The sequence below is a fragment of the Flagellimonas hadalis genome, from assembly GCF_007785775.2.
Classification (GTDB): domain Bacteria; phylum Bacteroidota; class Bacteroidia; order Flavobacteriales; family Flavobacteriaceae; genus Flagellimonas; species Flagellimonas hadalis.
The window spans coordinates 173015-230685 of record NZ_VNIK02000004.1; the positions used below are offsets into that span (position 1 = coordinate 173015).

Below are 57671 nucleotides of genomic sequence, written 5' to 3' on the forward strand. Positions count from 1 at the left end.
CAGGTCATGGAGCACCTCTTTCAGTTCTAGGGAAAGACTATCCGTCAGCCCGGATTTTACATACTTCTCCGGGAACAACTGATTGGTATAGGCATAAAGGCCACTGAAAACATCGGGCTGTACGTTGGCGGCATAGCCTACATAGAGTACCATAAGGCTCATCATCACTATGGGGGCATGGTAGAAAAAACCACTGTTCTTGCCCATGATGACCAAAATGCCGAAAATGATATAAACGACCACATAGCTGGCGTGGATCCTATACATGTTTCTTTGCCAGACTCGGGTTCTATTGGATAGCCCTTCATCGCTTTTTGAAATGATGAGATGGACAAAATAGGCATAAACGGCCAATGAAATGGCTTTGAGGGACACCAATGGTAAAAGCTGTGCCGAATCGCCGGGGTTTAGACCATTTTCGAGCCTATCGAGCATGAGGTTTATTTTTTCTGGACCCGATAAGGAATATACCTCTGCCATTAAATATATGGTCAGTAGGAGTGTAGGAAAAAAATGTAAAAGGTCCTTGGGCGTAAAATCCTTGGATTGCGATACCCTCCTAAAATAAAGAAAGAGCAATGGTCCATACAAGAGCGCCGACCAAGTGGTCATCAAATAGGTATGGGGAAATTGGAACACATAATTGGTATTGTTGGCGCAGATATTCAGTATAAAAACGGAATGGATGAACACAAAAACGGCTATGAGGACCCTAGCCTGTTTGTCAATTTTCTTATTGAGCAAGACCACTGACATTACGTATAAACCAATGATGGCCACAAAAAAATAGATGATGGACCAGGTATTCATCTTGGGCAGTACCGTTCCGGATATTTTTTTGAACCTGTCCGTGGCCCTGATGTCATCAAAGCCTTCATGCATCAGAAAATTTGGCCGAAAGTCTATTTTAAAATAGTCATATATATAGGATATGGCCTTGTCTCCATTGTCCTCGGCAGCTTCGCTAAGGGCCAGTTTTTTGATGATATGTATTCGTTGTTCCGTGTCCGTTGACCCCAGATTTTTCTCATAGATGGGGATGGCCTTTTTGTAGCGGTGGATGTTGAAATAATAGTCGGCCCAATCCAATGAATCCTGAAAACTAACAGGAATGTCGTCGGGGGTTATGGTTGGAGGGGTCTTCCCCCATAGGCAGGCCATAGGGAACAACAGGGTAATCAGGACAATAAGCCTGGTGACTTGCCTCATTTTTGATTGATGATGAATTTGATTGGTCAACAATTTAAGAAAATAAGAGGTTCAAAATGTGACAGACAACCGGTTAAAGTAAGCCCCGATAATAGTTTACCTTTTAAAAATACAAAATAAGTTATTGATTTTCAATTAAATAAAGAGATTATCTTTTTGGTTCGACCTCGTGTTAAAGTTTTGCCAATGCTTTTTATTGGAGAATAAATGAGAAAAAGTCAACTTCGTAATTGACTAATTCAAAATCAAACAAATGAAGACAAGGCTGAATGCAGTCCCAGTGCTGCTATTTATGTTACTTGTGCAATTCTCGTTTGCACAAAACAAGACAATTACGGGAACGGTGACCACTGCTCCCGATGGAATGCCACTTCCAGGGGCAAATGTTATTGTAAAGGGCACCACAACGGGCGTCCAAACAGATTTTGATGGAAATTATTCCATATCTGCGAGTGCAGGACAAACGTTGGTCTTTTCGTACTTGGGTTACAAATCCATTGAACAGGCTGTTGGAAACCGTTCTGTCATCAATGTAAGCTTGGAAGAGGATGCCCAGGCCTTGGAGGAGGTGATCGTAACGGCGTACGGTACCAGTACCAAGGAAGCCTTCACGGGTTCCGCCAGTGTGATCGGTGCCGCGGACTTGGAAGTAAGGAACGTGACGTCCCCGATTGCCGCCATCGAAGGTAGGGCTACGGGTGTCCAGTTCACATCCGCTTCCGGTCAGCCCGGATCATCACCCGGCATAGTCATACGAGGGGTGGGAACGCTAAATAGTTCGCCTGATCCTTTGTTCATTGTGGATGGTGTCCAATATGAAGGAGCATTGAACACCATTAACCAAGAGGATATCAAATCATTTACCATTCTCAAGGATGCAGCTTCAACATCGCTGTATGGATCAAGGGCTGCCAATGGGGTGGTGATGATCACCACCAAGAGCGGTAAAAAAGGAGGGATAAAAGTAAATGCTTCCATGCAGTACGGTCTGGTTTCCAGAGGAATCCCTGCTTATGAAGAGGTCACTCCCGGTCAGTACTATGAGGTGATGTGGGAGGCCTTGCGAAATTCTGGTGCAGGTGGAGGAGATCCAGCTTATGCTTCTGCGAATATCTACAACAGTCTCGGATACAATCCATTTAATGTGCCCAACGACCAGGTCGTAGGAACGGACGGTAGACTTAATCCCAATGCCAATGTCATTTTTAAGAGCTTGGACTGGTACGATCTAATGGATAGGACAGGTGTCAGGCAAAACTATAATGTCAATGTTTCAGGCGGTGGTGAAGACCATACCGTTTTCTTTTCCGCATCCTATTTGGATGAGGAAGGGTTTGTGGTCACTTCAGGGTTTGACCGTTTGACGACCCGTCTCAATGCAGAGTTTGATGTCAGTGACCGTGTGAAGATCGGTGGTAGTGCCAACGTTACCATTTCGGAATCTGTTGGGCCAAGTTCTGCCGGTACGGGAAGCATCGTGAATCCTTTTGGCTTTGCCAAGAACATTGGTTCCATCTACCCAGTTTATGTGAACGACCTACAAGGAAACCTTGTGCTTGATGCCGGGGGCAACCCAATATTCGACAACGGTGAGGGATATCCAGAGTACAACACTGGATCAAGGCCCATCAGCCAAGGGCGCCATGCATTGCAAGAGCTCTTGCTGAACGACGAAAGGGATAGGGACAATACCTATGGTTTCAGGTTCTTCACCGATGTTGAGATCTTCGATGGGCTCAGGGCCAGGATCAACTATGGACGGGACATCAATGAAGGTCTGGAAAAGGAGTATGAGAACAACATTATTGGGGATGCCCAGCCCACAGGAAGGTACAGTGAAGCGAGAAATAGGAGACAAGTGGAAAATTTCAACCAGATCTTGACTTATACCAAGAGTTTCAATGACATTCACAATGTGGAGATCACAGCAGGGCATGAAAGCTATGAAAGGACTTATTCCGGCAACACTTCGTTGGCCATCAACCAAACGGCCGAAGGGATATATGAGTTTGACAACTTTGCCACGCCAGTAAGCTTGGGTGGCTCCACGACCAACAAGACGTTGGAAGGTTATTTCATGAGGGCCAACTATAATTTTGATAATAAATACTATATCAGTGCTTCTGCCAGAAAGGATGGCTCTTCTGTGTTCAGCAAGGTATCCAGATGGGGTACTTTTTATTCCGTTGGTGCCTCTTGGCGAATAGACCAAGAAGGTTTTATGGATAATGTATCCTTTGTTGATCAACTGAAGTTAAGGGGTTCTTATGGGGAATTGGGAAATGATGCCCTGGGCAGTCCAGTGGACTATTTCATATCCCAGCCTAGATATTCCCTTACCTCCAATGCAGGTAATCCGGCCATCATCTATTCAGATATAGGCAACTCAGATTTGATATGGGAAACACAGGAGAGTTTTGATGTGGCGTTGGAATTTGCCTTGTTCAACAATTTCTTGGATGGTTCGGTCGAATACTACAAGAAAAGTTCATCCAAGTTGCTCTATGACCTGCCCATTGCGTTGAGCAATGGTTTGAACACGGTCCCTACCAACATTGGCGACATGTACAATTCAGGTTTTGAGATTGGCCTTACCACACATTTGGTCAATCAGAATGACTTTAGGTGGGATCTTACCTTTCAGGCTTCGACATTTAAGAATGAGATTACCTCCCTGCCAGACCCATTTATAACCGGTTCAAAACGCTGGGATATAGGACGTTCACGATATGATTTCTATCTGTTGAGAACCGCTGGTGTAGATCCCGAAACAGGGGATCAGCTGTTCCTGATGTTCGAATTGGACGAGGATGGAAACAGTGTCCCCGTATTGGATGGGAACGGTGTCCAAGAAACCACTAACAACTGGGAGGAGACTGAAAGAGCCTATACAGGGGACAGCTCTCTTCCCGATCTTTTGGGATCTGTTGCGAACAGTCTAAGCTACAAAGGGTTTTCGCTTGACTTCCTGATTACCTATGGTATTGGCGGTAAGATCCTGGACAACGGTTATTCTGCCATGATGCACAGTGGGGATTTTGGAGACTCATACCATCCAGATATCCTAAAGGCTTGGAGACAACCCGGAGATATTACGGATGTGCCCAGATTGGAAAGTGGGAACCCTGATTTGGTACGTACACAATCTGACCGTTTCTTGACCGATGCCTCTTTTTGGGCATTGAAAAATGTCAATATCGGATATAGCTTCGGGGACAACATTGTGGAGCAACTAGGGGTGGACAATCTGAGACTGTCGGTAACCGGTGAAAACTTGTTCCTAAATAGCAAAAGAACCGGGCTGAACCCACAGTACAACTTGGCAGGAACTCCTTCTGGAAACGATTATAACCCCGCACGGATCATCTCTGTAGGTTTAAACGTAGCATTTTAATAAAAACAATAAAACATAATAGTTATGTTAAGCAAAATAAAATTCATGTTATTCGTAATACTGGCTGTTACAATAACGTCATGTGACGAAGATTTTCTGGAGACAAAGCCGACAGATGCCATTTCTGCCAATGACGCACTTGCCACCGCAGAAAATATGGCACTCATTCTGAACGGACTGCACCGTGGTCTCTACGCCCAATCCCAGACCATACTGCCCGGGGGCGATTCCAATAGGGCGGGCAATCACTATTGGATACCACTTGGCGATAATATTGCGGGAGGGGTGATCCATACAGCCAGCTCCAATAATTTGGGATGGCAGGATGAAACACGATGGACATCGCATACCCAAGAAACTTCCTTGACATCGGAACTCCTGTGGTACCATAGATACAATATCATCGCCAGTTCAAATGCCATCATCAACAAAGCGACAGATGGAAGCTTGGTGGAAGATGATAGACTACGCGAAATATTGGGACAGGCCTATACCTATAGGGTGTATGCATACCTTTCCTTGATCCAGCACTATGCCAAAGGCTATTTGATTGGGAACCCTACCTCAGATCCAGGGGTACCACTGTTGTTTTCTTCGGAGGCCCCCTTTACTAGTGCCCCACGGTCTACTGTGGAAGAAATCTATAACCAAATGGAACTGGATATTGATGCGGCCATCGGCTATTTTGAAAATGCTACGGCCAGACCAACAGGTACCGCTGATGCCAAATCCCAACTCAATATAGATGTGGCCTATGGCCTGAAGGCCAGGGTGGCCCTTTCGAAAGGAGATTGGCAAACCGCAGCGGATGCCGCTGTCATGGCACGCCAGAACTATCCATTGATGGACGAGGCCGATTGGAAATCCGGATTCAACACCACCCTATTGCCAGAAGTGATCTGGGGGAGCAATGTGATCACTACGGAAACCACTTTTTTTCGTTCCTATTTCTATTTGATCTGCAATACGTTCAACGGAAGCCATAACAGGAACAGCCCTAAAATCGTGGACAGAAGGTTGTATGACCAGATTCCCGACACAGACTATAGAAAAGATGTGTTCTTGGCCGATGCACCCAATACCAATAGCTCCGCATCCAATGGGCAAGGTGGTTTTGGCAATGACCCCAATTATGACAACGAGGATGAGTTCAATGCCAAAAGGCTGGAGTACCAAGAGCAATATGGTTGGACCAGCGCACACAATGAACATCCCTATATGCAGGTGAAGTTTTTGCAGAAGAACCCAGGTACCACCGATCCCGATGACATCATCTACATGCGCTCTGCCGAAATGTACTTGATCGAGGCCGAGGCAATGGCCATGATGAACGACATACCTGGGGCACAGGCAGCCCTTGAACCCTTGGGAACCGCAAGGGATAGCAATTATGACGTTTCCATCTACAACACCCAAGAATCCTTGATGGAGCACATCAAGTTCCAGAGGGGCGTGGAGCTGTATGGCGAAGGCTTCCTGTATACGGACAAGATCCGTTGGGATGAAGGAATAGACCATGCGGCCGATGGAGGCTCTGGCGCATCCCAAGTGTTGTACCAGAATGGCTTCCAGCAGGACAGGCCTTCAGTAAACGACGATTGGATCTTTAAGATCCCACAAAAAGAGATCGATGCCAATCCGAACCTAGGTCCCGGCGATCAAAATTAATACCAATACTGACCAAATTGGAAGATGGTAAAGGCCCTTTCTCTTAAGAGAAAGGGCCTTTATATTGATGACGATATTAGCAGGGATAGGAATGAACCAATTTCTGGAGTCCATTACGATCACTCACGGTAGGCTTGGAGGAAGTTGGATAAAAATCTCCGTCTTTACACCAAGTGACGAGTTGGTAATATCAAATTTGTACTTATCCTGATAAAGGGCCTGTAACCGTTCTTTCATATTGATGATGCCTATACCGCTGTTGGAATAAACAGGGTGTTCGGGCAATTTTTTGCCATTGTTTTCAACACTGATGATGAGTTGGTCTCCTTCTTTTTTTATGGTCAGGTCGATAAGAAGCTTCCTGTTTTGTTGCGAGAATCCATGCTTGATGGAGTTTTCAATGATGGATTGGATCAAAAGCCTTGGGATTTTGATGTGATGGGTTGATTCTTTTACATGTTGTACGATCTTAAAATCTTCTTGAAAGCGTTGTTTTAGAATATTCACGTAATGTTCCAAAATCTCCAGCTCTTCTTGAACGGAGATCAGGTTTTCATTATCTATTTCCAAAAACTTCCTGAGCAGGTAACTCACATCGGCAATCATATCCTGTGCCGTATCGGGTTCCCTTTTGACCAAACTGGAAATGCTGTTGAGCGTATTGAACAAAAAATGGGGGTTCAATTGATTTTCCAGTGTCTTCAACTTTAGCTTGATCAGATTGTTTTCCAATACTTTCTTTTCCATTTCCTGGTTTCGGATCTGACGGAGGTAGAAATAGCTGTAAACAATCAATAGCATGGAGCAATACAGCAGAATATTGGTGGTCACATTGAAAAAGAAGGTGTGGGTGACCTTTTCAAAAAAATTATAGTTGCGATTGATCAGGTCGTAATCCAGGATCAAGGGGGAAATAAACCCTACCAAATAACTTTGTATGATGGACAGGACAACATGTAGGGATATGATGGTGCGCCAAGCTATTTTTTTGGTCAATAAAAATTTGGTCAAAGTGGCCACAAATCCCATGAACAAAAGGACCACTGCCCAATCAATGACACCTACGATCACTAATCCGGACAGACTGTCCACCACTTTCCTCGGGCCTTGGTACAGAAAGTAAAAACTTCTGCAAAAATCAATTCCTGCGATAAAGGTGTAGAACAACACCAGGTATTTCAGTAAAGAAGGTTCCGCATATTTTTTAAAAAATGTAACCATTACAGTATGCCCAATTTGGTCAATGTATCTTTCCGATAGGATTTACTTATCCTAAAAAGTTTTAGGTCGTTCATTCGGATATCTATTTCATTGTAATCCGAATGCACCAGTTCCAAAATGTGATCGACATTTATGATGGTGGACCGATGGATCCGTATAAATTGATGGTCAGTGAGTTGATGGAGCAAATTTTTTAAGGAGTCCCGTACAACATATTTTTTCTCACCGATATATATTTCGGCATAATAGCTGGAGGCACACACATATTTGACCTGGTCGGTATTCAGGAATATGGTCTTGTTGTCCTGCTTTATGGGTAATTTCTTGGTGTTGGAACCATGCCCTTTTTTTAGGTTTCCATCCAGACTGTCCAAGAACCCTTTCATCCGCTCCTCATAATCGAGGTGCTGCATTCTTTCCAAAATCCGCTCCAAGGTTTCATGAAACCGCTTGTTCTTAAAGGGTTTGAGCAGAAAATCCAATGCATAATTGTTGAAGGCGTCCACAGCGTAGTAGTCATACGCAGTGGCAAAGACCACAATGGGCATTTTCTGGGAATGGATGTTTCTTAGGACATCAAAACCGGTCATTCCCTTGAGTTCAATGTCCAGAAAAATGACGTCGGGAGACAGTTCATTGATCTTGCCAATGGCATCTTCCCCATTGTGACATTCGGCAATCACATCAAACTCGTTTCTATCCGTTAAGAGTTCCATGATGCGTTTCCGAGCCAATAACTCATCATCTATAATTATTGTTTTGTGGGCCATCATTATACGGTTATCAAGTGAAATTAATGATTAAGAACCAGAATTTGTTGCCAATTGTCTCTGGTATAAATCAATATATCGACACTGGCATCCAGATTAAAGTCGTTCACTGCACATAATGGGTCGTTCGATTCATTGGAGACCCCATCCTTGGAACTGGCTTTCCCCATTTGGAATACAACCATTAGGGGACTGGTCTTTTACTGAAAAGAAAAAACAAAAAGGAATTGGTAATACCGACGGATGATTCATGTTGATGTTTGGACTGCTTCAAATGATATGGAGTTAAAAATATGATTTTGAATGAATTAACAATCAAAAAGGGGAAGCTCACGGCTTCCCCTTTTTTAGCTAATTCAAAAATAATCTTACAAATGAGAACTAATATTTTTTTAGTCCCTATGCCGAAATTAAGTCAAAGCCTGTGTCGGACCCCCAAAAAAGAAGTGAGCGGCCTCGAAAGTGAAGTGAAATGGCTTTATGGCGAATTCAATCCAATACAACATCATCAATGACCTTCGTTTTGTACTTCACGCCAAAAAAGCAAGGGAATTTAAGGGTGATGCCCAACACGGTAAGGTCCAAGGAAAGGGATTGAAAAAGTAAATCGGGGTTTGTCGTACCAATATCCGACCCGCCCAATTCATTTTAACGGTCGGTTAAATCACCATTGGACCTGCGCGATGGGGCAATCGCGGGAGGTTGGATAATTCCCAGATCAATTAACAAGTTGTTCGTTTCCAAAATCAAGGTATTCACTTCATTCATTCATGGCCAAGCAGATTAGCTCTATATGTTTATGCACAACTAACTATAATATGTATTCAATATGATGACTAAATTGAAATTTATTTTCTTGCTTCTGTTCCTTGCCTTTGCGTGGGGGGGAACTGCCCAAGAAAGAACAATTACAGGAACGGTCAGGGATAGTGAGCGTACACCCTTGCCTGGGGTGAATGTCATTGTCAAAGGGACCAGTAGGGGGACCCAAACTGATTTTGACGGCAACTATTCAATTGGCGCCATTAGAGGAGAAACTTTGGTGTTCAGTTATTTGGGACTCCAAACCCAAGAGGTGGTCGTAGGGAACGCTTCAAGTATGGATGTCACCATGCTGGAAGACGCCCAGGCCTTGGAAGAGGTTGTGGTGACAGGTGTCCTGGGGACCAAATCCCAGCCCAGGGCCCAAGGTTTTGCCTCCACCAACCTGAACAATGCGGATTTGACGGACGTGAACAACACCAACCCGTTCGAGTCACTATCGGGCAAAGTGGCCGGTGTGGACATTACCACTCCCGCACAGCCAGGAGCTTCCCCTAAGGTAATTGTCCGGGGATTCTCTTCCATCACGGGCACAAACTCACCGCTATATGTTGTGGATGGCACCCCGATCAACAGTAGTACAAATGGTTCCTTGGAATCTGTGTTCAACCGCTCATTTGATGGTGGATCAGGGATCAATGACCTTGACCCCAACAGCATAGAGTCCATGACCGTATTGAAAGGGGCAGCGGCCACGGCCGTTTATGGATCAAGAGGGGCCAATGGTGCCATTCTGATTACCACCAAAAAAGGAAGAAAAGAGTCAAGGATAGCTGTGGATCTTACCACTTCCATCGACTTTTTGGAAGTTTCCAGGGTACCGCACCTCCAAAATCAATTTGGGCAAGGATGGAACGGGTTGAGCTATTCTTCATTGCCATCGGGAGGTCTGGGGGCGAGCAACGAAAATGGATCTTGGGGACCGGCCTTCAATGGGCAGGTAAGACCATGGGGACAGATCATTGATAATGCCCAGCAAATAAAACCCTATGTGGCATTGCCGGACAATATCAAGGATTTTTATGATGTGGGCCAGGTCTTCACCAATTCTGTGAGAATAAGCGGGGGAGGCACCAATTCTGATTTTTCCCTTGGGTTCACCAATACGGATAGTGATGGGGTCATCCCCACCGAGGCAGATGCATACGATAGAAAGGTGTTCAATCTAAATGCCGGGATGAACAATGAAAAATTTACTGTCAGGACGAGCCTAAATTACGCAAAGCGGGACCAGAACGTCGTAAATACGGGCCAGGGCGATCAGGCTGGGGAAGGAAACACCTTTTCCCAGGAAATCATCCAGATACCTAGGGACATCAGTCTGGTAGATCTGGAGGATTACCAAAACAATCCATTCAACAACAACAGTAATTTCTACACCCCTTTCGCTTCCAATCCGTATTGGGTCTTGAACGAAAATGCGACCAAGATCAACAGTAACCGCATTTTCGGGAACATCAATATTACGTACAATTTTAGCCCTACGCTAAGTGCTTCCTGGCAAATCGGTGCGGATATTGAAAACACAAACCGCAAGAGTTATGGGGCAATTGTCGATTATCTGCCTGGATCTCCACAGGACTTGCTGGGAACGCTCCCAGTTGTTGGGGGTGTGACCGAATATAGGATGGAAAGAAAGCAATATGATACGTACTTCACCTTAAATCATGAATACGATATCACAAAAGACCTGAACCTGACAACTTCTGCAGGGGTCGCTTTCAACCAAAGGTCCACGGATGCCCTACAAGTTTCGGTAACAGACCTGGATATCCCGAACTATTACGAAATAAGCAATAGTGCCTCAACACCGAGTACCGGCCAATCGAATACGTTGAGACGGACCATAGGATTGTTTGCGACCAGTACCCTGGGTTATGCCAATCGTTATTTCTTGACCCTGACGGCGAGGAACGACTGGTCATCCACTTTGCCCATAGGAAGGAACTCCTATTTCTATCCTTCGGCCACGGCAAGTATAATCCTGTTGGACAGCAATGAAGCCTTTTTGAAGCTTAGGGGAGGGGTGTCCCAAGTGGGAAACGATACCAGTCCATACAATACGGAATCTGCTTTGGTACAAGGTTTGGCCGGGGCCTATTTTGGTCAGATCAATATGCCCTTGGGAGGTGTAAATTCATTTGAATTGAGCTCCCAACTGGGAAACAATGCACTAAAACCAGAAATCACGAACGAATATGAAATCGGTACGGAAGCTTCCTTTTTTAACAGGAGGATCACACTCGATGCCGCTTTTTATAAAAAGGACACCAAGGATCTATTGTTGGACCGTCTGTTGCCAAGGTCTACGGGATACCTCAATATCACTGGGAACTATGCGAGTGTGACCAACAAGGGGATAGAGCTTGTTTTGGGATTGACTCCGTTCAGGTCCGATAATTTTACCTGGGACATCAATTACACCTTCACGAAGAATGAGAACGAGGTGACCGATCTACAAGGCTTGGAAAGGTTTGAGATCAACAGTTCCTATTCCACATACTTCTATGCGGAAGAAGGGCAACCTTTGGGTGTTTTTAGGTTTCGTGGCCCGGCGGTGAACAATCAGGGGCAATATATAGTGGACAGCAATACGGGCTTCTATACCCAAGATTCCGAAGAGCAGTATCTGGGCACATCCCAAAGGGATTTTATCATGGGCCTTAAAAATTCCTTTAGGTATAAGAATTTTAGGTTGTCGTTCAGCATGGACTGGAAAGAAGGGGGCAAGATGTATTCCTATACCAATAGGCTTCTCGGCTTTACAGGGAACTCCATTGCCACGACCTATAACGAACGCAAGCCATTCATCATTCCGAATTCCGTGGTGCAGAACACCGATGGGACCTTTTCGGAAAACACCACACCGATCAGTTTTGAAGACGTGACCAATTTTTGGGGAACTGCAAGTAACCCAGCCATTGAGTACACCCATGTGATCGATAAAACCTTCGTTCGCCTAAGGGATTTGTCCTTCACCTATAGTGTTTCGAGCGATTTTGCCAAGACTATGGGCCTAACGGCCGCTTCCGTAACCTTCTATGGTAAAAATTTGGCCTTATGGACGCCCAGCGGGAATCCCTATATGGATCCTGAGGTGTCCACTTTTGGAAATGACCTGGCCAGTGAGTTTGGGGAATTTGCTGCCAACCCTGCGCAAAGGACCTATGGGGCGGCATTGAAGTTTTCATTCTAAAATCAAAAAAAAAGAAAAAATGAAAAAACTAATATTGAGTATAGTTTGTCTGGCCTTGGCACTCACTTCTTGTGAAGATCAGATGGACATCAACAGAGATCCGGACAGTTTGCCCGCAGAAGGTGTGGAACCGGCCACACAGCTCCCGATAGCCATTGCGGGCATTGCAGGGGGGCAAGGGGCAGAGCTGGCCATTATAGGTGGGATGTGGTCCCAGTTTTGGACCCAGAGCAATTCGGCAAACCAGTATAGGACCATAGATGCGTACTCCATCACTTCATCCAACTATCAAGGAGGCTGGAACAACCTTTACGATGCCTTGGGGGATGTGAGAAACATCAAAAGAAATGCCTTGGCATCTGAAAACTGGAACTACTATTTGATTGCGACAGTATTGGAAACCTATGCGTCACAGATATTGGCGGACTGGTACGACCAAATCCCATATGCGGAGGCCAATGACATGTCCAATTTTGAGCCTAGTTTCAATACAGGTGAAGAAGTATATGATCTGATGATCGCTGATCTCAACGATGCCCTTTCCAAAAATCTGGGAGCTTCAAAAGGAAACATTCCGTTGAACGATGATTTTATTTTTGGAGGAGACATGTCCAAGTGGGTGCAATTTGCCAATACCATGAAACTGAAAATCTTCCTCAGACAGGCAGATGCAAGGCCCAGTGTGGCACAAAGTGGCATTGGGGCATTGGGGAACAATTTCCTGACCGAGGATGCCGCAATGACCCAGTTCATCAATGAGGCCAATAGGAGCAATCCTCTCTTCGAGAGTGACAGGAGGCAGTTGAACGTGGGCACAAACTTGAGGGCAAGCACGACCATGTACTCTTATTTATCAAGTAACAACGACCCGAGGTTGGATCTGTACTATGGCCCTGGGAATCCATTGAACCAAGGAGATTACCAAAGCATGGCCGCGCCCAATTCCGTTTCGGTGGTAAACCTGTCTGCGACCACGCCGGTGTATTTCATCTCGGCGGAGCAAAGTCTGTTCATGCAGGCAGAGGCACGGGAAAGGTTTTCAGGCGGAGCAGGGGCCAAGGCCTTGTATGATCAAGCGGTAACCGCATCATTTGCCAAGTGGGGATTGGATGCTACCCCTTTCATCACTGTAGGAGGAGTATATGAATACCCTTCCTCAGGAACTTTTGATGAAAAATTGACCGCCATCATCACCCAAAAATGGATATCTAGTTTTCCAGGAAATGGCTTTGAGTCCTTCTTTGAACAGAACCGCACCGATATTCCGGCGGTATCGACCGTTCCACAGACAAATGAAGCTTATGTTCCGGGACAGCTTTCCTATTCAATAAACGGTTCCACGGGAGGGGTCTTCCCAAAAAGGTTGGAATGGCCAAGTGATGAGCTGTCAAGAAATGCCAATGCGCCCGATGCTCCTGTAAAGGTAACAGTGCCCGTATGGTGGGACAACTAATTTAATATTAAGATGATGAGAAAAATATCGATATACATACTTGCCCTTATGGCATTTGTTGTGGCAGTCTCCTGTCATAAAGAAACAACAGAAGGTCTTTCCCTGGTCACAAACTACGCAGTCTTTGAATACGAGGCCTTGGTTGTGGTCGAAGTGGGCGATGATTATACACCGACTGTCAATGCCACAGAGAACGGGCAGAGCATTGCAGTGGGGACTTCCAGCAATGTGGATACGAATACGGTGGGAATTTATGGGGTCACATTTTCGGCCACTAACTCGGATGGTTTTGAGGCCAGCGTGTTCCAAACGGTGGTGGTCCATGATCCGGACATAGTAGGGACCGATGTTTCAGGGGATATCTGGGACAAAGGAAACAATTCCAGAACTGGGGTCATCAGCCTAGTGGAAGGGACCACCAGTATTTTTTATGCCACTGATTTTGGGTTCGCCGGGGCATTTCCCGTGTACTTCCAGATGGATGGAGATGTCATCTCGGAGATCCCACAAACCTATGCGTTTGACGTTTCCAGCGTAGACCTCACCTATGACCCTGTGACACGGGAGTTCACAACATTGATAAACCCACAAGGTTTTGGGTACACATTTGAATATCAAAATTAAAACATCAAAAACATGAAGAATATATATCAACTGAAATTCTTTTTGGCCATTGTGGTTGTCTTGTGCCTGACCTCTTGTGATGAGGTCGCTGACCCCGATCCAGGATTCACCACCACCGTCGACTTTGCGGGCGACTGGTTCATTGTGGGGTATTTTGAAGATGGCAGTATTGCCTATGGAGGGGATTATGTCTTGTATTCCACCTATAACACCGCCTCAAACGATGAAAATTTCTGGATAGATGACCACGGGGCTTTCTTTGAGATCAAGACAAAGGTCCAAGCCAATTTTGATGCACTGACCTTCTCAGGGGCGGCAAATTCCGAGGAACTCTACACAGAAGGCACGGTGACCGTGAGCAATGGAAAGATCATCACCGATGGTGGCAGGTCCTTCGGGACAGAAACCGTTGTGGACAGTATCTATTTTGAAGCCGAGTTTGATTGGGATCCAGGAACGATCTACAGATTTGGCGGCCATAGAAGAACCGGTTTTTTGGAAGATGATGCACCACATATCAATTGATTTAGGGGTCGATTGGTGGTTTGTCGAAAGGCGTCCGGAAGGACGCCTTTTTCATTTTTTGAATTCTTAAAATAATCTTAAAACAACCAAAGGGAACCTTTCCCACAACACTAGTATTAATCAAAAATCAAAAGACATGAAAAGCATGATTAAAAGAACGATTCGAAATTGTTACGGACTGATTCCGGTCCTTGGAATTCTAATGGGCCAATTTACGGTTGGCCAAGATGCAGCGCCCGATAAGGATTGGCACCAATTGGACAGTGATACGGGAATACATTTGGGACAGGCCTACGAACTGTTGCAGGACAGAAAATCGGAAAAGGTGGTTGTTGCCATTATAGATAGTGGAGTGGATTATTTGCATGAGGATCTGCACACGAAAATCTGGGTAAATACGGATGAGATTCCCGGCAACCTTATCGACGATGATAAAAATGGATACGTAGACGACATCCATGGGTGGAACTTCATAGGATTCCCAAACGGCGACAATGTTGAAAATGAAACCTTGATCGAGACCAGGATTGCCAGCGCCGGAAAAAACTATCCAGGAAGCAGGGAGATGTATGAAGATGCAAAAAGAGCATACCATATCCATAAAAAGGAAGCTGAGGAGAAAAAAGACCTTTATGGAGAATACCTGTCAGATATTGAGTCCATCAAATCCAAAGTAGATGCCTCAGCGCAGAGCTTGGAGCAGGTCATTGGACAAATGGGAAGTTTGTCCAGTGTGGGAAAACTGTTGCTCAATGCCAAAAAAGAGGGAAAAGATGTTGATTTTGTTGAATCCCAGATCAAAGAAGCGTATGCGTTCTATTCCAAGGCTTTGGACTATTACTACAATCCATATTATGATTCGCGTCACATTGTAGGGGACAATATCGCCAATAAAGAGCAAAGGTCCTATGGCAACAATGATGTAAAGGGGCCAGATCCATCCCACGGGACACATGTTGCCGGCATCATCGGAGCCATTAGGGGCAATGGCCTGGGGATGGATGGGATTGCGGAGCATGTGGAATTGATGATCATTAGGGCGGTTCCCGATGGGGATGAAAGGGACAAGGATATTGACAACGCCATTAGATATGCGGTGAACAATGGGGCAGATATCATCAATTTGAGTTTTGGAAAGGATTATAGCTGGAAAAAAGAATGGGTGGATGAAGCGGTGAGGTATGCGCACAGAAAAGATGTCCTTATCATCCATGCGGCTGGAAATTCGGCAAGGAAACTCAATGGGAAGAATAATTTTCCCAATAAATATTTTGAAAAAGGGACTCTTTTTGGATCTAAAGAAGCCAAAAACTGGATTGAGGTAGGTGCCACAACCCATCATTTTGACGAAGGCTTTGTCGCCAATTTTTCAAATTACGGGAAGGAGCAAGTGGATTTGGTGGCACCCGGCGCACAGATTTATTCAACGACCCCCAATGATTCCTATGCATATTTCAGCGGGACCAGCATGGCCGCTCCCATGGTAACTGGCCTTGCTGCCCTTTTGAAATCCCATTTCCCACATTTATCGTCACAAGAACTCAAGGACATCATATTGGGAAGTGTAAGAACTGTGGGGCATGAAATGTATCAACCTGGTGGAAACCGAAAAGTACCATTGAACATGCTTTCCGGGACTGGAGGGATATTGGATTGTGGACAGGCCGTGAAAACCGCTTTGCTGAGGAGCAAAACATATGACACTCGGATTAATGAGGCTAAGTGATAGTATTGGTAAAGCCTAATACGAACACATTCCATCCATATTAATTTGCACATAAAAAAAGCCATCAACTCAAGTTGATGGCTTTTTAGTAGCGGGAACTGGACTCGAACCAGTGACCTTCGGGTTATGAGCCCGACGAGCTACCTACTGCTCTATCCCGCGATATGGACGGCAAATATACAACCCTTTTTAGATCATTTCCAAATCAAAGTCAATATTCCTTGTTCAAATGGGTCTTTCCAGACTAAAATCCATAAATTCGGTTTTTTGACCTTATGAAAGCAATCAACGATTTTCTGTCTTGGGTTTTACCCTACACGGAATGGCCCATGTTCATCCTGCTCATTGGCGGGGGACTCTTCTTGGTTTTTTATTCAAAGTTTGTGCCCTACCGCTATTTTGGCCATGCCATAGCCGTGGTTTCTGGCAAATACGATGACAAAAATGCCAAAGGGGATGTGAGTTCGTTCCAGGCATTGTCGGCAGCAGTGGCGGCCACAGTGGGTCTGGGAAACATATCGGGTGTGGCCATTGCCATCCATGATGGAGGGCCAGGGGTCGTTTTTTGGATCTGGATGACGGCCCTTTTGGGCATGGGCATCAAATTTTATTCGGGGAGCTTGGCCATCATGTTCCGGGATACCGATAGCGATGGAAAATTGCAGGGCGGCCCCATGTTCTACATTACCAGGGGCATGGGCAAATGGGCGCGTCCCATGGCCGTTTTTTTCAGTATTTGTGGACTCTTCGGATTTTTGGGGGTATTTACCGCCAATCAGTTTACGGAGGCCTTTATGGGCGTGGTGAAACCACAGGAAACCCTTTTGGTGGCCAGTGAGTTCAACTGGAAACTGGGAATTGGTTTTCTTTTGGCCATTATTACCTCCATTGTCATCTTCGGAGGGCTTTCCAAAATTGCAAAAGTGGCTTCGGCCATTGTTCCTTTCATGGTAGGGGTATACCTCATAGCGGTCATTTTTGTGATGGCCAACAATGCAGGACAAGTGCTTCCTGCCCTCAAAATGATCTTTGTGGAAGCCTGGAATTTCGATACTATCGTCACCGGGGGCTTTTGGGGTCTGGTGATCGTTGGTGTGCGCCGTGCCATGTTCTCCAATGAGGCGGGTCTGGGCAGTGCGCCCATGTACCACGGGCAGTCGCGAAACGATGAGCCCACAAAGGAAGGATTGGTGGCCATGCTGGGCCCTTTCATCGATACCATCATGGTCTGTACGTTCACCGCGGTGGTCATCATTTTGAGTGGGGCCTATCTGGAGGATGGTAGTGGCATCACCATGACCATGTCCGCTTTTGAAAAGACCCTCTATGGGTTTGGGGACATCCTTTTGATGGTCATTGTCACGGCATTTGCACTTTCCACCCTGTTCACCTATTCCTATTATGGGGTAAAATGCCTTTCGTTTCTCACCACCCCAAAAATTGGAAAGTGGTACAATGTATTCTTTGTGGTGATGGTCGTTTTTGCCACGGTGGCCTCTTTGGATCTGGTAAAAAACCTTATCGATCTATCTTATGCGCTTATGGTGATACCCAATATGATCGCAGTGTTGTACCTTGCACCCAAAGTGAATGCAGCATCCAAGCAGTATTTTATAAAAAAGAAGGAAAGTGGCACATAAGGCAGGTTTTGTAAATATTATAGGCAACCCCAATGTGGGGAAATCCACGTTGATGAACGCTTTTGTGGGCGAAAAACTGTCCATTATCACTTCCAAGGCACAGACCACCCGCCACCGGATCTTGGGAATCGTCAATGGGGACGACTTCCAAATGATTCTTTCCGACACCCCGGGGATCATAAAGCCGGCCTACGAACTCCAGACCTCCATGATGGATTTTGTGAAATCCGCTTTTGAGGATGCCGATGTGCTCCTCTATATGGTCGAAATCGGGGAGAAAGCCCTAAAAGACGAAACTTTTTTCAAAAAAATAGAACACAGTCAGATCCCGGTACTGTTGCTGCTCAACAAAATTGACACCTCGGACCAACACGTGTTGGAAGAGCAGGTGCAACATTGGAAGGACCTTCTGCCCAATGCCGAGATCCATCCCATATCCGCTCTGGAAAACTTTAATGTAAAGGAAGTGTTCGATCGTATTTTGGAACTTTTGCCCGAGGCACCTCCCTATTACCCCAAGGATCAATTGACGGACAAGCCCGAGCGATTTTTTGTGAACGAGACCATCCGCGAAAAGATCTTGTTGCACTATAAAAAGGAAATCCCCTATTCCGTGGAAGTGGAGACCGAGGAATTTCTGGAAGATGAGGACATCATCCGGATACGCTCCGTGATCATGGTAGAGCGAGATACGCAAAAAGGAATCATTATCGGCCATAAGGGGAGTGCCCTAAAAAGGGTCGGGGTCGAGGCCCGGAAGGACCTTGAGAAATTCTTTGACAAACAAGTGCACATCGAACTGTATGTTAAGGTCAACAAGAATTGGCGCAGTAATGCCCAGCAGCTGCGGCGGTTCGGCTATAACGGATAATATGCTTCAGACTTTTTGAAAACCGGCTATGGTTTCCCTGAACAAGGATTTCAACTGGTCCATTTGTCCCTCACCCTTTGACTTTCCCAATCGTCCAAAGGCATAAAGGGCAAACCAGATCACAACCAAAAAGACCATGCCCATCACCAAAAAGGTAATGTCCTTGCCCAAGGAATGGTTGGAGTAGGCAAAAATGCCCAAAATGATAAATAGCGTGCCCACCCCAAAATGGAGGAACATAAAAAACGTCCAAAGTGTCGGGTTGGGACCAAATACCCCGCGGATGTTGGTCACGCCCTGTTCGTGGGAAGAAAGTTCGAGGTGCAATTGAGGAGTCCAGAAGTTGGTCTCCGCCTTCCGGAACTTGATAAAGATGTGTTCATCGAGCCTGCTGATCAAAAAACCATCCTTTTTGTGGGAGTCGTAGGCGTGCTTCAACGTTTCCATATCGGTCCTTAATGCCACATGGAATCGGGGCCTTAAAACGATCTCATTGGTCAGGTCGCTCATAACAGTTTGAAAATGATAAAAAAAGGTATCATTTTTTCTTCATAATAAATGGTACTTTTGCCAAAATTTAATGCAGATGGGAGCTATCGTAGCTATCGTAGGGAGGCCCAATGTGGGCAAGTCCACTTTTTTTAACCGATTGATCCGTCGTCGTGAGGCGATCGTGGATGCCGTGAGCGGCGTTACCCGTGACCGTCATTATGGAAAAAGTGATTGGAACGGCAAGGAATTTTCGTTAATCGATACGGGAGGATACGTATTGGGCAGTGACGATATTTTTGAAAAGGAAATCGACAAACAAGTGGAGCTGGCCATTGGCGAGGCCGATGCCATCATTTTTATGGTAGATGTGGAATCTGGCGTCACGGGCATGGATGAAGATGTGGCCAAACTGTTGCGAAAAGTCAACAAGCCTGTTTTCCTCGCCGTGAACAAAGTGGACAATGCCCAGCGTATGGCCGATGCCGTGGAATTCTATGCCTTGGGATTGGGCGAATATTACAACCTGTCCAGCATCAATGGCAGTGGAACAGGGGAATTGTTGGATGCCTTGGTGGAAGTGCTCCCAGATGTGAAGGAGGAAGAAAGCGAACTGCCCCGTTTTGCAGTGGTGGGTCGCCCGAATGCAGGAAAATCATCCTTTATCAATGCGTTGATCGGGGAGGACAGATACATCGTTACCGATATTGCCGGGACCACCAGGGACAGTATCGACACGCGGTACAACCAGTTCGGTTTTGAGTTCAACCTAGTGGACACTGCGGGTATCCGCAGAAAGTCCAAGGTGAAGGAAGATCTGGAGTTTTACTCCGTGATGCGCTCCATCCGGGCCATTGAGCATTGCGATGTTTGTATCTTGATGTTGGATGCCACCAGAGGTTTTGACGGACAGGTGGAGAACATCTTTTGGTTGGCCCAACGCAACAACAAGGGCATTGTGATCTTGGTGAACAAATGGGACTTGGTGGAAAAGGATACCAACTCCGTGAAGGAATACACGGCCATGATCAAAGAGGCCATTTCCCCATTTGAGGATGTTCCCATCCTTTTCATATCGGTGATGACCAAACAACGTATCTACAAGGCCATTGAAACGGCTGTGGATGTGTACAAAAACCGTTCAAAGAAGGTCGTGACCCGAAAATTGAACGATATCATGTTGCCCATTATCGAGAACACCCCGCCACCGGCCTACAAGGGCAAATATGTGAAGATCAAGTTCTGTACCCAACTGCCAACGCCTTATCCGCAGTTTGCGTTCTTCTGTAATTTACCGCAGTACGTGCGCGACCCGTATAAGCGGTTCTTGGAGAACAAGTTGCGTGAACACTTTGATTTTACCGGGGTTCCGATTACCATTTTTATGCGGAAAAAATAGGTCGGGAAACCCATAGAATCGAACCAAACCAAATAACCATTTTATGAAAAACCTCAATCTGAAGAAATTTCTGGTTCTATTACCTTTTTTAGTGTCGTTATCGCTTTCGGCCCAGAAAAACGAAGTTCCAAGATTTGAGTTTGCCGTTTCGGTGCCAGATCCAGGGTCACACACCTACCATGTGGCCACCAGGATCCTGAATTGGCCAACGGATACAATCACGTTGCACCTGCCAAACTGGATGCCCGGCTACTATCAGATGATGGATTATTACAAGGGGTTGAAAAATTTCAAAGTGCTTTCAGGACAGTCCTTTGACGAGTCGCGGCCAGCGACATGGGTGTTGACAGGGGTCAAAGGAAAAGCGGTCCAGTTGGAATATGATATGTACACGGACCGGACTTTTGTGGCAAACAGCTATGTGGATGAAGATAGGGCCTACATCATACCGGTCAACTCGTTTTTATATGCAGAGGGTCATTTGAAGATGCCCATAACCGTTACGGTCGAAAAGTCGAATGGATGGACCGATGTGGTCACAGGGCTCGAACTTGTGGAAGAAAATGCCCAAAAGGCTGTTTTTAGGTCGAATCATTTTGATGACTTTTTGGATTCCCCGCTTTTGATGGGCAATCTGAAGAAACTGCCAGATTTTCAAGTCGGCGGCACCAACCATCGGTTTTGGGGATACAACGCGGGGGAGTTTGATGAAAAGAAGTTGATGGATGATCTGAAGTCCGTGATTGAGGTTGCTTCAGGCATTATCGGCCATATACCTTATGAGGAATATACCTTCATCGGAATAGGTCCGGGCAGGGGCGGGATAGAACACTTGAACAGTTCCACCGTTAGCTTTGATGGGGGACAGATGGGTTCGCCACAGGCCTACCAACGAATGGTCAACTTTTTGTCCCATGAATATTTTCACCATTACAATGTAAAACGGATCAGGCCTTTTGAACTTGGACCATTTGATTACCAGAATGGAAGCAAGACCACCCAATTGTGGATCAGTGAAGGTCTTACCTCTTATTATGCCGGGATAATGGTGCGGAGGGCCGGTATCTACTCTGAAGCGGACTTTCTTCAAGAGATTGCGGCAGGGATAACCCAATTTGAGAACAATCCTGGAAAAGATTTTCAATCACTGATCGAATCCAGTTTTGAAACTTGGCATGAAGGTCCTTTTGGGACGAGCGGCAAAGATCCCAACAAGAGTATTTCATACTATGTCAAAGGGCCCATCGTCGGTCTTTTAATGGACTTTGGAATCCGACAGGCCACTAACAATGAAAAATCCCTGGATGACGTCATGCGCCATATGTACCATGAATACTACCTCAAAAAGGGAAGGGGCTTTACAGATGCCGAGTTCCGAAATGCCTGTACATTTATTGCGGGAACGCCCTTGACAGAATTGTTTCAATATGTATATACCCCAAACCCCTTGGATTATGATACATATTTGGGTTATGCTGGCCTTGAACTGGAGAAAAAGCAGGAAACCAGAACAATCAGGGGCAGGGATGGCGAATCGACCGAAAAAGTGATGGACGTGTATTCGCTTGTTCCTGTCAACAATCCCAACGCTTCCCAAAAAGCAATCTTGGATTCCTGGATGGGAAAAAATAAGGTCCAGTAAACATTCAATCTTCCGAAGCCCTTCGGACTTGCACTTCTTGTTGGATACGGTTGCCCGAATTGTCCACCGCGGTAAGGACATACTCCCCGGGCTCTATGTCCAAGAGCAGTTCATGGAAGTTTTCCGTTTTCCCAATGTAGGTGTCATCCAGATACCAATAGACAATCGCATTGTTCTGTTGATGGGCCAACTTTAGAACGATGTCTTGGGATTTGATTCCTAGGTCTTTTGGTAACAATATAGCTTCATTCGCTTTTGGATAAATGAATTCCATCAATTGATTTTCAAGGGCTGAACAATTTTCCAAAAAAGGCGGCATCTCTTTGTAATTTGGATTGGCCAAGGCATAATAATACTCAATGGTAGGTGGGAGCACAAACCAGTTTTTAGCCACCATGTTTTCCAAAGGATAACATTTCGAGTTGACCCGGTACGTTTCCGAAGCGTCCAAAAACAATTGCTGGTGGAAAGGGCATGGCCCACTTCGGGTGCCATGGGTGGGAACATATTCTTTTTTGACATCATCGCAAAAAACAGAGGCCCGAAAACCACTTTGGGCACAAATATCTACTTCCACAAGGTCGTCAAAAGGTTCTTGGAACCACCCACTGTGTGGAAGGGCATCCAACACATCGAACAACAAGGGGGCGGCTGCGGTGATTCCGGTCAGTCCAGGTCTTCCCTCGCCATCAGCATTGCCGGCCCATACTCCAATGGCATATTTTGGTGTCACTCCAACGGCCCAGGCATCTTTGAACCCAAAACTGGTACCTGTTTTCCAGGCAATGGGCTGGGAGGAATCAAAAAAATGCCAGTTTTCGTCTCCTTCGGGGCGGTTCACCTCATACATGGCCTGAAATGTGGCATAAATGGCCCCGGCCCCAAAAATGGGAGGGTCGAACTGCTGTTTTCCAAAATCGATTTCTTCTTCGACCAAATAGCTGGCTTCCATAAACTCGTTGGTGCGATAGGTGCTGGAATGAGCGGTAAAGTGGTTCAAGCTGGAGGCAAGCGAGGCATAGGATTCCGTGACTTCCCAAAGGGAACTTTCAGCACCACCCAATATCAAGGAAAGGCCATAATGGGAAGAAGGCCTGTTCAGCGATTTCATATTCATTTTGCGAAGCTTGTTGTAAAATTTTTGAAGACCATATTCCCGTAACAATCGCACTGCGGGCACATTCAAGGAGCGGGAAAGTGCCCTACTGGCTGGTACGGCACCCATATATTTTTTGTCAAAATTTTGTGGCTGGTACCCGTTGATTACAGTCGGGACATCTTCCACCAAGCTACGGGGCAGCAACTGGCCTTCATCCAGCAGGGCAGCAAACAAAAATGGTTTTAAGGTACTTCCTGTACTTCGGTTTTTGGTGATGATGTCCACGTAATTGGCATGCTCTTCTCCCGAAGGTGAGTTGCCCACATAACCCAATACGTTACGCGTTTCCACATCGAGCACCAAAATGGCCAGATTGTGGATTTCATTGCTCTTCAACTGGCGATAATGTCTTTCGGCCAAAAGGTTCAGTCGTTGCTGTAAGGGCCTGTCAATGGAAGTGGTGATGCGTTCCCCTGCATGTTCGTTTCGGATGCGTTCCGTAAGATGGGGTGCCACATCGGGCAAAGGGACCGGTTTTTGGGGCAAGGGTTCTGCAATGGCCAGATCATAGGTGGTGGCATCAATGCGCCCTTTGTTCTTCAATTTTTTCAATAACGAATTTCGTTTTTCCAATAACAATTGCTCATTTTTTCCTGGGAAAATGAGGGACGGGGCATTGGGCAATACGGCCAAGGATGCAGCTTGTCCCCAGCTCAGCTCGTGTGCAGGAATACCAAAATAACGCCAAGCGGCAGTTTCCAATCCCACTACATTTCCGCCGTAAGGGGTATGGGAGGCGTAGAAGCGCAAAATTTCCTTTTTGGAATGTTTCAATTCCAATCGGGTGGCCATAAAGATTTCCACCACTTTTTCTGCATAGGTCCGTGACTTGTTCTTTCGACTCAATCGGATGACCTGTTGGGTGATGGTGCTACCACCTCTTCGGGATTTTTTGGTCAGGTTATGGCCGATAGCTTTGATGATGGAGATGGGGTTGAAACCGGGATGTTGGTAAAAATATTCATCCTCGAACATCAGGACACATTCCTCAAAACGTTTGGGAACCGAGTCCATTTCTGGGAATCGCCATTGACCGTCATCCGCAATCCGTGCCCCGATCAAGGTGCCATTGGAACTGTTCACCACTGTTGAAGTGGGGTCTTCAAAAAGATTTTTGGGCAGACAGAACAACCACAAAACCAAGAAGGCCATGAAAATGGCCAACTTGATCTTATGTCGGTAAAAAAACTTCTTCGATCGTTCCCAAAACTCGTTCATCCCATACGCATCACTGCACCACTTTGATCCAATTGCCCTTGTTTCTAGCTTGGTAGTTGTTATCGTACATGGCCTCCACTTGTGCCCCGGGCAAATAATACTCACCAAGGAAGGAAGCATTTAGTTTGATGGTAAAGGTGGTCGACTTTTTTGCTCCCAAATCAAAATACAAATGGGTGCGGTCGTCACGGGTATCCACATAATCCGCTTTGGCAGCATTGGAATCAGCGTCGCCTGCATAAGAGGTGTCCACGATTTCCCACCCACTGGGGACAATATGGGTCAATGCCACATTCTCGATATAGTCATTGGAATTGTTGAATACAGTCACCACAGCTTGGAATTCCGTTCCTTGTCGCAGTTCAGAAACATCCAAGGCATCGCCCAAGGCATCTTTGTAGGCCACATTAAGGTTAAGGTTCTGCTGTTGGGCCAGCTCTTCACCCACAGGTAATTTCCCGGTCTGGGTCAAAGTGGCATAAACGGTGTTACCCTGTTTGTTGGTCACCTGTATTTCATTTTTGAAGGAGGTGATGACAAGTCCCCGTTGCGCAATGGCCCTATCGGTTTTGACCACCACCTCTTTTCCGTTATTGGTGTAGGCAATGTCGATGGATTTACCGCCATTTTTCATCACCATTTTGGAAAGGGACAATAAGGCAAATGCGGTTTCTTGGGTACTGTACCAACTTTGGGAAGATAGATCTTTTGCTAGGGAAACCGAAAGGTCTCGCTGCTTGGAATCCCCCAAAATCACCATCGTTTCCAACGCCATGGCCCTATTTCGGAAAACGGAACCATAGGTTCGGTAATCATAGTTGTTGGGCGTAAAGTTGATGTTGGCCTTTTGGGCAATCTCTTGGGCCACTTCTTTCTTTCCGGCCAGTGCATAAGCAGCTGCCAAACGCCATTTGGCCTCATTGCTCAAATTCTTGGTTTCGCGAAGACGGTTCATGGCGGCCAACTCGGGCTGCTGTGCCAAGGCCAAGGTGTAGAGACGATAGGCCTGGGAAACATCATCATTGTAACCCGAACTTTGGTTGCTCCATTGACGGGCGGCCATTTTTTGGTATTTCAACCAGTTGGACAAGAAGGTCAGTGGCAATTGATAGCCCTGCTGTTTGGCCTCCAGCATAAAATGCCCTGCATACGAAGTGCCCCAATCATCGGCATTTCCGTAACCGGGCCAATAGCTGAGCCCACCTTCGGGGGTTTGGAAATCGCCCAATTTTTTGATGGCCGCCTTTACATTTTTCTCGATATCCTTTTTTCGTTCAAAAGTGATGTCGAGCACATCGGCCAAGAACAATTGTGGGAAAGCTGCCGAAGTGGTCTGTTCCACACAACCATGGGGATATCTCAACAGGTAATCCATCCGCTTACTGAAATCCATTGGGGGCAAAGTCGAAAATTCGATAAAGGCCTCATTGGTGCCCGATGTGCCAAAGGTTTCAAAAGGAATTGTCATACTGCCATTGGCATCGATGGTGTAGAGTTCGCTTTTGGTGGTGATGGGATTGGGATTTTCCACATCGATCTCCGTTTTGCTGCTCGCACTTTCTCCGGCGCCACTGGCCGATACGGTAATGGTCTGGAAGGCGGAAGCAGGTTTTACTTTGAAATCAAAGTTCACGATTTGTTCCCCAACGGAATTGAACGTAATGTTCTTCGTTGTTTCCCCGATGGGTTCCAAAGCTTTGCCCGCATCGATGGAGACCTTTACGTTTTTCACTTTGGCTTCCATGGCGAAAACGGTAACCGGAATGGTCACGGTTTCTCCTGGGGACAATTTTCTGGGGATGGAGGTCAGTACCATCAAAGGTTTGCGAACGGGGGTGGTTTTTTCGGCATTTCCGTAAGCACTGTTTTTATTGCCGGCCACGACCATGGTGCGTACCGAGCCCACATAATTGGGCATTTCGATGGTATGCGATGCCTTTTCGCCAGCTTTCAGGATGAATGGACCCAAATAAGTGACCACGGGTTTGAAGCGTTGTGCCTTACGGTTTTTCGCTCCTTCCCCAATGCCGCCGCCACCGATGGCGTAGATGTTGTCCACACTCACGGAGTAGGCACCCATCACATCATCAAAAATATCGAAGGTCTTTACGCCCAAAGCCTGTCTTGCGTAAAAAGAAGCATGGATGTCAGGGGTTTTAAAACGGGTCAAATCCAAAAGACCATCATCCACAACAGCCAAAGAATAGGTCATGGGCTTTTTGTTGGCCTCTGAAACGGTCACTTTGTACGATGTCTCGGGTTCCAGCACTTCGGGCATGGAGATTTGTGGCTCCAACAAGGTAGCAGGATTCTCTACCAATAAGGGCACGACACCATACAGACGGATGGGCATATCGTTGGCCACTTGTCCATGTGGTTGCAGCAACGAGATGTTGATATAGGCGTTTGGTGCCATTTCCGCAGTGATGGGAATACTGGCCTTGGTTTCCTTGGCCGAAGTTTCCACCCATTGCTGGGATAGTACTTCGGTACCATTTTCGATACTGATCAAGGCCCTTCCGCCCCTGTCCGAAGGGAAGGTGATTATGGCCTGTTCACCCAATTTGTAATTTTCTTTATCCGCAGAGAATACCAAGATCTTGGAACTTTCGGAATCGCCGGAAGGTCTTCTCCACCAATTGCGGTAGAAATAGGCTGTGCGTCCTGTGGCATGTCCAGCATCATCGATTACACGAATAAGGAAGCGTCCACCATCATCATCGAGCACATTCAGGTTGAAGCTGCCCTTGCCATCCGATCCGGTGGTCACTGTCATTTCCTTGAAGGGACGGTGTACGGTGGCATTCTCATATCGGGAAAGATTGTCGTACCCCCGGTTCCACCACCAGCGCCATTCAATTTTGAATACCTGTACTTTTAATTTTCGGTTTCCGGATGGCCTGCCTTGGTCGTCCACGGAGACCACACCAAAGGTGTTGTTCTCATCCGTGAGGAATGAACCGTATTGTTTGGCTTCCGGTGAACGCAATCCCACAAAATGGGAGTAAGGGGCCACATTTTTGTTGAAGACGTCGATGGAAAAATCCCCCCCGCCTTCAAATACCTTGGTGGTGAAAGTGGCTTGCAACATGCCGGGAGCATTGCCGTTCACATTGATTTTTTCGTTGATGGCCAACTCTCCATTTGCATCCAGTTTGGAAGAGACCCATTGGAGCTCGGTTTCGTTGAAATCGCGTGTTGGGTCTTGGAACACATAGTCCTTGAACTTTGGGAACGGACTGTATGCTTGGTTCAAGGTGGCATTGATGTCGATTTTCAGGTTACGGGCCGGAGCTCCGTGCAACCATTGCACGATGGCCTTGCCACTGTTGTTGGTGTTGGCCTTCAGTACCTCGTTGTCAAAGGAAAAATTCACCTTCAAGCGATTGGGCTTTACGGTGGCCACTTTCAATGTTGTGTTGAACTGTGCACCGCCCACAATAATTTTGGCAGACCAATTTCCAGTTGGGGCCTCGGCTTGGGTGGGAATGGGAAAATAATAGAAGTTTTCCTCTTTTTTGGCAAACAATCCCTCGGAAACGGGAATGGTTCCCTCGGTCAACACATTGCGTTGGACGAGTTTGCCACGGGCATCACTTACCTCCAGGGTAACTGGATGTCCTTTGGGCAGGGGATTGGCCTTGTCATCCAATGCAAAGGTGAGATGGATCACGTCGCCGGGACGGTGGACACCTCTTTCGGTATAGATGAACCCTTGCAGACCACGTTGCAATTCTTCCCCAGAAACATCGAAGGTGCTGAGGGACAGAGCATTCCCGTCGGCCAATTTGGCATAGGCAAAATTGTTGTTCTTTTCGGCGACGGCAAACGCTACGTTCTTTTCCCCGTCATAAATAGTGAGCCCGGATTCGTCCGTAGTGACCTCGCCCAACAATTGCTGTTGGAAATTATACAGTTTGATCTTCGTATTGGCCTCCGGTTTGGTGGTCAATAGGTTGGTGGCCGCAAAATGGTAGGATTGGTTTTTTCCTTTTTTTACGATAAGACCAAGGTCACTGCCCAAAAGGTTGGTGGCCGCAATCCGCTCGTAATTGTAGTAGGCCCTGTGGCATGGATTGTCACGTTCCTCCCAATTGTAATCGTAGTTTCTCCAGTAATAGACCTCGTTGTCCCAATAACGTTCTTCCAAGGATTCATCGTCCATATCTTGAGAGGCATAGTCGGTATCGACTTCTTCGGTGGTTTCAGGTTCATCACAGGCATAGGTAGTATGCTCTTTTTTGAAACTGAATTCCACGCGGTACAGAGATCCAGGGTGGACTTTGATCAAATTGGATAGGTCCAAGGCGTGGGCCTTCCAATAGCTGGAATTTTCGTTGCCGTTTTCGGTCAACGAAATGACCTTGTAGGCCACTCTTCGTCCCACAGGTCTCATATCGGGATCGTAGTCTTGGGTAAGATTATAATTTTGGAGGTATTGGAGCATGTTGTTCTCAAAGACCTGGATGACACGCACTTCCACGGCGGATAGGTTCACGGTCTCGAAATAGATGGGCGTGGAGGCGGCGTTGGGCAAAATGGTTCCTTTGGAAATAAGACGGACGGCGGGTTTCAACTGTTCAAAGGAGACCAGTTCGGAAAAAGTGTTCTTGAGGGTAAACCCATATTCACTTTTGATGCCCTCAAAGGCATTCACACGCACCTCGCCCAAAATACGGTTGGAAGGATAGACCCGCAACACATTGCCATCAATTTCATAACGAAGGCTCTCGGCGTTTTCAATGGTCACCAGACCGTTCAGGTTCTGATTTTTTTTGAGAGGTTCGGAGAAATTCAGGGTCAGTACCGCGTTGGGGGACGATGAGGTCTTGGCATCGACCACCACAAATTTGTTCAGGCCGGGGATGGTATAGTTTTCGGAACCCTCATTATCGATGCCCAATGCCTTGCCTGTCCAACTGATGGTCAGTTCACTATCCTCCGTTTTTCTGGAGATACTGTCGATCTTGAAACTGAAATATTGTGCATTCTCAGAGGCATTGTCCCATTTTACAGCGACTTTTTTATCTCCCTGCTTCACGGAAAGGATGCTGCCCACTTTGGACCCTTCCAAAATGTCGGATGCATCCAGAGTTCCCGTCAGATATTGCCAGTCCTTGCTGTACGATTGCAGGTTGCCCAGGTTGATCTTGAAGTTTGGGGCAATGGTCTTAAAGCTAAAGGTGTATTTTTTGAATTCACTTTCAATATCCTCAAAAAGTTTGTTCAGGGCCAGTGTCACCACATACTCGGTGTTGGGCTTCAGGTATTCGGAGGGTTGGAAGATGATTTCCCTGCCATTTTCGATGACCAGTTTACCCTCGACGTTCGGCGAGATCTTTAGATATTCCTTTGGAAGTTCCTGGGTCAGTTCAAACTGCTCCAACTGTTGTGCCAGGGCAATTTGGATGGGAGAGGAAATACTTTGGTTGCCTTGGGTGTGGTAACTGATGTAGTCCTTGAATTTGAAAAGGTTGTCGGTTTCACTGGAAGCTCCCTTTTTTTTGCAGGAGACGGCCAAAATCAGCAAGAAAACAGAAAAGATTCTAAAATATTGGGACATGGTAAAGCTTGGAATTGATTACACTTGATTTTGCCCCACCAAGATAGCTAAAATTGGACAAGATGCCCCGCTAAGTTTACGGATGGTTGTTTTGAATTGATGTGTGGCAGAAACCTATGGCCTTTTGTTGTGAAATAATTAAGATTTGAGGCATTTATCCACAAATTTATCTCAAAGTTTCGTTAAATCGGCCCTACCTAATTTACCAAACTGATATTTTGGAGTCCAAACCGATATGAACCAAAAAAACAAACAGCCCATTGAGAAGAATCTTTACCTATCTCGCTTTTGTTTCCCTCTTTTTTTCTTTTACGTCAACTTACGGTCAGGACTTCCTGATCAAGGGAAAAATCGTTGATGCCACTAATGGAAATCCCCTTGAAGCGGCAACCATTTATGCAGAGACCGTCAAGGACAGTGTCCTGATAAGTTACACCATCACCAATTCGGATGGAAATTTTACATTGGAAGGGCGAACGTCCTACAAGAAGGCCAGATTGGGAATTTCCTATAATGGATATAAGTCGAAATCATTGGAAGTGGACCTGAAACCAAGTATGGAACTCGAGAACATTGCTTTGGAAGAACAGGCCCAGGAACTGGAAGGGGTGGACCTGATAGGGGAGCGTGTGCCCATCACCATACGGCAGGATACGCTCGAGTTCAATGCCGATTCCTTCAAGACCCGACCCGATGCCACTGTCGAGGATGTGCTGAAAAAACTACCCGGTGTAGAGGTGGCCAGCGACGGTACGATTACCGTCAATGGAAAAGAGGTGAACAAAGTTTTGGTGAACGGGCAGGTGTTTTTCAGCACAGACCCCAAAGTGGCCACCAAAAGTCTTTCCAAGGATGTGATCAGCAAGATCCAGATATCCAATAGCAAGACGAAAGAACAGGAGTTCATTGGAGAGGAGGGCGATGGGGAGAACAAGACCATCAACCTGGTGCTCAAGGAGGACAAGAAAAAGGGGTATATGGGGCGTATTTCCGGCGGATATGGCACGGACGATCGCTATCAGGCCAATGGACTTGTGAATTATTTCAACGATACACAACGGATCAGTGTTCTGGGGAGCAGTAACAACATCAACAACCCTGGTTTTTCCTTTGATGAGATCTATGAAATGGTCGGAAATTCTAGGGGAGGCGGCATCGGTTTCAACAGAAATGGTGGCTTTTCCATAGGAAACATGTCCTTTGGTTTTGGGGAGGGGATCACCACCTCGTCCACCATCGGGACCAGTTATGCGGACCAAAAAAAGGACAAATACCGCATGGACGGCAACTATTTCTATGCCTTCAGCGATTCCTATAACGATGAAAAGACGGCGCGGGAAAACATTTTGCCGGATGGGAGTTATTTTACCGATACCGAATCCAATTTTGTGGGCACCACCATTTCCAATCAAGCAGCGGCAAACCTGGAATTTGATGTGGACAAGACCACGAGGGTGACCATACAGCCCAGTTTCAGTGTGAACAATACCAACTCGACCAACTCGGAAAACACCATTTCCACGGATGAGGAGGGAAATGTCATCAACGACAATATGTCCTTGCAGACTTCGGACGGGTTCCAGCGGAATTTCAGCAATAGGTTGGAAGTAATGAAGAAGTTGGACACTCTTGGGAAGTATGTCCGGGTGTATTTTGAGAACAACAACCGGGTGAACGACTCGGAATCTTTTTTGAACTCTGAACGGAACATTTTTGGCGACGACCCCAGCCAACAGCTTTTGGACCAAAGGACCACGATTGACAATGCCAACGATTCCTACGAACTTGGGGCCTCGTTCCGCCAACCGCTGAACAAGGACCTCTATCTGGACTTTCGCTACAGCTACAACAACAACGAGCAGAAGAACGAGCGTTCCGTTTCCGATTTTGATGAAGGAACCGGAGAATACGTTTACAATTCCACCCTTAGCTCAGACTTTGACTTCAATGCGAGGAAGCATGTTCCCGAAATTGGTTTTGGTTCAAATGGAAAAAAGTTCCGGTTCAATCTTAGGGCAAGAATGGAGCAGATAGCACTTGACAATGAGGATTTTATCCAGGACACCTCTTTTTCCAAGGACTATAGTAATCTACTCTTCAATTCCTATTTCAATTATAACATAGACAATAACAAAAGGGCGAGCGTCAATTACAATTCAAGGATCAATGTGCCCTCGGTGAACCAATTGCAGCCTGTGCCCAATGTGAGCAACCCCTTGAACATTATCGTGGGTAACCCCAATCTGGGTCCAGAGATCACCCATAGCCTCTACCTCAATTACAACGACTATAATTGGAAAGATAGAACGGGACTCTTCGTCTATTCCGGAATGAACTTTGAAGAGGATAAAGTGGTCTCCATAACTACAACGGATGAGGACTTCATCCGGACCACCACCTATGAGAATGTAGGAGGCAATTACAGTATGTGGGCCGGGGTCAACTATTCCAAACAGATTAAAAGGGACAGTCTGTACACATTGAAGTTCACGGTGAATCCCTATACCAACATCAATAGACAGGTCGGATTCACGAATGGCAGTAAGTTGGAAGCCATGAACGTGGGCATAAACCCCAGGGTGGGTCTTTTGTTCAATTATAAGGAAATGATAGAGGTGGAGCCCGAATATACCCTTGGTATCAATTCCACGAGGTACAATCTGGACAATGTGGACGATATCGATTTTACCACCCACAACCTATCTTTCAAATTGACCTCCTATTGGCCCCAAAACCTGGTCTGGGGCAATGACATCACCTATAGCTACAATGGCAATTTGGGGGCAGGTTTTGACAAGGATGCCATTTTTTGGAACATGAGCCTTGGGCTTCAGATGTTCAAAAAGAAGGCAACGCTCAAAGTATTGGCCTACGATCTGCTCAACCAGAACATCAACACCCGAAGGACTACAGGACAGGATTTTGTCCAAGACTTTCAGGGAACGGTGCTCAAACGCTATTTCATGGGCAGTCTCACCATCAAGTTCGATTCTTTCGGAGGTGGTGGTGCTCCCGAGCAAGGTAGGGGAGGGCGTCGTTTTATGAGGCTTTGATTTTAACAGAATAGGATATAAGAAAAAGGTTGCTGGAGTTTTGGCGTAAGAGGGGTTTACCATCCACCTGAGGCACCGCCTCCGCCAAATCCTCCGCCGCCGAAACCACCACTGAATCCACCGCCACTGAATCCGCCCCCACTTCCAAATCCGCCCGAGGAACCCGAGCTACGGCCCATATTGCTCAGGATGATCATGTCCCAGATATCGAGGCCACTGCCCCTGCGTCCGCCGTTTCCACCGCCGTCCTTGTTCTTTCGGCTCCATAGAATGATCATGATCACAATAAAGATGATAAAGGGGAAAAGGATCTCGAACGGAAAACGTTTGTTGCCAAAGGTCCTGTCCTCGGTAAACTCGCCTGTGAGCACTTTGAAGATGGCATCGGAACCCTTGTCAAGACCGCTATAATAATCTCCCTTTTTGAACTCGGGGATAATTACGGACTCAATGATGCGTTTGGACATGAGGTCGGTGAGTGCACCCTCCACACCATATCCGGTGTTGATGGCGATCCTTCTGTCGTCCCGGGCCAAAAGAATCAATATACCATTGTCCTTGTCCGCTTGGCCAATGCCCCATTGATGCCCCCATTGGGCACCCAAATAGGTAATGTCCTCCCCTTCGGTAGTGGCAATGATGACCACAACGATTTGGGTAGAAGTACTGTCGGAATAGTGGATGAGTTTTTGCTCCAAGGCCCTGTTCTGGACATTGGACAGAAGGTTCACATAATCATAGACACTGGTCTGCTCTTGTGGTTTTTTGGGTATGGTGAATTGCCCCCATGCCAACGAGACGCACAACAAAGCCAGTAAGAGGTTACCCTTTGGATATGGCATCGCTCAGTTCATTGGTATCGTTATGGTTCCATGGAAAATGGGCCTCCAGTTCTTTGCCTGCCATCAAAACGCCTTCGACAACGCCTTGTTTGAAATTTCCTTTTTTAAAATGGGAAGCGATGACCTCTTTGGTGGTTTCCCAAAATCCCTTGGGTACGGCACGGTCAATACCACTGCCACCATAGATCACAAACTTCTTGTCGTCCACGGCAACGTAGATCAGTACGCCGTTATCCTCTTTGGTGTTGTCCATCTTCAGAAAATGGAATACCTGTTGCGCCCTGCTAAAATGGTCCATTTTGGCGGTGGCCTCAATGTGCACACGGATTTCCCCGGAAGTATTCTTTTCTGCCTCAACAATGGCGTCAATGATCTCCTGTTCCTCTTCGGCAGTCAAAAATTCCTCTACATGCGACATGCTCACTCAAATTCAAAATTCACGTCCGGCGCATTTTCAGATCCAGGATTGGAACTGAAGAGTGCCATGGGGTCAAAATTGGCGATGCTGGCAATGATGTTGGTGGGGATCTGTTGGATCTTGATGTTGTATTCCCCGGCCAGTTCGTTGAAACGGTTCCGTTCCACATTGATCCTGTTCTCGGTACCTTCCAATTGGGACTGCAACTCCAAAAAGTTTTGGTTTGCCTTGAGTTCGGGATAGCGTTCCACGGTCACCAAAAGTCGGGACAGCGCGGAGGACAACCCGGTCTGTGCCTGCTGGAATTCCGCAAGCTGTTCAGGGGTGATGTTGTTCGCGTCAATGGTGGTGGAGGTTGCCTTGGCCCTAGCCTCGATCACATCCGATAGGGTCTCGCGCTCAAAATCGGCCGCACCTTGGACGGTTTTTACCAAGTTGCCGATGAGGTCGCTCCGTCGTTGATAGGAACTTTCCACATTGGCCCATTGCTTGGTGGCCTGTCCCTTCATGTCCACCAGTTTGTTGTTCGTGCTCACGTACCATCCGACCAGCACCACGGCTAGGACGATCAGTACGATGATGGCTATGATGCCTTTTTTCATTTTCGTTAGGTTTTAGTGTTTATAGTTGTTCTTTGATCTTTAGTAGCTCCGCCCTTACCTTTTGCAGTTTTTGGATGACATCAAAGTTGGACAGTGTTTTTTCCTTTTCTTCGTTCAGATGGATCTTGGCACCTTCCAGGGTAAAACCACGTTCCTTCACCAAGTGATAGATCAGTTGTAGGTTTTTGATATCGTCCGGAGTGAATTTTCGGTTGCCCTTGGCATTCTTTTTGGGTTGTAGCACATCGAACTCCTTTTCCCAAAAACGGATCAGGGAAGTGTTCACTCCAAAGGCCTTGGCCACTTCGCCAATGCCATAATATCTTTTTTCAGGAAGGTCTATGTGCATTAATCCAAGGATTGGTTCTCTTGATTGGCATATTTGAGCATGTTCTCAAACTCTTCTGCCGTCAAACTTCCGTAGTAGAAGTTGATGGGGTTGATGCGCTCGCCGTCCTTGAAGACCTCGTAGTGCAAATGCGGTGCTTCTGAACGACCTGTGTTCCCCACAAAGCCGATAAGGTCGCCCCGCCTCACCTTTTGGCCCACCGTCACGTTGTACTTGCTCAAGTGTCCATAGAGGGTAATGTAGCCGTATCCATGATCGATCCGGATGTGCTTTCCATATCCCGAGGATTGGTTGTCGGCACGGGTTACTTTCCCGTCGCCCGTTGCATAGATGGGAGAACCTCTTGGAGCGGTAAAGTCCATTCCCCAGTGCATTTTTCGTGCCTTGGTGAACGGGTCGGACCGCCAGCCGTAGCCCGAGGCCATCCGGGTCAAATCTTCATTGCTCACCGGTTGGATGGCGGGGATGGAGGCCAAAAGCTTCTCTTTTTCCTCGGCCAACTTGGCAATCTCATCCAAGGATTTGGATTGGATCACCATCTGTTTTTGGATGATGTCCAAACGCTTGGTCGCATTGATGATGATATCGGAATTGTTGAACCCATCCAGGGATTTGTACCTATTGATTCCCCCGAAACCAGCCTTTCGTTGCTCTTCGGGAATGGGATTGGCCTCAAAATACAATCGGTATATGTTGTTGTCACGATCTTCTATATTGGCCAGCACCTGCTCCATTTGTTCCATCTTCTTGTTAAGGATCTCAAATTGAAGCTCATAGTTCCTGACCTCGCGTTCCAGGGAAAGTTCCTTGGGCGTGTTCACCCATTTGGTGTTCAGTAGGATAACGAGGCCCAAAAAACCAAATAGCGCAGAACCCAGGACGAACAGAAAGATGTTTCTGTACTTCTTGGATTTTTTCGGCTCGATCTTTCGATAGGAAAGGGTATCCGGGTCGTAATAGTACTTAACTTTAGACATGAATGGATTTTATCCTATTTTTGCTCACTCTTTTTATCAAAACAAGCAAATATAAAAATTGTTTTGCTACAAGTGTTAAATTTAAGAAAACCCTAGGAATTCAATGACATCCCAAGAAGTTAGAACCCAATTTTTAAACTTTTTCAAAGAAAAGGGCCACAAAATTGTGCCCTCTGCCCCCATGGTGATGAAGGACGACCCGACCCTCATGTTCACCAATGCCGGCATGAACCAGTTCAAGGAGTTTTTCTTGGGAAATTCCAAGCCCAAACACACAAGGGTGGCCGATACCCAAAAATGCCTTAGGGTAAGCGGCAAGCACAACGATTTGGAAGAGGTTGGGAAGGATACCTATCACCACACCATGTTCGAGATGCTGGGCAACTGGAGTTTTGGGGATTATTTCAAAAAAGAGGCCATACAGTGGGCTTGGGAACTGCTCACCGAAGTCTATAAAATAGACAAGAACAGTCTTTATGTGTCTGTTTTTGAGGGTAGTGAGGATGATGGACTGGCCATGGACCAAGAGGCCTATGACCTTTGGAAGGCCATTGTGCCCGAAGAGCGCATCATCATGGGCAACAAGAAGGACAATTTCTGGGAAATGGGCGATCAGGGACCCTGTGGCCCCTGTTCCGAGATCCATGTGGACATCCGTTCCACAGAGGAGAAGAAGAAAGTGCCGGGTGCTTCCTTGGTCAACCAGGACCATCCGCAAGTGGTGGAAATCTGGAACCTGGTCTTTATGCAATTCAACAGAAAGGCCAATGGAAGCTTGGAGAGTCTTCCTGCAAAACATATAGATACAGGAATGGGTTTTGAGCGTCTGTGCATGGTGCTGCAAGGTGTCCAGTCCAATTACGATACCGATGTCTTCACCCCGCTGATCCGGGAGATAGAGGTCATCACTGGAAAAAAATACGGAAAGGACGAAAAGACCGATATCGCCATTCGGGTGATCGCGGACCATGTGCGGGCCGTTGCCTTTTCCATTGCCGATGGACAATTGCCCAGCAACACCGGAGCAGGATATGTCATCCGAAGGATCTTGCGCCGTGCCATCCGATATGGGTTCACTTTTTTGAATACCAACAAACCGTTCATCTATAGGTTGGTCAAAGTGTTGGCCGAGCAAATGGGCAAAGCGTTCCCTGAACTGAAGGAGCAATACCAATTGATCGAGAACGTGATCAAGGAAGAGGAAAGCTCGTTCCTGAGCACTTTGGAGCAGGGATTGGTGTTGTTGGACTCCGTGATCAAATCTTCGAAGGACAAGACCATCAGTGGCGAAAAAGCCTTTGAACTTTACGATACCTTCGGTTTTCCAATCGACCTTACTTCGTTGATCTTGGAAGAGAAGGGCTATCAATTGGATGTGGCCGGTTTCAACAAGGCATTGCAGGAACAAAAGGACCGTTCCAGGGCGGCATCCGAAGTGTCAAAAGGCGATTGGACCGTTCTGAAACAGGATTCCGAGCAGGAATTCATAGGGTATGACAGCCTTGAGGCCCAAGTGAAATTGGTGAAATACCGAAAGATCAGCAGCAAAAAAGAAGGAGATCAATACCAGTTGGTGTTCAACCTGACGCCTTTTTACGCGGAAGGTGGCGGTCAGGTCGGGGACAAAGGTTATTTGGAGGCTCCCAATGGCGATGTCACCTACATTGTGGATACCAAACGGGAGAACAATGAGATCGTTCATTTTGCGGAGTCGCTTCCTGGGGACCTGAACGGCAGCTTCAAAGCGGTGGTGGACAAAAAACAGCGTTGGAGAACGGCCTGCAACCATACCGCCACACACTTGTTGCACCAAGCCCTGCGTGAGGTTTTGGGAACCCATGTGGAGCAAAAAGGTTCTGCGGTACATTCGAAATATCTACGTTTCGACTTTTCACACTTTGCCAAGCTTTCCGTGGAGGAATTACGAAAAGTGGAAAACTTTGTCAATGCCCGTATCGATGGTCATTTGCCGTTGGAGGAAAACAGGAACGTTCCCATACAAAAAGCCATGGAGGAAGGGGCGATGGCCCTTTTTGGTGAAAAATATGGCGATACCGTCCGTACCATTCGCTTTGGACAGTCCATGGAACTTTGTGGTGGAACGCACGTAAAGAACACAGCGGATATCTGGCACTTCAAGATAGTGTCCGAAGGGGCCGTTGCAGCCGGAATCCGAAGGATCGAGGCCATCACCTCGGATGCCGTGAAGGAATTCTATTTTACGAACAACCGCATGTTGTTCGAGATCAAGGACCTCTTGCACAATGCCCAAGATCCCGTGAAGGCCGTGGCAGGGCTGCAGGAAGAAAATACCGCTCTCAAAAAGCAAGTGGAACAATTGCTGAAGGACAAGGCCAAAGGATTGAAAAGTGAACTGATTTCCGAATTGGAAACAGTGGGAAATATCCAGTTTTTGGCCAAAAAGATAGATTTGGATGCTTCGGGCATCAAGGACCTGTCTTTTGAGATCGGGGGGCAGGTGGACAACCTCTTCCTTTTGCTTGCCGCTGAGAATGATGGGAAGGCGTTGCTTTCCTGCTACATTTCCAAGGATTTGGCCACGGCAAAAGGCTTGAATGCAGGGACCATAGTCCGGGAACTGGGCAAATACATCCAAGGCGGTGGCGGGGGACAACCCTTCTTTGCGACCGCTGGGGGCAAAAACCCAGAGGGTATCCCAGAAGCACTTGACAAGGCGAAGGCATATCTTAGCTGATGGATCTACAGACCAAAGTACCTATACAGCCTGCTGACAATCCCATCGATTATCAGAACAAAGTGCTGTTATTGGGGTCTTGTTTTGTGGAGAATATGGGGGTAAAGTTCAGTTACTTCCAGTTTCAGAACAGCTTGAATCCTTTTGGGATATTGTTTCATTCGTTGGCCATCGAAAATTTGGTGCAGCGTGCTGTGAATGGGCCAAGCTATTCGGCAGATGAAGTTTTTGAGCAAGACGGTATTTGGCATTGTTTCGATGCCCATTCCGAGCTGTGTTCAGGGGATTCTGGCGAGTTTCTGAAACTTCTCAACCAAAGGTTGATGGAAACCAAAAGAAGTCTGGAAACCGCTTCCCACATCATCATCACGTTGGGCACAGCATGGGTGTACCGAAATGTCGCTTCAAAAAAGATAGTGGCCAACTGCCATAAGGTGCCGCAAAAAGAGTTTCAAAAAGAATTATTGACCACAGACGAAATAAAGATCAGTTTGGAAAACTGCGTGGCATTGGTGAAAAAAGTGAACCCGAAAGCCCAGTTTATTTTCACCATTTCGCCAGTGCGCCACCTCAAGGACGGTTTTGTGGAAAACCAGAGAAGCAAGGCGCATCTCATCTCGGCGGTTCATTCTATTTTGTCATCTCGAGCGCAGTCGAGAGAACTGGCGTATTTCCCTGCATACGAGATCATGATGGACGAGCTTCGGGACTATCGTTTTTATGGAAAGGACATGCTGCACCCCAACGAACTGGCCGTGGACTATATTTGGGACAAGTTCCGGTCGGCCTGGATATCGCCTAATTGCCTTTCGGTCATGGAAGAGGTGGACAGCATCCAAAAAGGGCTGATGCACCGACCTTTTAATCCCGATTCAGATGGACATCAAAAGTTCCGGACATCGCTCCAAGCAAAAATTACGTATCTTCAAGAGAAGTATCCTTTCATGAAATTCGAATAAATGAAAAAAATACTTATCGGAGTTGTCATTGCGCTGGCCTCGGTCTTGATCTATAGATCCTGTGCCGAAGACCGTGAACAGAAGGCCATTTTGGAAGAGAATTCCATGCTCATCCAGCAAGAATTGAAGAACGTTTCCAAGTTGATCGTTACCGAAGGGCATTTTGCCGAGGTCTACAACTATAAGGATTCCAAAGAATTGTTCGGTCCGCTCATCACGGCCCATAAAAAAGCTTTGGTCGTGGTGAATGCCGATGTGACCATCGCCTATGATATGTCCCAGATCCAATATGAGGTGGACCAGGAAAGCAAAGTGTTGAAAATCACCCAGATTCCGGAACCGGAAATCAAGATCAGTCCTGATTTTGAGTACTACGATGTCACGGCGGATTATCTAAACCCCTTCAATGCTGGGGACTACAATGCCATCAAACGAAATGTGAACGCTTCGCTGATGAAAAAAATCGAGGCATCTTCTTTGCGTTCCAATGCCGAGAACCGTTTGCTGAGCGAGCTTTCCCGGATCTTGGTGCTCACGAACACCATGGGATGGACCTTGGTCCATGAAAACATGCCCGTTGAAAATATAGGCCAATTGGAACAGATTCTGGATTGATCTGTCACATTTGCTGGTTTGCTTCGTCTTTAAGTACCATCAATCAAAAATCGCATGTTGCAAAGAGCCTTCCCTATCCTGTTTTTGGTCATTTTGATAGTATCCTGTCAGCAAAGACCCAAAGCTGATGTCCGTTATGAAATCACATCCGTTCTTGTGGACAGCTTACCCCAACTTAGGGTACGAATGAGTATGCCCGCTGATTCCAGTGGGGTCACCATGTTGGACTTTCCCAATGAGGCATGGGGGCAAAAAGACCTGTATAATATCCTAGGCCAAATGCAATTGCTTAACGTGGAAGGGGCCATTGAGAAGGATTTGGATAGTGGAAGGGTCATATTGATGCATCCCAAAGAGGCAAAGCAACTGGAGTTTGAATATCACCTGAAACAGGATTTTGATGGGGATCTGTCCACAGGAAGGGTCTATCGTCCTATTATAGACAAAACATATTTCCACCTGTTTTCCCATAGTTTCTTTATGGTTCCCAAGACGGTGGGCGATACCATTGACATTGCCCTGCATTGGACCGGGTTTCCGGAAAATTATACCATCCACAACAGTTTTGGCAGTGGGGAACGGGAGCAATTTTTGGAAGATATGGACAGAGATCTTTTTGGAAGCGCCATTTTTGTAGGAGGGGATTTTAAGGTCCTGAAGGGCGACATTCATGGAAATCGAATAAGTCTGGCCACGCGGGGGGAATGGGTGCCTTTCAAGGAGGAAGATGTGTTTCAAGTGTTGGAACAAACCCTGACCTGCCAGCGTAATTTTTGGAACGACCATTCACAGGAATACTTCACGGTCACCATGCAGCCCTTCGCACAAGAGACGGGAAGTAGTTTTCAGGGTACGGGACTTACCAATTCTTTTGCAACATCCATTTCCAATAACGATTTTACGGAAATTGGTCAATTGGTCTATCTCTTCAACCACGAATTGATGCACAACTGGATCGGTCATGCCATCAAGAACGACAATGAGGAGGAGCAGTATTGGTTCAGCGAAGGGTTCACGGAGTACTACGCATTCAAAAACATTGCAAGGAACAAGATCAATGGGCTGCAGGGCGATTATTATGTCCAAGAGATCAACCGTACCATTCGTGATCTTTATGCTTCATCGGTCATGGAGGCCCCGAATTCAGAAATCAATTACGATAATTTTTGGAACGATAGGGATTATTCCAAGTTGCCTTATTTCAGAGGGGCCGTTTTCGCGTTTTATCTCGATCAGAAAATCCAAGATAGTTCCAATGGGGAAAAAAGTCTGGATGACGTGATGCATCAAATTTATAGGGATGCCTTCACCAAAAACCAAAAATTGGAGCACGATTATTTTATTGGGGTGATGAATGGATATTGGGAAGGTGACTTTGAAAACTTCTTCCACAAACATATCATCGAAGGCCAAAAAGTGGACCTTGCCGGTTTGTTTGAGGAATTGCGACTGGACTATGAACCCATGAGCGACATATACGAACTAGGCTTTGAGTTTGATGGGGAACGAAAAAAAATCGAGCGGGTAGTGGAAGGAAGCAAAGCTTGGGAAGCTGGACTCAGGGAAGGGGATGAGGTGTATGCCCGGAGTATTTGGCAGGGCAGTATCGAGCACCAAGTGGAGCTTGGACTGAAACGTAATGGTGAAAAATTCCAGGTTGCCTATTACCCGATCAAAAAAGCAGAGGTGCCCCAATTGAAACCAACGGCATCCAACATTCAAAAGCTTGGGTTCTAGCTCACATAACTGGTCTCCACCAATTGTATCCCGTCGTCTATTAAATGCCCCACTTTGGGGTTTTCCCGTTTGATGTTTTCCAAATGCTCCAAAATATCCTGTTGAAACCCATGGTCATTGCCCTGTTTGGCCAGTTCGTACAGTTCTACGGGCAATAACCAGTCCTGTGGGTGTTCGTTTTTAAGGGCTTGAAACACCTTATTACGGGAAATGGTGGTGTTCTTTCCTTCCCTAAACTCACGGACTTGTTGGTAATATTGCTCCAATTGAAGCCTTTTGGGGTTCTTTTTAGGTTTGATGGTGCTTTCGGTGATTTGATGGGTGATGAGGTCAAAACTGTGCAGATCGGCAGGGCCGTTGTAGGCCGAGACCACTTTCTGGCCCACGGCCATGTGGTACAGTCCCCATTCCGGTTGGAAGAGTGTTTCCCCATTGTAGGTCACGGTACAGTTTTCAAAAGTGATCAAGATGATCTTGCCCATCAGGTTGCGGGTGCCGGTGATGATGGTGCCCTCCACCGTGATGCCTCCTTCAAACTCCAGGGCAATCTGTTCGCCTTCATAGATTTTATAGGCTTTGAGGTCGCGGGGGCCCATGTCCTCGATGGCAATGTTGATGCCTTTCAGTTTTCCGATGGGGGAACCGAAACCATCCGCATGGTGGGCGGTGCTGTGCCCTACCAGTTCCTTTTCGCGGTAGGACAGCGCCGTTGCCCCTTTCGTTTGGATGTAGATGGGCTTGCTTTCATGCTCGATCACCTTGTGGAACTCCCCGGAAATCTGTAGGCCCGTGCTCAGTTCCACCGTGCCGAGTGCTTTGGATGCAATCAATTTTTGGATACCGGAAAGTCCGCCTGTGCGCAGGGCCATGGAATTGGCAAAATCCTCCAAGACTTGGCTCAAAAAGGCAAAATCTGGAGTGACGAACAGCTGTGGCTGGGGTTTGGTAATGTCAAATTCGGTATGGACCGCTTCCATGGAATACGGCAATTTCTTCACTTTGTCGGTCATGCACCAGGCACTTTCCCCAATGGACGATAACAGACCCGCTCCATAAATCTTGGGATTTTCCACCGTGCCGATCAGGCCATACTCCACCGTCCACCAATGCAGGTTTCGGATGAGGGCCATTTCGCTGGGTGTCCCCATATTTTCCTGCAGGTGTTCAATATGTTTTTCGGCCTTGTCAATCTCCTCTTGTGGCGTTCCATGGGCCTCTTTGATGATGGAAAGATGGCGCACGGCGTTGTAAAGTTCATAGTCCTTGGCACTTGAAATTGCCTTGCAACCAATTTCACCGAAGCGTCTCAGATATTCCGCATATTCCGGATTGGCAATGATGGGTGCATGCCCGGCCCCTTCATGGATGATATCGGGAGCAGGGGTGTATTCAATATTCTCCAATTGGCGGATGTCCGAAGCGATCACCAGCACATTGTACGCCTGGAATTCCATAAAGGCCGATGGGGGGATAAACCCGTCCACCGCGACCGCCGCCCAGCCGATTTCTTTCAAGATGCGGTTCATGCCGTACATGTTGGGGATGTGGTCAATGGAGATGCCCGTTTTCTTCAATCCATCCACATAGGAACTGTGTGCCACACGGCTCAGGTAGTCCACATTTTTTCGCATCACATAGCGCCACACGGCTTGGTCTATGGCCGTGTACTCTTCATAGTTCTGTGGTTTGATGAACTGTTTTAAGTGCTTGGGCAGTTTGTCCAGTATGGGATTGGATTCGTAGCTCATAGAGACATTTTTATGCGACTTAAAGATACGAAATAGGAAATGGTTCCCTTCATCAAGGAAAACGAAGTGCAATAAAAAACCGCCCAAAGGGCGGTCTATGTGTTAATTGGAAGCCACAGTCATGCTGGGAGGATATTCCTCGAGGATCTGCGAAACAAACTCCTTGATGCGTTGTTCCTTCTTCTCGATGTTCTTGGTATTGTTCAGTGTGCCTACGCCCCTGCCTTGCCAAACGAGTTCTTTTTTGTTGGCATCGATCACATCAATGTAAAGCGAGCCTTCGGTACTGGTGCTGACATTGTTGCCCCAGCCCCAGCCCCAACCGGGACCCCATACCCAAGGGTTGTAGAATCCACCATAGCCCCAGCCAAAGTTGTTGTTGTACACATCGACACGCTCACGTTCCTTGGTGAAGATGCTGATGAGCACATCAGGGCTGTCGGATTTTACAAAACCACGGGAGCCAAGCTCGGCCTCGATGGCGCGAAGGATGCGTTTTTTGTCCAGATCGGAAATTTGGGCCTTGTCAATGCCCGTTTTGTAAAAAGCATAGCTTTTATAGGTGTTGAAATCAGCTTTTTGATCGTAATCGGAAACCACCCGAACAGAGGTGCAGGAGGCCAATAAAACAAGGGTCAATGCGACCAGCGGAATGAGTTTGAAATTTTTCATGGCACTTTTTTTATTTCTTTGAGATTATGATGAATACGGCACAAATATTATGCCGAACACGATTTTAGTTTCTCCTTTTGATCTTTGCATTGTAGCCATACGGGCAATGGCGGCAGCCACTTTCACAACAATATCCCCGTTTGAGGAGGTATTGCTCGGTAAAGACCCGGTATCCTTCTTCCGAAAGGTAATAATCGCCCTCTTCCAAGGGAATGCGTTCTTTCATGCAGAGCATCAATTCGTCTTATAAAGTTAAGGCATTCCGTTGAAAGCCCCTAACGTTTTAAGATTTTGGAAGCAAAGGGGTTATTCACCGAAATTGTTAATGGTATTGTCGGTCGTGCCCAATTTTCTGCAATTTTTGCTGTTATATTTGTAGGGAACCCGTGAACGTTTTCAGGTGATCGTAGTCTTTAGACATTTCTTCTATAAAAATTATGTGGGCCTCTCGCTCTGGCCCTTCATTATCCTGAAAGAGGATTCCCTGAAGGACGATACCGTGCTCATCAACCACGAGCGCATCCACCTACAGCAACAACGGGAACTTTTGATATTGCCCTTTTACCTGCTCTATATTTCCGAATGGTTGTTGCGTACCGTGCTCTACATGGACAGTTACCGCGCCTATCAGAACATCAGTTTTGAACGGGAGGCCTATGCCAATGAAGCGGATATGCAGTATCTTTCCAAGCGGAAAATCTTCGGGTTTTTGAACTACCTGATGCGATAATACGTTGGATTGAACATCCCCAATCAGCATATCGACCTGCCCCTTCTCCGTGAAAAGGGCGTTGCCCTGCACATCAAACGGGAAGATACCATCCATCCGCTCATTTCGGGGAATAAGTACCGCAAGCTCAAATACAATCTGGAGGAAGCCCAAAAACAGGGCCATTCCACGCTGCTCACCTTTGGTGGGGCCTTTTCCAATCACATTGCGGCCGTGGCCTGCGCGGGAAAGGAACAGGGTTTTGAGACCATTGGTGTGATTCGGGGGGAGGAGTTGGCCCACAGTTGGCAGGACAACCCCACCTTGGCCTTGGCCCATCAGCAGGGGATGCGGCTCCATTTTGTTTCGCGGGGCGACTATCGGAACAAAAATGAGGCACCCTTTCGCCATAATTTGAAAGAACGTTTTGGAGAGTTCTACCTGCTCCCCGAGGGCGGGACAAACGAATTGGCGGTCCGGGGCTGTGAAGAGATTTTGACGGAAACGGATGCCGGTTTTGATCATATCTGCTGTGCGGTGGGCACTGGGGGCACTTTGGCGGGACTCATCAATTCGGTAAAAGAGGGGCAGAGTGTTCTGGGCTTTCCTGCGTTGAAGGGCGATTTTTTGAACGATGATATTCGTACATTTGCCCGCAATGATCGGTGGCGATTGGTGACCGATTATCATTTTGGGGGCTATGCCAAGGTGGATCGGGAACTGGTGGCATTCATCAACCGCTTTAGGGATGAAACCGGGATTCCTTTGGACCCCATCTACACGGGAAAGATGCTTTTTGGTATTTTTGACCTTGTAAAACAGGATGTTTTCCCCAAAGGCACCCGAATCTTGGCCATCCACACGGGCGGATTGCAGGGCATTTTGGGCATGAACCTTGTGTTGGAAAAAAAGAATTTACCGTTATTGGAGCTATGATCAAGCGAATTGGATATGTGATCTTGGTGGCCCTCCTGCTCACAGGTTGCGGCGCCAAAAAGAGAAGGACCACCCACCGAAAGGGAGCCCCTGTCATCAGCAGGACGGAGACCAAGGAGACCCCAAAGACCGCGGAAGACCGTGCCAAGGGATCCAACCTCTATCCCATGCCCGAAGACCCGGGTAGGTTCGAGAAGTTTCCCATTTCGGATACCCAGGAATACATCAAGACCTTTGCCGAGATCGCACAATACGAAATGCGTGCCTTTGGTATTCCTGCCAGCATCACCTTGGCGCAGGGCATTCTGGAAAGTGGTTCCGGACGGGGGGAGCTTACCCTGAAGACGAACAACCACTTTGGGATCAAGTGCCATACAGGTTGGGAGGGCGAGTTCGATTTTCATGATGATGATGCCAAGGGGGAGTGTTTCCGCAAGTACAACCATCCCATGTTTTCCTTTCGCGACCACAGTCTGTTCCTGACGACCCGATCGCGTTATGCCTTTTTGTTCGACTACCGACGGGACGATTATAAAAAATGGGCCCATGGTCTCAAACAGGCGGGCTATGCCACGGACCGTCAATATCCGCAGAAATTGATCGCGCTGATCGAGCGCTATGATCTACATAAATATGACGAGGCCGTGGTGGAAACCAGTGACGAACCTGTTCGGCAGCCCACCGCCGATGAAACGGCCCAAGCGGAAGAAATCCTGACCCATACCGTGAAAAAAGGCGATACCTTGTACGCCATATCCAGAAAATACGAGATCTCTGTGGATGAACTCAAGCGGATGAACCAATTGAAGGACAACACCATCTCCATCGGGCAAGTGCTCAACGTCGGTGTGCAGTGATAGTTTGTCACATCGAGCCTGCCTTTGTCGGCAGACAGGCGCAGTCGAGATGTGAAGCACCATGTCGTTCTCGACTGCGCTCGAACTGACAAAAACCGTTTCCTTGAAAGTAACAGGATATGTACCTTTGCACCACGGGTTGTCACCCTGAGCGAAGTCGAAGGGTATTTCAGTACAATGACGGACTTTCAATTATCTGAACAAATAAAAAATAGATTCCTGCTTTTGCAGAAATGGGAAATATGATCTACCAACGAAGCAGTGCCCTCTTTGCGGAGGCGAAAAAATACATTCCAGGAGGCGTTAATTCACCCGTTCGGGCGTTTAAAGCGGTAGGGGGCGACCCCATTTTTGTAAAGGAGGCCAAGGGTGCCTACCTCTACGATGTGGACGGCAACCAACTCATCGACTACATTGCCTCGTGGGGGCCACTGATCTTGGGTCATGCCTACGAGCCCGTGATCAACGCCGTGATCGAAAAGGCCAAAAAGGGGACTTCCTTCGGGATGCCCACCGAAATAGAGACGGAACTGGCCCAATTGGCCGTTTCCATGGTGCCGAACATTGACCAGATCCGCTTTGTGAACAGCGGCACCGAGGCCTGTATGAGTGCGGTGCGCCTCGCGCGCGGGTACACGGGCAAGGACAAAATCATCAAGTTTGCGGGTTGCTACCACGGCCATTCCGACTCGTTTTTGATACAGGCGGGGAGCGGGGCCGTTACCTTTGGAAGTCCCAACAGCCCTGGGGTGACGCAGGGCACGGCCAAGGACACCTTACTGGCGAATTTTAACGATCTGGAAGGAGTAAAGGCCCTCGTGGCAGCGAACCAAGGCGAGATTGCGGCCATCATTTTGGAGCCCGTGCCGGGCAATATGGGCTGCATTATCCCCCAGACCGGTTTTATGAAAGGCTTGCGCGAACTCTGTACCCAAGAGGGTATTTTGTTGCTCTTTGATGAGGTGATGACCGGCTTTCGTTTGGGCAAAGGAGGAGCACAGGAAGCTTTGGGCATCGATGCCGATATGGTGATGTTCGGGAAGGTGATCGGAGGCGGACTGCCCGTGGGGGCATTTGCGGCCCGTGCGGAGATCATGTCGCATTTGGCGCCCGAAGGACCCGTGTACCAAGCCGGGACCTTGAGCGGAAACCCTTTGGCCATGAGTGCCGGACTCGCCATGCTCACCGAACTGGACAACCGTCCCGAAGTGTTTGCCAGCCTTGCCGAAAAAACGGAATACCTGCATCAGGGGATTGCCGCCACCTTGACCGAAAAAGGGGTGGAACACCAAATCAACCGCTTTGGCAGTATGATTTCCGTACATTTTACGGAGGAACCCGTAGCGGATTTTGCCAGTGCGGCCAAGGGCAACAACGACACCTTTAAAAAATACTTCCACGGGATGTTGGACAACGGGGTGTACTTACCGCCCTCCGCCTTTGAAAGCTATTTTCTCAACGATGCGCTCAGCTATGCGGATTTGGATAAGACGATTGAAGCGGTGGGGAGAGTGTTTTAGTGCAGCGCCTTGGTATATGAAAAGTTGCCGATTTATTCACTGTTTTTGTTTAAGCGATTAAACCGCTATTTTTCATCTACGTTGTCGGCAGCTGCTATTTTTATAATTTCCAATTCAACACGTTATCCAAAGGATGTTGCATTTTTGAAGCCGAGAAAATTCTTGTTTCGTTAACTAGTGATTTCTCTAATCGATTCGTGATTTTAGAGATGTAATCATTTAGACTTTTCGTACCTCTTATAATATGACCAACTTGCATATAATCTGGAAGAGCTTTCTCTGATATGTCTTTCAAAGTCAAAATTGCCAATTTTAATCTATTTGGTTTTTCATCTTCTTTTAATCCATAATCTAGAATTGCTGAATGACCGTAACCAACTTCAAAGGGTACCCATTGAGATTTATATGTTTTTTCTGAAACGACTACAAGCATGTGAGTACTTTCCTTGATGCCTTTCTTGATACTTTCTGTAATTAATATAGGATTATTACTACTTGCTGCTGATTGTAAAACACTGTCTTCCTCATCTAAATAGTAATCGATTTCCGCTTGCTTTAAATATTTAGCAATTTCTCTGCATTGTGCTTTGTCTTCTCTTTTATGACTTATAAAAACGCATGGTCTTTTTTTTATTTCAGAAGACTCTAAAATCCATTTTATGTTTTCAAGTAATATAGCTTTGTTGTAGCCCTTTTTCATATTATTTGCGTCTTTGGGCAAGCCATAAAGTGTGTTCCCTTGAAATTGCATTTTCAGAATCAAGAATGAATTCTGATAGCTGTTTTTCAGAATTTATATTATATGACAATTCCTTTATGAAATTTAGTTCTTCTGATGCAGTTGTATATGCTTGCTTTTGCTCTTGATGCTGTTTTATTTGTAACCAGCTAATTGCAGAAGAAGCTATAGTTGTTAATAGTCCAACAATATTCCAATTATTATCAGGGTTATTCATAAGAATAACAACCGAAACTATAGCAAAGAATTGAGAGGCAAGTATTATCCAGAACCAGAAGTTGTACCTTCCTTTGTTCCACTCTGCTTTTTTTGAGTACCAGTTTTGTTGGTCTTCTATTCTATTTTTAATGTAATACTCTTTTCGCTCATTCATTGAGAGGTTGCGAACCTCGAGCATTTTTGATGTTATAATTTCTTGATTTAATGTTTTTGAGTCCATAGAAGATGATAAATCTTTGAATTCATTAGCAACTTCTCTGATTCTTTCTATGAACCTTTCTTTTACAGTATTCAAGTCCAAAGATTGTTCAAAATATTCGGCACAGGTTATAAATCTCCACGTTAAGGTTTTACTTGATTCGGCCAATGCTCTTCCTTGGTACCAAACATCTTCATATTTTTTACTTTTTAAAACGATAGTAAGTATCAAACCTACTAGCAAAAGCAACCCTGTAAAACAATAAATCCAAAATTTTTGGTTTACGTCTTGGAAGCTATATATGGCAAGCAATGCTGCAAAAATCATAGATATTAAGTCGAATCTTATTATGTTCAAATAAGCCTTTTGTGATTTAATTGAGATATTATCAGCAGCTTGGTAGTAATTGGGAAAATCCTTTAATTCCATCACGGTTTTACTTTTGTTTTATTCGAAATTGGTTGAGACCTTTTGTCAAACGCTTGGTCAATGTAGAATTCAGGATTAATAACGAAGTCACTCCACTTTACTAGAACACAATATCTATCATCTTCGCTCCAGGAACATTTATCAAATGCAGGGATATAATAATTATGACTAAACTCTTTTATAACCGTTGAATCATTTATTCCAACGTAATTGTGAATTCCTCCGCATGTTAGGCAATTATATGAACCTTGATAAATAGAATCGTACATGGTAGGAAGTACTATGCCAAGAATACCATTTTTTGTATTATTTGAACTATTGTAAAGAGAAGCTTGAAGCTCTTTCTTAATGTATCTTTGTTCGTGAGACCCAAGATTCTCCGAACTTCTTGAGCCTATTAGAAAAATCGTTACTGTTGAGTCAGATAAATAATCTTCTCTAATTTTTCGCATAATATAATCATCATCCCAAGAGTTGATTGGTTCATCCAATGATTTGTCAATCATGTCAATGTCCATTTCATCACGAATATGATTTTTAAATGCGATGTCTTCTGTTTTAAAACTTATGAAGCATTTGTGTGCCATAGTGTTCTTTTTGGTTGTTGCTAAAGATAAATCTATAAGAAGTTACTCGGTTTAGGGTCTGAATTTGTTGGTACACACCAAACTGGAAATCCTCGTGGATTTTTCAGAAGTAGTCAATAACAAGAAATTTGAGGACAGTATTTTATTTATCTCGAAACTCTTTAATTTTATCCAGTGTCCAGTTAATTGGTGGTCCAAAAGGCTCAAGTTTTTCTGCAATATCAATATCATCTAATCCATTTTCTATATATCGTTTAATTAGCATTTCGGCTTCATTCGGGTGAATTTCTTCTTCAACTCTTCTTATTCTGTTATTTGGTTTAGACCTCACTTCTCTTTTTAGAGAGTTTAAATCTCGTCTCAGTTCTAGTAATTCTTTCTCTTCTTCTCCAACTTTTAATCTTTTTGTTTTAGATACTTCTAAAAAAGTTGGGGGAATTGCATCTTCAGGACTTTTCAAAGTTTCCTCAAGTGCTTTTGCAATTTTATCTTTAAGAATGTCTCCCCAATCAGGTGAGTTTTTATCATAAACTATAACTCTTAAACTTCTCAAGTCAAATGGTACATCTTCCATAGATGCCGTTATTAATATGGCTGGTTTGGTTATTGCATGTGCAAGACCCAATTCGTAAAAAACATTTGGGTTTTTATTGGTTAAATCCGCCAAAATCACATTTGCATTTTTAGTGTAATTCCAAATGTCATTTACTATATTACCAGGTCTGTATAAATCATCAGCTCTTTTTGCTTCAAAACCAGCTTTTTCTATTGCTGGGACATAGATATCGGAAAAATATTTATCAAACCACCCACCAAAAGGCATAATGATAAAGCAATTCGGTCTCTCTTTATTATTTAACTCTTTTTTGGCCATTGATTTAATTTTTATTGCACACAACTTGTTTATGGATCATTGAAACACTTATATACCTCCTGAAATGGGGCAATATATATGCACGTAATCTTCGTTATGCAAAGCATAAATAAATTCGGTGGTGTAAGCATGGGGAGGGGAGGTGTGTCCAAAATACTAATTCCCAGTCAATTGACATTATGGAAAAACCACAAAAAAACTAGGGGATTTCCCTAATTTCAATCGCAAATTGACAAATATCAATACTTTAGAAGTCGGAAGTCGGGAGTCGGGTTCAATGGACAATGAACAATGAACAGGAAGGGTTAATGGGTAAAGGGTAATGATGTAGGAGAAGTTTTCAGTTGCTTTCCTAACTCCTAACTCCTAACTCCTAACTCCTAACTCCTAACCCTTATCCTTTTCCCCTTTGGACTTCTTCTTCGCGGTTTCCTGCACGTTCTCAAACTCAATGTCGTTGTCCACAATCCCTTTGAACGCCTTGATCCAGGCATTTTTAAAGATGTTGGTCACGGTGGGCCAGGTCTTCGTTTTTACATCGTTCAGGTCGCCCTCGATGGGCACTTTGGTGGCGAGGGTGTTCTGCTTGTGGTTCTTCAACACAAACTTGAAAAAGCCAACAAAACCTTCCCAAAGCGTTTCCAAAAAGGCATCTTCCTTGCCAATGAGCTTGGTGTCCTTCAAAATAGGCTTGAGGTAGCCCTTCAGGTAGCCGTCGGCAATGGCGAGTTCGCTGTAGAGGTTAAAGGTGCCCTTGTCAAAATCGATGCCCGCGTAGTGGTCCGTAAAATCATTGAGGGCCGTGGCATTTGCATTTTCCAGGGAAAGGGCGAGGTCCATATCGGGAATCTGCTTTACGAGGTCCATCTGGCCTTCCAAATGCAGGTTGCCCCCACCAATGCTGATGGCGTCGGCAGAAAGGTTGCTGGGCAGGCGGGCCTCGGTGCGCACCACGTTGCGGAGGTTGGTGGCGTAGAGTTCTATTTGGTCGAGATGGAGGTCAATGTTGGGGTCGGCAGTGAGTTGCACAAAGGCCATTTTCCCTCCGTGGATCTCCAGTTTGTTGATGTCGATGGGAACGAGGTCCGTCAACGCCTTGCTCCAATCGTCAATATCGGCATCGTCCTCGCTTTCCTTTTGCTGGTCCTCGAACACATAGATCACCGTGGGCCGGGTCATATTGATCTCACTCACCACCTTGCCCTTCAGCAGGGAGCTCCACTCGATGGAAATGTTCGTTTTTTCAAAATCCAGAAAGGGAATCTGGGAACCGGCGTTCACCTTGTTGAGGTAGAGATGATCGATGGTATAGGCCCCGGTGATCAACGACAGGTCGATGTCCTCCACTTGGCCATAATACCCCGGAATGTCCGCCAGCACCTTGTTCACATAATTTTTTACGATATAGGGCAGCGCAATCCGGAACGCGATGAGCAATACGATCAAGATCGCGGGCAGGAGGTACCGTTTCCGTTTGTATATTTTTTTGCGCTGTTTTGTCATTTCTTGTTCTTTTGTTTTTTGTCCTTGCCCGTCATGGTGTCCACCAAACCGTTCCTGACGTTCAGCCACAGGTAGTTGAAGAAGGATTTGTCCGTGCGTCGTTTTACTTTGAATTCCCCGAGTCGGTATTTATCACCATCTTCCTTGGAGGACTTTTTTGCAAAGATGTTCACCACTGCGGTGAGCAGCTTGTTCACGCCCAGCCGGTCTTTTTTCAGCACCATGAACTCAAATTGGTCGTAGGCCATTTTCATGTCGCCCTGCGATTCCACTTCGTTGCCACTGAAGGTGAAGTACATTTCGTCAATGGAGCCCTTGACCTCTGCACCCAGATTGGTTTTGAGGAAGGGGTTGATCTTTTGCGAATTGAATTGCACTAGATTGCCCGTTGCCAAGAAATCGTTGCTCTTGCTCTGTGGGTCGAAGGACCAATCGAGGGTAAGGTGCCCATCGCCCATCAACCTGGATTTCGTGGACACGGTGACCATGCCACTGCCCCGGCTGTGCAGGTTGGAGATGGTGGCGTCCAGTTGGGTGAACCTCAGACTTTCGGGATCCACTTTTTCTTCCAGGCGTTCCTCGTAGGTGATGGTCCCGTCCGAAATAGCGATGGAATCCACCTGAAGGTCAAAATCAAGGTCACGAAGGGCCTGGTTGTACAGTTTTTTATGGGTAGTGTCGTCCGGAAGCAGTTTGTCCCGGTACACCCGAAAAATGGGCTGTTCCAATTGCAGTTGGGCCAACCGGAATTTGGGGAGTCCATCACTGTGGCCAAAACTGAACTGTTTCAAACGGACGGTATCGATGGTGAGGTCGTAGTGGTCGTGCTCCACCCGAAGTTTTTTGGACAGTTCCTCTTGGCTGTACTTGCTTTTCAGTTCCAATCGGTGGATCTGCCCTTCGTCTGCATTGAGCTGAATCTGTTGCAGGCGGAGAAACTCGAAAGGCCCCAGGTCGCAATAGAGTTGTTGGGTCTTCAGTTCATATGCACCATAGGTGAAGGGGAGTTCTTGGGTCGTGGTTCCGTCCATCAAAATGTCTGCCAAGGAAAAGTCGATGCCCTCAATGTGCAGTTGGATGCTGTCAGATGCTTTGCGGAACTGTTTCAGCTCACCTTTGGTGATGGTGAATTTATCAATCTCCAGTTGGGTGGACGGGCCTGTGTCCTTCTTCTTTTTGGGAAGAGGTTTTTTATCCTTTTTCCGATAATTGAAGACGGGTTCCTCTAGGTGCAGTTCAGAAATGGCCACTTTGTCCTTGGTGAGCAGGGCCAGATACCCAAGACCGGACAGGGTGATTTCCTTGGCGGCCAGTTCCAGGGTATTGCTGCTGTCCTTGGCGCTGACACCTTGGAGTTGGATCTTGCCCAAAAGCACATTGGTGCTCAGTTTGTCGTAGTGCAGCGTGATTTCTTGGGGAATTTTGGTCTTCAGGGCCTGCTTTACCTTTTTGGTGAACAACAGTTGCGCCGTTCCCCATATGCCCAGCAAAAGCACGATAGATCCCAATAGGATCCTCCTTTGGTTGGATGTGTTGTTGTTTTTGGGCATGCTGTGTTTTTTTGGTTGAACTGATAGACTAATCTACGACATAGATGTGTGGTTTAGCTTTCCGTGTCCAGAAAAGCGGCCACATCGGAAGGGGAGGTGATCTGGATCGCTGTATGGCCGTTCACCAAAATGGGTCTTTGGAAGGCCTGTGGACAATTGCCCAACAGTTTCAGCCAATCGTGCGGATCCTCGATATCGGGGTCTTTGCCATAGGCCGCTATGAAATCGGGATGCTGGGTATCGATCAATTTGTGAAGGGGCAGGTCAAGGTGATTGGCCAGTTCGGCCCATTGTGTTCCCGTGACCTTGGTCTTGGCGATATCCACTTCCATGATCTTTTTGTCCGAAGCCTGCACATAGGCCAAGGCTTGTTTGCCAATAGAGGTGACGGAGCTGTAATAAAACTTGATTTCCCGGTCATTTGTAGCAATTACCCCCATGATGTTCTGAATTATGGTTTATGCCAAGTTGGGGATTTTTAGGGGCACTCGTTGACGCAATCCATTTATTTGGTGTCGTAAAACAGAAAAGCGGGGCAATCTCTTGCCCCGCCATTCACACAAACTAACTCAAACTACACGTCAAAAAGGCGATAATGATAACAAACAATCCGGTAACTTTGAGCAGTCCGATGAGTCCATCCATTAGTTATAATGGACGGAACAATAGGTTGTGTCCGCTTACAGACGTTCGTAGGTGAACTGGAAATGTCCTCTTTCCCCTTCGGTGCTGGTATAGGCCGTAAAGTTGAGTTTATAGTAATTGCCATCGGCATCCTTCAGTACATAGTATCGGCCCGTGTTGACGACACCTCCAAAAGTATCTCTCCAACCGCTACCCACAACGGCCCTATTGTCATACACCAAAGCGGATTCGTCCACATCGGCCATGGTAAAGTTGGCATAGGTGGGTACATCACCTTCAATGGTCACTTGATAGAGGCCCACACCGCCCAAGGTATTGTGCACCACATAGTCCGAATAGGTAAGACCAGCGGCAATAGGACCTTGATAGCCATAATAAGTGAACACCCCACTGAGGTTGATGTCCCATTCTTCCTTGGCAGGTTCCACGCTTACGGTTTCGCCGTTGGTCAGGCTAAAGGCGGTGATGTTATGGGCAGCATCTTTGGGAACGGTCACCTCGGAAAAAGCAGTGGTCTCGTTCAGGTCGGCATATTGGATGGTATAGCTGTTGCCATCACTCAATATCCTTACTTTGATAATGTCCCGAAGGTCACCCGTGGTATTGATGCTTCCAGTTTCTGCAGGTTCGGTGGGAATTTCTTTTCCTAGGCTTACCAAATACACATAGTTTTCTTCCGCGGTAGTGGATATTTCCGCAAAGGCGGTCCCTTCCAAGGTGCCTTCAGGGCTATCGGTGAACGAGATCCCTGCTTCAAGATTTCCATACTGGTTATAGCCCACAGGCAATCCGACCAATAATTCGGCTACGGTGCTTACATTGACCGTGGTGGGTTGGAACATGGCGTCCAAGGCATTCAACTCCATCGGTGCGGGAAGTTCACTGCTCTCGGTCACGGAAAGGAGGTCGGTCACTCCCGTCAGCTTCACGGCAGAAACGGAAAGTGAGGCATTGAGGAAAACACGGTTTTCCGTCCCGTTATAGAGTCCAATTTCCCATAGGTCACGTCGCACAGCGGTCTGTACCCCGGTGCTGAAATCAAAATAGACTTGGTTGGGTTGGTTGGAACCTCCGTTTTCCGTGTCGATGATGCCACTGGTGGCCGCAATGGGGGTATAGCTGACTAAGGATGATGAAGTTGTTCCTGTGGACCAATCCGCATCGCTAAAACCATCTATGGTAAAGGTGACGGACTTGGAGGTTCCCTCTATGGCATTGGTAAGCTTGTTGAAGGTGAAGCTGGCATTTGTATCGCCGGATGTTACGGGCACTGAAATGGTGCCGGAACTTCCATCAGGCGAAGTGGTGAAATCTGTTCCGTATTCGGCATTGTCCCCAGAATAGGAAACGGTAATGGTGCCATCTTCCGAAGCTGATCGGGAAAAGTTCAGGACAATCTCCTTGGAAGTTTCCTCTTCGGTGGTGCTCACTGTGGCACTGGCAAAAGTGGCCGTAAAGTCGATTAGGTTTTCGCCGTCATCATCACTACAAGAACTGAGGATGAGCATCAATGCAATTGCTTTTAAAAGGATCGTTTTTTTCATTGGTTTTAATTAAAATTTAGATTGTATAAAAGTTTTAGAAAATAAGATCTCCCATTGCCGAACAAACGGCTGGAGGATACGGA

At 46.5% G+C, this 57671-nt stretch carries 44 protein-coding genes and 1 tRNA gene (2 of these 45 running past the window's edge); 21 read left to right on the top strand and 24 right to left on the bottom strand.

Translation table 11 applies throughout. The annotated features are described in order from the left end of the window. Positions 1–1209, bottom strand: the 5' portion of a protein-coding gene (locus FOT42_RS08535) for a helix-turn-helix domain-containing protein (RefSeq protein ID WP_151890150.1). Its footprint begins 306 nt before the window's first position; 1209 of the gene's 1515 nt are visible here — the first part of the coding sequence; it begins with the start codon at positions 1207–1209; the stop codon falls past the left edge of the window. Between the two features lie 253 nt (positions 1210–1462). Here FOT42_RS08535 and FOT42_RS08540 point away from each other — a divergent pair, with 253 nt between their 5' ends. Then, entirely contained in the window at positions 1463–4603 is a 3141-nt protein-coding gene (locus FOT42_RS08540; RefSeq protein ID WP_151890151.1) for a SusC/RagA family TonB-linked outer membrane protein, read from the top strand. 24 nt (positions 4604–4627) lie between these two features. Then, positions 4628–6271 (top strand): RagB/SusD family nutrient uptake outer membrane protein, encoded by a 1644-nt coding sequence (locus tag FOT42_RS08545; RefSeq protein WP_151890152.1) that lies wholly within the window; start codon positions 4628–4630, stop codon positions 6269–6271. Between the two features lie 123 nt (positions 6272–6394). On the opposite strand, the gene FOT42_RS08550 is transcribed toward FOT42_RS08545, so the two are convergent. Both FOT42_RS08550 and FOT42_RS08555 read right to left on the bottom strand, forming a co-directional pair. Beyond that, entirely contained in the window at positions 6395–7492 is a 1098-nt protein-coding gene (locus FOT42_RS08550; RefSeq protein ID WP_151890153.1) for a sensor histidine kinase, read from the bottom strand. Beyond that, positions 7492–8262, bottom strand: coding sequence for a LytR/AlgR family response regulator transcription factor (locus FOT42_RS08555; protein WP_151890154.1), 771 nt, complete (start codon positions 8260–8262; stop codon positions 7492–7494). The genes FOT42_RS08550 and FOT42_RS08555 overlap by 1 nt, the downstream gene beginning before the upstream one ends. A 480-nt stretch (positions 8263–8742) precedes the next feature. On the opposite strand from FOT42_RS08555, the gene FOT42_RS18395 reads away from it, so the two are divergent. The 6 genes from FOT42_RS18395 to FOT42_RS08580 all read left to right on the top strand — a co-directional run bounded on the left by FOT42_RS18395 (position 8743) and on the right by FOT42_RS08580 (position 16608). Beyond that, entirely contained in the window at positions 8743–8868 is a 126-nt protein-coding gene (locus tag FOT42_RS18395; protein WP_262884005.1) for a hypothetical protein, read from the top strand. A gap of 223 nt (positions 8869–9091) precedes the next feature. Beyond that, entirely contained in the window at positions 9092–12280 is a 3189-nt protein-coding gene (locus FOT42_RS08560) for a SusC/RagA family TonB-linked outer membrane protein (protein WP_151890155.1), read from the top strand. Between the two features lie 19 nt (positions 12281–12299). Beyond that, a complete protein-coding gene (locus FOT42_RS08565) occupies positions 12300–13733 on the top strand; it encodes a SusD/RagB family nutrient-binding outer membrane lipoprotein (RefSeq protein WP_151890156.1) in 1434 nt (477 codons plus the stop codon). A 15-nt stretch (positions 13734–13748) separates the two neighbouring features. Further along, positions 13749–14357 (top strand): immunoglobulin-like domain-containing protein, encoded by a 609-nt coding sequence (locus FOT42_RS08570; protein ID WP_192938347.1) that lies wholly within the window; start codon positions 13749–13751, stop codon positions 14355–14357. Between the two features lie 12 nt (positions 14358–14369). Beyond that, positions 14370–14882, top strand: a complete 513-nt coding sequence (locus FOT42_RS08575; protein WP_151890158.1) for a lipid-binding protein — start codon at positions 14370–14372, stop codon at positions 14880–14882. 136 nt (positions 14883–15018) lie between these two features. Further along, positions 15019–16608, top strand: a complete 1590-nt coding sequence (locus FOT42_RS08580; protein ID WP_151890159.1) for a S8 family peptidase — start codon at positions 15019–15021, stop codon at positions 16606–16608. An 89-nt stretch (positions 16609–16697) separates the two neighbouring features. On the opposite strand, the gene FOT42_RS08585 is transcribed toward FOT42_RS08580, so the two are convergent. Next, a tRNA-Met gene (locus tag FOT42_RS08585) sits at positions 16698–16770 on the bottom strand. A gap of 113 nt (positions 16771–16883) precedes the next feature. Between FOT42_RS08585 and FOT42_RS08590 the strand changes: the two genes are divergently transcribed. Then, entirely contained in the window at positions 16884–18248 is a 1365-nt protein-coding gene (locus tag FOT42_RS08590; RefSeq protein WP_151890160.1) for an alanine/glycine:cation symporter family protein, read from the top strand. Then, complete coding sequence (gene era, locus FOT42_RS08595; RefSeq protein ID WP_108422742.1) at positions 18238–19119, top strand: GTPase Era; 882 nt, start codon at positions 18238–18240, stop codon at positions 19117–19119. Before FOT42_RS08590 ends, era begins: the two co-directional genes overlap by 11 nt. Before the next feature lie 6 nt (positions 19120–19125). On the opposite strand, the gene FOT42_RS08600 is transcribed toward era, so the two are convergent. After that, a complete protein-coding gene (locus tag FOT42_RS08600; RefSeq protein WP_151890161.1) occupies positions 19126–19629 on the bottom strand; it encodes a GTP-binding protein in 504 nt (167 codons plus the stop codon). A 76-nt stretch (positions 19630–19705) separates the two neighbouring features. Between FOT42_RS08600 and der the strand changes: the two genes are divergently transcribed. Both der and FOT42_RS08610 read left to right on the top strand, forming a co-directional pair. After that, complete coding sequence (gene der, locus FOT42_RS08605; RefSeq protein WP_151890162.1) at positions 19706–21007, top strand: ribosome biogenesis GTPase Der; 1302 nt, start codon at positions 19706–19708, stop codon at positions 21005–21007. A 43-nt stretch (positions 21008–21050) separates the two neighbouring features. Next, entirely contained in the window at positions 21051–22649 is a 1599-nt protein-coding gene (locus FOT42_RS08610; protein WP_151890163.1) for a M61 family metallopeptidase, read from the top strand. Positions 22650–22653: 4 nt separating this feature from the next. Here the strand turns inward: FOT42_RS08610 and pbpC are convergent, their stop codons facing one another. Then, positions 22654–25026, bottom strand: coding sequence for a penicillin-binding protein 1C (gene pbpC / locus FOT42_RS08615; RefSeq protein WP_151890164.1), 2373 nt, complete (start codon positions 25024–25026; stop codon positions 22654–22656). A 10-nt stretch (positions 25027–25036) separates the two neighbouring features. Beyond that, positions 25037–30589 (bottom strand): alpha-2-macroglobulin family protein, encoded by a 5553-nt coding sequence (locus tag FOT42_RS08620; RefSeq protein WP_151890165.1) that lies wholly within the window; start codon positions 30587–30589, stop codon positions 25037–25039. Positions 30590–30849: 260 nt separating this feature from the next. On the opposite strand from FOT42_RS08620, the gene FOT42_RS08625 reads away from it, so the two are divergent. Beyond that, positions 30850–33642 carry an outer membrane beta-barrel protein gene (locus tag FOT42_RS08625; protein ID WP_226789830.1) on the top strand — a complete coding sequence of 931 codons (2793 nt, stop codon included), beginning with the start codon at positions 30850–30852 and terminating at the stop codon, positions 33640–33642. Positions 33643–33698: 56 nt separating this feature from the next. Here the strand turns inward: FOT42_RS08625 and FOT42_RS08630 are convergent, their stop codons facing one another. The 5 genes from FOT42_RS08630 to FOT42_RS08650 are packed head-to-tail and all read right to left on the bottom strand — an operon-like array spanning position 33699 to position 36830. Then, positions 33699–34484, bottom strand: a complete 786-nt coding sequence (locus FOT42_RS08630; protein WP_151890166.1) for a TPM domain-containing protein — start codon at positions 34482–34484, stop codon at positions 33699–33701. Continuing rightward, entirely contained in the window at positions 34465–34902 is a 438-nt protein-coding gene (locus FOT42_RS08635) for a TPM domain-containing protein (RefSeq protein ID WP_151890167.1), read from the bottom strand. The genes FOT42_RS08630 and FOT42_RS08635 overlap by 20 nt, the downstream gene beginning before the upstream one ends. A gap of 2 nt (positions 34903–34904) precedes the next feature. Next, on the bottom strand, positions 34905–35504 hold the full coding sequence (locus FOT42_RS08640) for a LemA family protein (RefSeq protein WP_151890168.1): 600 nt from the start codon (positions 35502–35504) through the stop codon (positions 34905–34907). 19 nt (positions 35505–35523) lie between these two features. After that, positions 35524–35853 carry a MerR family transcriptional regulator gene (locus tag FOT42_RS08645; RefSeq protein WP_151890169.1) on the bottom strand — a complete coding sequence of 110 codons (330 nt, stop codon included), beginning with the start codon at positions 35851–35853 and terminating at the stop codon, positions 35524–35526. Beyond that, positions 35853–36830 (bottom strand): M23 family metallopeptidase, encoded by a 978-nt coding sequence (locus FOT42_RS08650; RefSeq protein ID WP_151890170.1) that lies wholly within the window; start codon positions 36828–36830, stop codon positions 35853–35855. Before FOT42_RS08650 ends, FOT42_RS08645 begins: the two co-directional genes overlap by 1 nt. A 103-nt stretch (positions 36831–36933) precedes the next feature. Between FOT42_RS08650 and alaS the strand changes: the two genes are divergently transcribed. From alaS to FOT42_RS08670, 4 genes are read left to right on the top strand one after another with little or no spacing between them, the layout of a single operon-like run. Further along, positions 36934–39546, top strand: a complete 2613-nt coding sequence (alaS, locus tag FOT42_RS08655; protein ID WP_151890171.1) for an alanine--tRNA ligase — start codon at positions 36934–36936, stop codon at positions 39544–39546. Continuing rightward, positions 39546–40505 (top strand): GSCFA domain-containing protein, encoded by a 960-nt coding sequence (locus tag FOT42_RS08660; protein WP_151890172.1) that lies wholly within the window; start codon positions 39546–39548, stop codon positions 40503–40505. Before alaS ends, FOT42_RS08660 begins: the two co-directional genes overlap by 1 nt. Beyond that, positions 40506–41120, top strand: coding sequence for a DUF4230 domain-containing protein (locus tag FOT42_RS08665; protein ID WP_151890173.1), 615 nt, complete (start codon positions 40506–40508; stop codon positions 41118–41120). Positions 41121–41174: 54 nt separating this feature from the next. Then, positions 41175–42857, top strand: coding sequence for a M1 family aminopeptidase (locus FOT42_RS08670; RefSeq protein ID WP_151890174.1), 1683 nt, complete (start codon positions 41175–41177; stop codon positions 42855–42857). On the opposite strand, the gene FOT42_RS08675 is transcribed toward FOT42_RS08670, so the two are convergent. From FOT42_RS08675 to FOT42_RS18060, 3 genes are all read right to left on the bottom strand, one after another. Then, positions 42854–44605: an aromatic amino acid hydroxylase gene (locus FOT42_RS08675; protein ID WP_151890175.1), complete on the bottom strand. Its 1752-nt coding sequence runs from the start codon at positions 44603–44605 to the stop codon at positions 42854–42856. The genes FOT42_RS08670 and FOT42_RS08675 overlap by 4 nt on opposite strands. Positions 44606–44707: 102 nt before the next feature. Then, complete coding sequence (locus FOT42_RS08680; protein WP_151890176.1) at positions 44708–45277, bottom strand: DUF4136 domain-containing protein; 570 nt, start codon at positions 45275–45277, stop codon at positions 44708–44710. Positions 45278–45341: 64 nt separating this feature from the next. Then, positions 45342–45503, bottom strand: coding sequence for a DUF5522 domain-containing protein (locus FOT42_RS18060; protein WP_192938348.1), 162 nt, complete (start codon positions 45501–45503; stop codon positions 45342–45344). 174 nt (positions 45504–45677) lie between these two features. On the opposite strand from FOT42_RS18060, the gene FOT42_RS08685 reads away from it, so the two are divergent. The 4 genes from FOT42_RS08685 to hemL all read left to right on the top strand — a co-directional run bounded on the left by FOT42_RS08685 (position 45678) and on the right by hemL (position 49299). Further along, a complete protein-coding gene (locus FOT42_RS08685) occupies positions 45678–46007 on the top strand; it encodes a hypothetical protein (protein WP_151890177.1) in 330 nt (109 codons plus the stop codon). A gap of 9 nt (positions 46008–46016) precedes the next feature. Further along, positions 46017–46922 carry a 1-aminocyclopropane-1-carboxylate deaminase/D-cysteine desulfhydrase gene (locus FOT42_RS08690; RefSeq protein ID WP_151890178.1) on the top strand — a complete coding sequence of 302 codons (906 nt, stop codon included), beginning with the start codon at positions 46017–46019 and terminating at the stop codon, positions 46920–46922. Beyond that, the gene (locus tag FOT42_RS08695) at positions 46919–47779 is read left to right on the top strand and encodes a glucosaminidase domain-containing protein (RefSeq protein ID WP_151890179.1); all 861 of its coding nucleotides are present in this window, start codon (positions 46919–46921) and stop codon (positions 47777–47779) included. Before FOT42_RS08690 ends, FOT42_RS08695 begins: the two co-directional genes overlap by 4 nt. Before the next feature lie 242 nt (positions 47780–48021). Next, complete coding sequence (hemL, locus tag FOT42_RS08700) at positions 48022–49299, top strand: glutamate-1-semialdehyde 2,1-aminomutase (protein WP_151890180.1); 1278 nt, start codon at positions 48022–48024, stop codon at positions 49297–49299. A 100-nt stretch (positions 49300–49399) separates the two neighbouring features. Here the strand turns inward: hemL and FOT42_RS08705 are convergent, their stop codons facing one another. The 9 genes from FOT42_RS08705 to FOT42_RS08745 form a co-directional block, all read right to left on the bottom strand. Beyond that, positions 49400–49999 (bottom strand): toll/interleukin-1 receptor domain-containing protein, encoded by a 600-nt coding sequence (locus FOT42_RS08705; RefSeq protein ID WP_192938349.1) that lies wholly within the window; start codon positions 49997–49999, stop codon positions 49400–49402. A 1-nt stretch (position 50000) separates the two neighbouring features. Further along, complete coding sequence (locus FOT42_RS08710; protein ID WP_192938350.1) at positions 50001–50885, bottom strand: DUF4231 domain-containing protein; 885 nt, start codon at positions 50883–50885, stop codon at positions 50001–50003. Further along, positions 50885–51472: a TIR domain-containing protein gene (locus FOT42_RS08715; RefSeq protein ID WP_151890183.1), complete on the bottom strand. Its 588-nt coding sequence runs from the start codon at positions 51470–51472 to the stop codon at positions 50885–50887. Before FOT42_RS08715 ends, FOT42_RS08710 begins: the two co-directional genes overlap by 1 nt. A gap of 142 nt (positions 51473–51614) precedes the next feature. After that, positions 51615–52346 carry a hypothetical protein gene (locus FOT42_RS08720; RefSeq protein ID WP_151890184.1) on the bottom strand — a complete coding sequence of 244 codons (732 nt, stop codon included), beginning with the start codon at positions 52344–52346 and terminating at the stop codon, positions 51615–51617. 387 nt (positions 52347–52733) lie between these two features. Then, positions 52734–53849 (bottom strand): DUF748 domain-containing protein, encoded by a 1116-nt coding sequence (locus FOT42_RS08725; protein WP_151890185.1) that lies wholly within the window; start codon positions 53847–53849, stop codon positions 52734–52736. Continuing rightward, positions 53846–55399, bottom strand: coding sequence for an AsmA family protein (locus FOT42_RS08730; RefSeq protein WP_151890186.1), 1554 nt, complete (start codon positions 55397–55399; stop codon positions 53846–53848). Before FOT42_RS08730 ends, FOT42_RS08725 begins: the two co-directional genes overlap by 4 nt. A gap of 53 nt (positions 55400–55452) precedes the next feature. Further along, complete coding sequence (locus FOT42_RS08735; protein ID WP_151890187.1) at positions 55453–55839, bottom strand: arsenate reductase family protein; 387 nt, start codon at positions 55837–55839, stop codon at positions 55453–55455. A gap of 240 nt (positions 55840–56079) precedes the next feature. After that, positions 56080–57588, bottom strand: a complete 1509-nt coding sequence (locus tag FOT42_RS08740; RefSeq protein WP_151890188.1) for an HmuY family protein — start codon at positions 57586–57588, stop codon at positions 56080–56082. 5 nt (positions 57589–57593) lie between these two features. Beyond that, on the bottom strand, positions 57594–57671 hold the final stretch of the coding sequence (locus tag FOT42_RS08745) for a TonB-dependent receptor plug domain-containing protein (protein WP_192938351.1). Its footprint extends 2004 nt past the window's final position; the window shows 78 of its 2082 coding nt (coding positions 2005–2082); the start codon falls outside the window, past its right edge — the gene reads right to left on this strand; its stop codon occupies positions 57594–57596.

What these genes read in the sequence shown, in the direction of transcription:
- FOT42_RS18060 (WP_192938348.1), bottom strand. Translation starts at nt 45,503, where the DNA reads ATGAAAGAACGCATTCCCTTGGAAGAGGGCGATTATTACCTTTCGGAA.
- FOT42_RS08670 (WP_151890174.1), top strand. Translation starts at nt 41,175, where the DNA reads ATGTTGCAAAGAGCCTTCCCTATCCTGTTTTTGGTCATTTTGATAGTA.
- FOT42_RS08635 (WP_151890167.1), bottom strand. Translation starts at nt 34,902, where the DNA reads ATGTCGCATGTAGAGGAATTTTTGACTGCCGAAGAGGAACAGGAGATC.
- FOT42_RS08600 (WP_151890161.1), bottom strand. Translation starts at nt 19,629, where the DNA reads ATGAGCGACCTGACCAATGAGATCGTTTTAAGGCCCCGATTCCATGTG.
- FOT42_RS08660 (WP_151890172.1), top strand. Translation starts at nt 39,546, where the DNA reads ATGGATCTACAGACCAAAGTACCTATACAGCCTGCTGACAATCCCATC.
- FOT42_RS08675 (WP_151890175.1), bottom strand. Translation starts at nt 44,605, where the DNA reads ATGAGCTACGAATCCAATCCCATACTGGACAAACTGCCCAAGCACTTA.
- FOT42_RS08565 (WP_151890156.1), top strand. Translation starts at nt 12,300, where the DNA reads ATGAAAAAACTAATATTGAGTATAGTTTGTCTGGCCTTGGCACTCACT.
- hemL (WP_151890180.1), top strand. Translation starts at nt 48,022, where the DNA reads ATGATCTACCAACGAAGCAGTGCCCTCTTTGCGGAGGCGAAAAAATAC.
- FOT42_RS08665 (WP_151890173.1), top strand. Translation starts at nt 40,506, where the DNA reads ATGAAAAAAATACTTATCGGAGTTGTCATTGCGCTGGCCTCGGTCTTG.
- FOT42_RS08730 (WP_151890186.1), bottom strand. Translation starts at nt 55,399, where the DNA reads ATGCCCAAAAACAACAACACATCCAACCAAAGGAGGATCCTATTGGGA.
- FOT42_RS08715 (WP_151890183.1), bottom strand. Translation starts at nt 51,472, where the DNA reads ATGGCACACAAATGCTTCATAAGTTTTAAAACAGAAGACATCGCATTT.
- FOT42_RS08640 (WP_151890168.1), bottom strand. Translation starts at nt 35,504, where the DNA reads ATGAAAAAAGGCATCATAGCCATCATCGTACTGATCGTCCTAGCCGTG.
- der (WP_151890162.1), top strand. Translation starts at nt 19,706, where the DNA reads ATGGGAGCTATCGTAGCTATCGTAGGGAGGCCCAATGTGGGCAAGTCC.
- FOT42_RS08705 (WP_192938349.1), bottom strand. Translation starts at nt 49,999, where the DNA reads ATGAAAAAGGGCTACAACAAAGCTATATTACTTGAAAACATAAAATGG.
- pbpC (WP_151890164.1), bottom strand. Translation starts at nt 25,026, where the DNA reads ATGAACGAGTTTTGGGAACGATCGAAGAAGTTTTTTTACCGACATAAG.
- FOT42_RS08570 (WP_192938347.1), top strand. Translation starts at nt 13,749, where the DNA reads ATGAGAAAAATATCGATATACATACTTGCCCTTATGGCATTTGTTGTG.
- FOT42_RS08620 (WP_151890165.1), bottom strand. Translation starts at nt 30,589, where the DNA reads ATGTCCCAATATTTTAGAATCTTTTCTGTTTTCTTGCTGATTTTGGCC.
- FOT42_RS08695 (WP_151890179.1), top strand. Translation starts at nt 46,919, where the DNA reads ATGATCAAGCGAATTGGATATGTGATCTTGGTGGCCCTCCTGCTCACA.
- FOT42_RS08680 (WP_151890176.1), bottom strand. Translation starts at nt 45,277, where the DNA reads ATGAAAAATTTCAAACTCATTCCGCTGGTCGCATTGACCCTTGTTTTA.
- FOT42_RS08740 (WP_151890188.1), bottom strand. Translation starts at nt 57,588, where the DNA reads ATGAAAAAAACGATCCTTTTAAAAGCAATTGCATTGATGCTCATCCTC.
- FOT42_RS08580 (WP_151890159.1), top strand. Translation starts at nt 15,019, where the DNA reads ATGAAAAGCATGATTAAAAGAACGATTCGAAATTGTTACGGACTGATT.
- FOT42_RS08590 (WP_151890160.1), top strand. Translation starts at nt 16,884, where the DNA reads ATGAAAGCAATCAACGATTTTCTGTCTTGGGTTTTACCCTACACGGAA.
- FOT42_RS18395 (WP_262884005.1), top strand. Translation starts at nt 8,743, where the DNA reads ATGGCGAATTCAATCCAATACAACATCATCAATGACCTTCGTTTTGTA.
- FOT42_RS08610 (WP_151890163.1), top strand. Translation starts at nt 21,051, where the DNA reads ATGAAAAACCTCAATCTGAAGAAATTTCTGGTTCTATTACCTTTTTTA.
- FOT42_RS08720 (WP_151890184.1), bottom strand. Translation starts at nt 52,346, where the DNA reads ATGGCCAAAAAAGAGTTAAATAATAAAGAGAGACCGAATTGCTTTATC.
- FOT42_RS08545 (WP_151890152.1), top strand. Translation starts at nt 4,628, where the DNA reads ATGTTAAGCAAAATAAAATTCATGTTATTCGTAATACTGGCTGTTACA.
- FOT42_RS08650 (WP_151890170.1), bottom strand. Translation starts at nt 36,830, where the DNA reads ATGTCTAAAGTTAAGTACTATTACGACCCGGATACCCTTTCCTATCGA.
- FOT42_RS08630 (WP_151890166.1), bottom strand. Translation starts at nt 34,484, where the DNA reads ATGCCATATCCAAAGGGTAACCTCTTACTGGCTTTGTTGTGCGTCTCG.
- FOT42_RS08575 (WP_151890158.1), top strand. Translation starts at nt 14,370, where the DNA reads ATGAAGAATATATATCAACTGAAATTCTTTTTGGCCATTGTGGTTGTC.
- FOT42_RS08540 (WP_151890151.1), top strand. Translation starts at nt 1,463, where the DNA reads ATGAAGACAAGGCTGAATGCAGTCCCAGTGCTGCTATTTATGTTACTT.
- FOT42_RS08560 (WP_151890155.1), top strand. Translation starts at nt 9,092, where the DNA reads ATGATGACTAAATTGAAATTTATTTTCTTGCTTCTGTTCCTTGCCTTT.
- FOT42_RS08645 (WP_151890169.1), bottom strand. Translation starts at nt 35,853, where the DNA reads ATGCACATAGACCTTCCTGAAAAAAGATATTATGGCATTGGCGAAGTG.
- FOT42_RS08550 (WP_151890153.1), bottom strand. Translation starts at nt 7,492, where the DNA reads ATGGTTACATTTTTTAAAAAATATGCGGAACCTTCTTTACTGAAATAC.
- FOT42_RS08735 (WP_151890187.1), bottom strand. Translation starts at nt 55,839, where the DNA reads ATGGGGGTAATTGCTACAAATGACCGGGAAATCAAGTTTTATTACAGC.
- FOT42_RS08725 (WP_151890185.1), bottom strand. Translation starts at nt 53,849, where the DNA reads ATGACAAAACAGCGCAAAAAAATATACAAACGGAAACGGTACCTCCTG.
- FOT42_RS08555 (WP_151890154.1), bottom strand. Translation starts at nt 8,262, where the DNA reads ATGGCCCACAAAACAATAATTATAGATGATGAGTTATTGGCTCGGAAA.
- alaS (WP_151890171.1), top strand. Translation starts at nt 36,934, where the DNA reads ATGACATCCCAAGAAGTTAGAACCCAATTTTTAAACTTTTTCAAAGAA.
- FOT42_RS08710 (WP_192938350.1), bottom strand. Translation starts at nt 50,885, where the DNA reads ATGGAATTAAAGGATTTTCCCAATTACTACCAAGCTGCTGATAATATC.